Source organism: Streptomyces sp. BV286 (genome assembly GCF_019090165.1).
GTDB lineage: Bacteria > Actinomycetota > Actinomycetes > Streptomycetales > Streptomycetaceae > Streptomyces.
In genome coordinates this window covers 56101-113771 of record NZ_JAHRIB010000191.1, presented here as the reverse complement: position 1 = coordinate 113771, position 57671 = coordinate 56101, and the positions used below count along the sequence as shown (strand labels likewise).

Annotated in this window: 52 protein-coding genes and 1 pseudogene (2 of these 53 only partly in view); 38 read left to right on the top strand and 15 right to left on the bottom strand. The window is 71.8% G+C overall.

The genetic code is table 11. The features are described 5' to 3' along the window. From KUF83_RS36785 to KUF83_RS36755, 7 genes are all read left to right on the top strand, one after another. Nucleotides 1–844, top strand: the 3' portion of a protein-coding gene (locus KUF83_RS36785) for a ParA family protein (protein WP_217459401.1). Its footprint begins 293 nt before the window's first position; the window shows 844 of its 1137 coding nt (coding positions 294–1137); its start codon lies beyond the left edge, outside the window; it ends in the stop codon at nt 842–844. Then, nucleotides 829–1395 carry a hypothetical protein gene (locus KUF83_RS36780; RefSeq protein WP_217459400.1) on the top strand — a complete coding sequence of 189 codons (567 nt, stop codon included), beginning with the start codon at nt 829–831 and terminating at the stop codon, nt 1393–1395. The genes KUF83_RS36785 and KUF83_RS36780 overlap by 16 nt, the downstream gene beginning before the upstream one ends. Nucleotides 1396–1413: 18 nt before the next feature. Then, nucleotides 1414–2613, top strand: a complete 1200-nt coding sequence (locus tag KUF83_RS36775; protein ID WP_217459399.1) for a ScpA family protein — start codon at nt 1414–1416, stop codon at nt 2611–2613. Beyond that, the gene (gene scpB / locus KUF83_RS36770) at nt 2610–3266 is read left to right on the top strand and encodes an SMC-Scp complex subunit ScpB (protein WP_217459398.1); all 657 of its coding nucleotides are present in this window, start codon (nt 2610–2612) and stop codon (nt 3264–3266) included. Before KUF83_RS36775 ends, scpB begins: the two co-directional genes overlap by 4 nt. Beyond that, nucleotides 3266–4576 carry a pseudouridine synthase gene (locus tag KUF83_RS36765; RefSeq protein WP_217459397.1) on the top strand — a complete coding sequence of 437 codons (1311 nt, stop codon included), beginning with the start codon at nt 3266–3268 and terminating at the stop codon, nt 4574–4576. The genes scpB and KUF83_RS36765 overlap by 1 nt, the downstream gene beginning before the upstream one ends. Before the next feature lie 252 nt (nt 4577–4828). After that, a complete protein-coding gene (locus KUF83_RS36760; RefSeq protein WP_217459396.1) occupies nt 4829–5629 on the top strand; it encodes an NUDIX domain-containing protein in 801 nt (266 codons plus the stop codon). After that, nucleotides 5626–6645, top strand: a complete 1020-nt coding sequence (locus KUF83_RS36755; protein WP_217459395.1) for an ADP-ribosylglycohydrolase family protein — start codon at nt 5626–5628, stop codon at nt 6643–6645. Before KUF83_RS36760 ends, KUF83_RS36755 begins: the two co-directional genes overlap by 4 nt. Nucleotides 6646–6681: 36 nt before the next feature. Here the strand turns inward: KUF83_RS36755 and KUF83_RS36750 are convergent, their stop codons facing one another. The 3 genes from KUF83_RS36750 to KUF83_RS36740 form a co-directional block, all read right to left on the bottom strand. Further along, nucleotides 6682–7125, bottom strand: a complete 444-nt coding sequence (locus KUF83_RS36750) for a Rieske (2Fe-2S) protein (protein WP_217459394.1) — start codon at nt 7123–7125, stop codon at nt 6682–6684. Then, nucleotides 7122–7706 (bottom strand): DUF6529 family protein, encoded by a 585-nt coding sequence (locus tag KUF83_RS36745; protein WP_217459393.1) that lies wholly within the window; start codon nt 7704–7706, stop codon nt 7122–7124. Before KUF83_RS36745 ends, KUF83_RS36750 begins: the two co-directional genes overlap by 4 nt. 112 nt (nt 7707–7818) lie before the next feature. After that, nucleotides 7819–8487: a hypothetical protein gene (locus KUF83_RS36740; RefSeq protein ID WP_217459392.1), complete on the bottom strand. Its 669-nt coding sequence runs from the start codon at nt 8485–8487 to the stop codon at nt 7819–7821. A 286-nt stretch (nt 8488–8773) separates the two neighbouring features. Between KUF83_RS36740 and aroH the strand changes: the two genes are divergently transcribed. The 5 genes from aroH to der all read left to right on the top strand — a co-directional run bounded on the left by aroH (nt 8774) and on the right by der (nt 13330). Next, a complete protein-coding gene (gene aroH / locus KUF83_RS36735) occupies nt 8774–9136 on the top strand; it encodes a chorismate mutase (RefSeq protein ID WP_217459391.1) in 363 nt (120 codons plus the stop codon). Further along, nucleotides 9133–10218, top strand: a complete 1086-nt coding sequence (locus KUF83_RS36730) for a prephenate dehydrogenase (RefSeq protein WP_217459390.1) — start codon at nt 9133–9135, stop codon at nt 10216–10218. Before aroH ends, KUF83_RS36730 begins: the two co-directional genes overlap by 4 nt. Nucleotides 10219–10438: 220 nt before the next feature. After that, a complete protein-coding gene (gene cmk, locus KUF83_RS36725) occupies nt 10439–11134 on the top strand; it encodes a (d)CMP kinase (RefSeq protein ID WP_217459389.1) in 696 nt (231 codons plus the stop codon). Further along, nucleotides 11092–11787, top strand: a complete 696-nt coding sequence (locus KUF83_RS36720; RefSeq protein WP_217459388.1) for a 1-acyl-sn-glycerol-3-phosphate acyltransferase — start codon at nt 11092–11094, stop codon at nt 11785–11787. The genes cmk and KUF83_RS36720 overlap by 43 nt, the downstream gene beginning before the upstream one ends. 73 nt (nt 11788–11860) lie before the next feature. After that, complete coding sequence (der, locus tag KUF83_RS36715; RefSeq protein WP_217459387.1) at nt 11861–13330, top strand: ribosome biogenesis GTPase Der; 1470 nt, start codon at nt 11861–11863, stop codon at nt 13328–13330. Nucleotides 13331–13402: 72 nt separating this feature from the next. On the opposite strand, the gene KUF83_RS36710 is transcribed toward der, so the two are convergent. Further along, complete coding sequence (locus KUF83_RS36710; RefSeq protein ID WP_217459386.1) at nt 13403–13852, bottom strand: hypothetical protein; 450 nt, start codon at nt 13850–13852, stop codon at nt 13403–13405. A gap of 105 nt (nt 13853–13957) precedes the next feature. Beyond that, the gene (locus KUF83_RS36705; RefSeq protein ID WP_217459385.1) at nt 13958–14734 is read right to left on the bottom strand and encodes a hypothetical protein; all 777 of its coding nucleotides are present in this window, start codon (nt 14732–14734) and stop codon (nt 13958–13960) included. A gap of 439 nt (nt 14735–15173) precedes the next feature. On the opposite strand from KUF83_RS36705, the pseudogene KUF83_RS42715 reads away from it, so the two are divergent. Continuing rightward, nucleotides 15174–15653 (top strand): annotated as a pseudogene (locus KUF83_RS42715) (transglycosylase family protein); the annotation flags it as partial. A gap of 199 nt (nt 15654–15852) precedes the next feature. Here the strand turns inward: KUF83_RS42715 and KUF83_RS36695 are convergent. From KUF83_RS36695 to KUF83_RS36685, 3 genes are read right to left on the bottom strand one after another with little or no spacing between them, the layout of a single operon-like run. Beyond that, nucleotides 15853–16629, bottom strand: a complete 777-nt coding sequence (locus tag KUF83_RS36695) for an ABC transporter ATP-binding protein (RefSeq protein WP_217459384.1) — start codon at nt 16627–16629, stop codon at nt 15853–15855. Next, complete coding sequence (locus tag KUF83_RS36690; protein WP_254644890.1) at nt 16626–19742, bottom strand: ATP-binding cassette domain-containing protein; 3117 nt, start codon at nt 19740–19742, stop codon at nt 16626–16628. Before KUF83_RS36690 ends, KUF83_RS36695 begins: the two co-directional genes overlap by 4 nt. Further along, nucleotides 19742–20239 (bottom strand): hypothetical protein, encoded by a 498-nt coding sequence (locus tag KUF83_RS36685; protein ID WP_217459383.1) that lies wholly within the window; start codon nt 20237–20239, stop codon nt 19742–19744. The genes KUF83_RS36690 and KUF83_RS36685 overlap by 1 nt, the downstream gene beginning before the upstream one ends. A gap of 128 nt (nt 20240–20367) precedes the next feature. Here KUF83_RS36685 and KUF83_RS36680 point away from each other — a divergent pair, with 128 nt between their 5' ends. From KUF83_RS36680 to KUF83_RS36660, 5 genes are all read left to right on the top strand, one after another. Continuing rightward, entirely contained in the window at nt 20368–20907 is a 540-nt protein-coding gene (locus KUF83_RS36680; protein WP_217459382.1) for a hypothetical protein, read from the top strand. Further along, the gene (locus KUF83_RS36675; RefSeq protein WP_217459381.1) at nt 20882–22177 is read left to right on the top strand and encodes an ABC transporter substrate-binding protein; all 1296 of its coding nucleotides are present in this window, start codon (nt 20882–20884) and stop codon (nt 22175–22177) included. The genes KUF83_RS36680 and KUF83_RS36675 overlap by 26 nt, the downstream gene beginning before the upstream one ends. Nucleotides 22178–22320: 143 nt before the next feature. Next, on the top strand, nt 22321–23589 hold the full coding sequence (locus KUF83_RS36670) for a glycosyltransferase family 4 protein (RefSeq protein WP_217459380.1): 1269 nt from the start codon (nt 22321–22323) through the stop codon (nt 23587–23589). Then, nucleotides 23586–24425, top strand: coding sequence for a hypothetical protein (locus KUF83_RS36665; RefSeq protein WP_217459379.1), 840 nt, complete (start codon nt 23586–23588; stop codon nt 24423–24425). Before KUF83_RS36670 ends, KUF83_RS36665 begins: the two co-directional genes overlap by 4 nt. Nucleotides 24426–24581: 156 nt before the next feature. Beyond that, nucleotides 24582–25592: a YafY family protein gene (locus tag KUF83_RS36660; RefSeq protein WP_217459378.1), complete on the top strand. Its 1011-nt coding sequence runs from the start codon at nt 24582–24584 to the stop codon at nt 25590–25592. Here KUF83_RS36660 and ctaD read toward each other — a convergent pair. Continuing rightward, nucleotides 25501–27231 carry a cytochrome c oxidase subunit I gene (gene ctaD, locus KUF83_RS36655; RefSeq protein ID WP_217459377.1) on the bottom strand — a complete coding sequence of 577 codons (1731 nt, stop codon included), beginning with the start codon at nt 27229–27231 and terminating at the stop codon, nt 25501–25503. The genes KUF83_RS36660 and ctaD overlap by 92 nt on opposite strands. Nucleotides 27232–27644: 413 nt before the next feature. On the opposite strand from ctaD, the gene KUF83_RS36650 reads away from it, so the two are divergent. Beyond that, nucleotides 27645–27860 (top strand): I78 family peptidase inhibitor, encoded by a 216-nt coding sequence (locus KUF83_RS36650; RefSeq protein ID WP_217459376.1) that lies wholly within the window; start codon nt 27645–27647, stop codon nt 27858–27860. 168 nt (nt 27861–28028) lie between these two features. Here the strand turns inward: KUF83_RS36650 and KUF83_RS36645 are convergent, their stop codons facing one another. Together KUF83_RS36645 and KUF83_RS36640 are read right to left on the bottom strand one after the other, a co-directional pair. Further along, nucleotides 28029–29054 (bottom strand): phosphatase PAP2 family protein, encoded by a 1026-nt coding sequence (locus KUF83_RS36645; RefSeq protein ID WP_217459375.1) that lies wholly within the window; start codon nt 29052–29054, stop codon nt 28029–28031. A 237-nt stretch (nt 29055–29291) separates the two neighbouring features. Further along, the gene (locus KUF83_RS36640; protein ID WP_217459374.1) at nt 29292–30461 is read right to left on the bottom strand and encodes a glycosyltransferase family 39 protein; all 1170 of its coding nucleotides are present in this window, start codon (nt 30459–30461) and stop codon (nt 29292–29294) included. 257 nt (nt 30462–30718) lie between these two features. Here KUF83_RS36640 and KUF83_RS36635 point away from each other — a divergent pair, with 257 nt between their 5' ends. Both KUF83_RS36635 and KUF83_RS36630 read left to right on the top strand, forming a co-directional pair. Then, nucleotides 30719–32323 (top strand): MFS transporter, encoded by a 1605-nt coding sequence (locus KUF83_RS36635; RefSeq protein WP_217459373.1) that lies wholly within the window; start codon nt 30719–30721, stop codon nt 32321–32323. A gap of 130 nt (nt 32324–32453) precedes the next feature. After that, nucleotides 32454–33644: an acyl-CoA dehydrogenase family protein gene (locus tag KUF83_RS36630; protein WP_217459372.1), complete on the top strand. Its 1191-nt coding sequence runs from the start codon at nt 32454–32456 to the stop codon at nt 33642–33644. Nucleotides 33645–33693: 49 nt separating this feature from the next. On the opposite strand, the gene KUF83_RS36625 is transcribed toward KUF83_RS36630, so the two are convergent. After that, the gene (locus tag KUF83_RS36625) at nt 33694–34137 is read right to left on the bottom strand and encodes a cell division protein SepF (protein ID WP_217459371.1); all 444 of its coding nucleotides are present in this window, start codon (nt 34135–34137) and stop codon (nt 33694–33696) included. Nucleotides 34138–34426: 289 nt separating this feature from the next. Between KUF83_RS36625 and KUF83_RS36620 the strand changes: the two genes are divergently transcribed. The 11 genes from KUF83_RS36620 (at nt 34427) to KUF83_RS36575 (ending at nt 45375) form a co-directional block, all read left to right on the top strand. After that, nucleotides 34427–35584, top strand: a complete 1158-nt coding sequence (locus KUF83_RS36620; protein ID WP_217459370.1) for a DUF5685 family protein — start codon at nt 34427–34429, stop codon at nt 35582–35584. A 549-nt stretch (nt 35585–36133) separates the two neighbouring features. Beyond that, nucleotides 36134–36265: a hypothetical protein gene (locus tag KUF83_RS42710; RefSeq protein WP_302828594.1), complete on the top strand. Its 132-nt coding sequence runs from the start codon at nt 36134–36136 to the stop codon at nt 36263–36265. After that, a complete protein-coding gene (locus KUF83_RS36615; RefSeq protein ID WP_217459369.1) occupies nt 36262–38052 on the top strand; it encodes an FAD/NAD(P)-binding domain-containing protein in 1791 nt (596 codons plus the stop codon). The genes KUF83_RS42710 and KUF83_RS36615 overlap by 4 nt, the downstream gene beginning before the upstream one ends. Before the next feature lie 86 nt (nt 38053–38138). Then, a complete protein-coding gene (locus tag KUF83_RS36610; RefSeq protein WP_217459368.1) occupies nt 38139–39020 on the top strand; it encodes an amino acid ABC transporter permease in 882 nt (293 codons plus the stop codon). Continuing rightward, a complete protein-coding gene (locus KUF83_RS36605) occupies nt 39017–39817 on the top strand; it encodes an amino acid ABC transporter ATP-binding protein (RefSeq protein WP_302828593.1) in 801 nt (266 codons plus the stop codon). Before KUF83_RS36610 ends, KUF83_RS36605 begins: the two co-directional genes overlap by 4 nt. A 62-nt stretch (nt 39818–39879) precedes the next feature. Continuing rightward, nucleotides 39880–40851, top strand: a complete 972-nt coding sequence (locus tag KUF83_RS36600; RefSeq protein ID WP_217459367.1) for an ABC transporter substrate-binding protein — start codon at nt 39880–39882, stop codon at nt 40849–40851. 325 nt (nt 40852–41176) lie between these two features. Beyond that, the gene (locus KUF83_RS36595) at nt 41177–42280 is read left to right on the top strand and encodes an LLM class flavin-dependent oxidoreductase (protein WP_217459366.1); all 1104 of its coding nucleotides are present in this window, start codon (nt 41177–41179) and stop codon (nt 42278–42280) included. Between the two features lie 33 nt (nt 42281–42313). Next, nucleotides 42314–42622 (top strand): hypothetical protein, encoded by a 309-nt coding sequence (locus tag KUF83_RS36590; RefSeq protein ID WP_217459365.1) that lies wholly within the window; start codon nt 42314–42316, stop codon nt 42620–42622. Nucleotides 42623–42626: 4 nt separating this feature from the next. Then, a complete protein-coding gene (locus KUF83_RS36585; protein WP_217459364.1) occupies nt 42627–43409 on the top strand; it encodes a DUF1684 domain-containing protein in 783 nt (260 codons plus the stop codon). A 236-nt stretch (nt 43410–43645) separates the two neighbouring features. Further along, nucleotides 43646–44551 carry a S1 family peptidase gene (locus KUF83_RS36580; protein WP_217459363.1) on the top strand — a complete coding sequence of 302 codons (906 nt, stop codon included), beginning with the start codon at nt 43646–43648 and terminating at the stop codon, nt 44549–44551. Between the two features lie 125 nt (nt 44552–44676). Then, entirely contained in the window at nt 44677–45375 is a 699-nt protein-coding gene (locus KUF83_RS36575) for a hypothetical protein (protein ID WP_217459362.1), read from the top strand. A 135-nt stretch (nt 45376–45510) separates the two neighbouring features. Here KUF83_RS36575 and KUF83_RS36570 read toward each other — a convergent pair whose 3' ends face one another. Next, nucleotides 45511–46392 carry an alpha/beta fold hydrolase gene (locus KUF83_RS36570; protein WP_217459361.1) on the bottom strand — a complete coding sequence of 294 codons (882 nt, stop codon included), beginning with the start codon at nt 46390–46392 and terminating at the stop codon, nt 45511–45513. A gap of 89 nt (nt 46393–46481) precedes the next feature. On the opposite strand from KUF83_RS36570, the gene KUF83_RS36565 reads away from it, so the two are divergent. Together KUF83_RS36565 and KUF83_RS36560 are read left to right on the top strand one after the other, a co-directional pair. After that, a complete protein-coding gene (locus tag KUF83_RS36565; protein ID WP_217459360.1) occupies nt 46482–47486 on the top strand; it encodes a slipin family protein in 1005 nt (334 codons plus the stop codon). A 285-nt stretch (nt 47487–47771) separates the two neighbouring features. After that, entirely contained in the window at nt 47772–48854 is a 1083-nt protein-coding gene (locus KUF83_RS36560) for a S1 family peptidase (protein ID WP_254644888.1), read from the top strand. Nucleotides 48855–48970: 116 nt separating this feature from the next. Here the strand turns inward: KUF83_RS36560 and KUF83_RS36555 are convergent, their stop codons facing one another. After that, on the bottom strand, nt 48971–50023 hold the full coding sequence (locus KUF83_RS36555) for a DUF3533 domain-containing protein (RefSeq protein WP_217459358.1): 1053 nt from the start codon (nt 50021–50023) through the stop codon (nt 48971–48973). Between the two features lie 156 nt (nt 50024–50179). Here KUF83_RS36555 and KUF83_RS36550 point away from each other — a divergent pair, with 156 nt between their 5' ends. The 4 genes from KUF83_RS36550 to KUF83_RS36535 all read left to right on the top strand — a co-directional run bounded on the left by KUF83_RS36550 (nt 50180) and on the right by KUF83_RS36535 (nt 57306). Beyond that, nucleotides 50180–53689 carry a DNA polymerase III subunit alpha gene (locus KUF83_RS36550; RefSeq protein ID WP_217459421.1) on the top strand — a complete coding sequence of 1170 codons (3510 nt, stop codon included), beginning with the start codon at nt 50180–50182 and terminating at the stop codon, nt 53687–53689. Then, nucleotides 53686–53880: a hypothetical protein gene (locus KUF83_RS36545; protein ID WP_217459425.1), complete on the top strand. Its 195-nt coding sequence runs from the start codon at nt 53686–53688 to the stop codon at nt 53878–53880. The genes KUF83_RS36550 and KUF83_RS36545 overlap by 4 nt, the downstream gene beginning before the upstream one ends. Continuing rightward, nucleotides 53877–54836, top strand: a complete 960-nt coding sequence (locus tag KUF83_RS36540) for a hypothetical protein (protein ID WP_217459357.1) — start codon at nt 53877–53879, stop codon at nt 54834–54836. The genes KUF83_RS36545 and KUF83_RS36540 overlap by 4 nt, the downstream gene beginning before the upstream one ends. A 319-nt stretch (nt 54837–55155) precedes the next feature. Then, nucleotides 55156–57306, top strand: coding sequence for an MMPL family transporter (locus KUF83_RS36535; RefSeq protein WP_217459356.1), 2151 nt, complete (start codon nt 55156–55158; stop codon nt 57304–57306). A 207-nt stretch (nt 57307–57513) separates the two neighbouring features. Here the strand turns inward: KUF83_RS36535 and KUF83_RS36530 are convergent, their stop codons facing one another. Continuing rightward, on the bottom strand, nt 57514–57671 hold the end of the coding sequence (locus tag KUF83_RS36530) for a HAMP domain-containing sensor histidine kinase (RefSeq protein WP_217459355.1). Its footprint extends 1294 nt past the window's final position; the window shows 158 of its 1452 coding nt (coding positions 1295–1452); its start codon lies beyond the right edge, outside the window — the gene reads right to left on this strand; the stop codon is at nt 57514–57516.

The following is a 57671-nucleotide window of genomic DNA, read 5'->3' as shown; positions in this document are numbered from 1 at the left end:
TGAGCGCATCGGCCCGACCGGACGCCCGCTGCCGTACTTCCCGATCCCGGGCCCGCTGACCGATCACGGCCCCGCGAAGATCATCGCGATGTGCAACCAGAAGGGCGGCGTCGGAAAGACGACGTCGACCATCAACCTGGGTGCCGCTCTCGCGGAGTACGGACGCCGGGTCCTGCTCGTCGACTTCGACCCGCAGGGCGCCCTGTCCGTGGGCCTCGGCGTCAACCCGATGGAGCTCGACCTCACGGTCTACAACCTGCTCATGGAGCGGGGCATGGCGGCCGACGAGGTGCTCCTGAAGACAGCGGTCCCGAACATGGACCTGCTGCCCAGCAACATCGACCTGTCCGCCGCCGAGGTGCAACTGGTGAGCGAGGTCGCCCGCGAGTCCACTCTGCAGCGCGCCCTGAAGCCGCTGATGGCCGACTACGACTACATCGTGATCGACTGTCAGCCCTCCCTGGGCCTGCTCACCGTGAACGCGCTGACGGCCGCCCACAAGGTGATAGTGCCACTGGAGTGCGAGTTCTTCGCGCTGCGCGGAGTCGCGCTGCTCACCGAGACCATCGAGAAGGTCCAGGAGCGGCTCAACCCCGAGCTGGAGCTCGACGGCATCCTCGCCACGATGTACGACTCGCGCACCGTGCACAGCCGTGAGGTGCTCGCGCGCGTGGTCGAGGCGTTCGACGATCACGTCTACCACACGGTGATCGGCCGGACCGTCCGCTTCCCGGAGACCACGGTCGCCGGTGAGCCGATCACGACGTACGCCTCCAACTCCGTCGGCGCCGCCGCCTACCGTCAGCTCGCCAGGGAGGTGCTCGCCCGGTGTCACGCCGAGTGAGTCTGCCGGGGGCCGACGAACTGTTCCGCACGACCGGGGGGATGGCCCTCCAGTCGTCCACCCCGAGGCGTCCGGCCAACGGCGAGGCCCGGGTACCGGCTCCGGCGGGCGAGAGTGACGCCGGAGCCTCCGGGGAGGACGCGCCGCAGTCGGTGCCCGTGCAGGGCGGGGACGGCGAGGGCGACGAACACGTCGCGGCCGACGCCGACTCCGCCGACGGGGAGTCCCGCAGCCGGGGCGCCGCCACGGCCGACCCCTCCGTACGACGTCAGGGGGCGCAGGAAGGTTCTGCCGGGGCGCAGCCCCGCAAGCGCGGCCGGGGCTCCGGACGCCGGCCCAGCGGGCGCGAGCGGCACGACGAGAAGATCACGGTGTACGTGTCCGCCGAGGAGCTCATGGACCTCGAACACGCCCGGCTGGTGCTCCGCGGGGAGCACGGGCTCGCGGTCGACCGCGGGCGGATCGTGCGTGAGGCCGTCGCCGTGGTCCTCGCGGATCTCGAGTCCCGCGGAGACGCGAGCATCCTCGTACGACGGTTGCGCGGGCGGTAGCGGTAGCCTGCGACGGCTATGACCTCGAACGACGTCCCTGCCTCTGCCTCCGGCGGTACCGGTGGCCGACGGCGTGCGCTGGGGCGGGGACCTCGGGGCACGCCCCCCGCCGAGCCGCTGGCAGCGGAGAGACCGTCCGACCCTGAGAGACAGTCCGACCCTGAGAGGCCGTCCGCGTCCGGGGGCGGGTCCCCGGGTGCGGACCGTGAGGCACCGCACCAGCACCCGCCTCCGTCCCCCGGCCTCGGCCCCGCCCGGACGGAGGGAGCCCCGCCGGCCGGGGGAACGCCCGCCCACGACGTCACGGGCGACCCGGAACGCGAGTCCGAAGCCGTCAGCCCCGAAAAGCGGCCCGCCTACGCCGTACCTCCCGGGGAGCAGTCCGCCTCCGACGAGGCGGACGAACCCGGTGACGGTGTCTTCACCGTTCGGCTCGCCAACTTCGAGGGGCCCTTCGATCTGCTGCTCCAGCTGATCTCCAAGCACAAGATGGACGTCACCGAGGTGGCCCTCTCCAAGGTCACCGACGAGTTCATGGCGCACATCAGGGCGATGGGGCCGGACTGGGACCTCGACCAGACGACCGAGTTCCTGGTCGTCGCGGCGACCCTGCTCGATCTGAAGGCCGCCCGGCTGCTGCCGTCCGCCGAGGTCGAGGACGAGGCCGATCTGGCGTTGCTGGAGGCCCGGGACCTGCTCTTCGCGCGCCTGCTCCAGTACCGCGCGTACAAGCAGATCGCCGACATCTTCAACCGGCGCCTCGACGAGGAGGCGCGGCGTTACCCCCGGACCGTCGGGCTGGAGGCCCACCACGCCGAGCTGCTGCCGGAGGTCGTCATCAGCATCGGGGCGGAAGGATTCGCCCGGCTCGCCGTGAAGGCGATGCAGCCGAAGCCGAAGCCCCAGGTGTACGTCGACCACATCCACGCGCCGCTCGTGAGCGTGCAGGAGCAGGCGGCGATCGTGGTGGCGCGGCTGCGGGAGCTCGGGGAGGCCAGTTTCCGCTCGCTCGTCGACGACACCGACGACACCCTCACCGTCGTGGCGCGTTTCCTGGCCCTTCTGGAGCTCTATCGCGAGAAGGCGGTCTCCCTGGACCAGGAGGAGGCTCTGGGGGAGCTGGTGGTGCGCTGGACGGGCGGGGAGGGGGAGGCGCAGCCGACGGTGACGGACGAGTTCGACAGACCGCCCGAGCCGGTGAAGGAGGAGAAGGTGTGAGCGAGGACACCACCGAGGCCCCGGCAGGGGTGCGCGGCGTCGCGGATCTCGACCTCGGGCCCGCCCTGGAGGCCGTCCTGATGGTCGTGGACGAGCCCGCCACCGAGGAGCACCTCGCGAAGATCCTGGAGCGGCCCAGGCGGCAGGTCGCGGACGCGCTGCGGGCGTTGGCCGACGAGTACACCGTCCAGGGGCGTGGCTTCGAGCTGCGGCTAGTCGCCGGGGGCTGGCGGTTCTACAGCCGGCCGCAGTACGCGGCGGCCGTCGAGCGGTTCGTGCTGGACGGGCAGCACGCCCGGCTCACGCAGGCCGCTCTGGAGACCCTCGCCGTGGTCGCGTACCGGCAGCCGGTCAGCCGTTCCCGGGTCTCGGCGGTCCGCGGAGTGAACTGTGACGGGGTCATGCGCACCCTCCTTCAGCGCGGTCTGGTCGAGGAGGCGGGCGCGGAACCCGAAACAGGTGCGATCCTGTACAGGACGACGAACTACTTCCTGGAGCGAATGGGCCTGCGCGGCCTGGACGAGCTCCCGGAGCTCGCGCCCTTCCTTCCGGAGGCGGACGCGATCGAGGCAGAGACGCTGGAAGGGGTCCCGTCGTTCGATCCGGATGCGCCGGACGCAGATGCAGACGACACGACGACGACGGAACTTTGATGCGAAGCAGTGGCAGCGGCAGTGGCAGGAACAGCGGCGGGCGAGGCAACCCCCGCGGGACCGGTGGGGGCGGTAACTCCCGCGGCTCCGGCGGCGGAGGCGGCAACCCCCGTGGTTCCGGCGGTGGAGGCGGTAACTCCCGCGGGTCCGGTGGCGGGGGTTCTCGTGGCTCCGGCGGCGGCAACCCGCGTGGCTCCGGCGGTGGCAATCCCCGCGGCTCCGGTGGCGGAGGCGGCGGCCCCCGCACCTCCGGCAGCGGATACGACTCCCGGGGGACCGCCGGGAGGGGCCCCCAGCAGAACGGCGCGGGAGGGCCCGACGACAGGCCGAAGCGCCCCAGCAAGCCCCGCCCCGAGGAGCGTCGCTACGACGTAGGCCCCGGCGCCACCCACGAGGGTGCCAAGTCCGGGCGCGGCAGTTCCGCCCGCGGCGGTGCCAAGGGCGGCCCCAGGCAGGGCCAGCAGCGCGGCGGCCGTACGGAGAACGCGCGCTCCCGTGAGTACGAGACGCGGACCGAGGAGCGCAACAGGGACCGGTACGCGGGCCGGCCCGAGGTCAAGACGCCCAAGACCTTCCCGGGCGCCGAGCAGGAGGGCGAGCGGCTGCAGAAGGTGCTCGCGCGCGCGGGCTACGGCTCGCGGCGTGCCTGCGAGGAGCTGGTCGAGCAGTCCCGCGTCGAGGTCAACGGCGAGATCGTCGTGGAACAGGGCATGCGTGTCGACCCCGAGAACGACGAGATCAGGGTCGACGGGCTGACGGTGGCCACGCAGTCGTACCAGTTCTTCGTGCTCAACAAGCCCGCCGGTGTCGTGTCCACCATGGAGGACAACGAGGGCCGTCAGTGCCTCGGCGACTACGTGACGAACCGCGAGACGCGGCTCTTCCACGTGGGACGGCTCGACACCGAGACCGAGGGCATCATCCTGCTCACCAACCACGGTGAGCTGGCGCACCGCCTGACGCATCCCAAGTACGGCGTGAAGAAGGTCTACCTCGCGCACATCGTGGGCCCGATCCCGCGCGACCTGGGCAAGCAGCTCAAGGACGGCATCCAGCTGGAGGACGGGTACGCGAAGGCGGACCACTTCAGGGTCGTCGAGCAGACCGGCAAGAACTACATGGTCGAGGTGACGCTGCACGAGGGCCGCAAGCACATCGTGCGCCGCATGCTCGCCGAGGCCGGCTTCCCGGTCGACAAGCTCGTGCGTGTGTCCTTCGGTCCGATCGCCCTCGGCGACCAGAAGTCGGGCTGGCTGAGGCGGCTGTCGAACACCGAGGTCGGAATGCTGATGCAGGAGGTCGACCTCTAGGAGTCCCGGCGGCGAGACCTCTTCCGCCGTCCTCGTCCGTACGGCATCGGCCGGTTCCGGGATCTTCCCGGGGCCGGCCGATGCGTGTCCGGGGGTTGTGGGCACACGGTTCGCTATTTATAGTCGTACTGACTATTAAAGAGCGTCCCTGTCGGGCGCGGACGCTGGAGCAGGGCCCACGGGGGTGGTCCCGGTCCTCCGCCGTCGCCCGGCAGGGCACCCACAGCCGTCGAGGCGGCACGAGGAGGGGGTATGGAGGGCTACGACAAGCACGCCTTCGAGCCCTTCGCCGTCACCGTGGATCTCGCGGTGTTCACGGTCCGGACGGGCGTACTGGACGTGCTCCTGATCGAGCGCGGGCAGGAGCCGTACCTGGGCTGCTGGGCACTGCCGGGAGGGTTCGTGCTGCCCGAGGAGTCCGCCGGGACGGCCGCCCGGCGCGAACTGGCCGAGGAGACAGGCCTGTCGGACGTCTCCGGGCTGCACCTGGAGCAACTGCGCACCTACAGCGAGCCGGACCGCGATCCCCGGATGCGGGTGGTCTCCGTGGCGTACACCGCGCTGCTGCCGGACCCACCCGAGCCGCGCGGCGGCGGGGACGCGGCGAGCGCGCGATGGCTGCCGTACGACGGACTCGGCCCGCTCGCCTTCGACCACGACCGGATCCTCGCCGACGCGCACGAGCGGATCGGCGCCAAGCTGGAGTACACCTGCCTGGCCACGGCGTTCTGCCCGCCCCGGTTCACACTCGGGGAGCTTCAGCAGGTCTACGAGACGGTGTGGGGGACCGCGCTCGACCGCCCGAACTTCCGGCGCAAGGTCCTCGCCACGCCCGGGTTCGTCGAGCCGGTCCCGGGTGAGGCCCGGCTGACCGGAGGCCGGGGGAAGCCCGCCGCGCTGTACCGGGCGGGCGCCGCCACGGCGTTGCATCCGCCGCTGCTGCGACCGGCTCCGCCACCACCGTCCGCCGAGGCCGGCCCCTCTCCCGGCGCCCACCGGTCCCCGCCGCCGTCCCCCTCGCAGTCCGCCTCTTCGGAAGGACGATCCTCATGACCACGACCGTCAGAAAGCACGCCGCCACCGGGGCACTGGTCGGGCTCGCCCTCGGGGACGCGCTCGGCTTCCCGACCGAGTTCAACGACGTGCCGTCGATCCTCGCCAAGTGCGGCCCATGGCGGGAGATGGAGCTGCCGGACCCCGCCTTCGTCACGGACGACACGCAGATGACCCTGGCGCTGGCGCGGGGGCTGCGGACGGCCATGGACCGGGGGCTCCTCGGGCCCAAGCGGATGGAGCGGCCGGTGCGAGAGGAGTTCGTGGACTGGTACCAGTCCCCGGAGAACAACCGCGCGCCCGGCCGTACCTGCCTCGTCGCCTGCGAGAAACTGAAGAGCGCGGACCGGCTCTGGCAGGACGCCAGCCAGGTGGGCTCGAAGGGCTGCGGCGCCAACATGCGCGTGGCGCCCCTCGGTCTCGTCCCCGGGCTCAGCGACGAACAGCGCGCGGGCGCCGCCCAGTTGCAGGCCGCCCTCACCCACGGCCACCCGACGGCGCTGACCGCCTCCGACCTCACCGCGCACGCGGTACGGCTGCTCGCACAGGGCACCGAACCGACGGGCCTGGTCGGACTCCTGCGGTCGTACGCGTACGAGAACCGGACGCGCTATCACGACCGCTGGCTCGGTGACCTGTGGGCCCGCGCCCAGGACCCCACCCCGGCGCACTACATCGCCCGCGGCTGGGACGAGTGCCTGGAGGCTCTGGAGCGGCTTCAGCGGGCCCTGCGGTCGCCGTCGCCCGAGACGGACCCCTGTCTGGCCACGGGGGCCGGGTGGATCGCCGAGGAGGCCCTCGCCACCGGACTGCTGTGCTTCCTGCTCTTCGTCGACGAGCCGGTGACGGCCCTGCGCCGGGCCGCCTGCACCTCCGGGGACTCGGACTCGATCGCCTGTCTGGCCGGCGCCTTCGCGGGGGCGCACCTCGGCGCCGACGCATGGCCCACGGAGTGGGCCGACCGGATCGAGCACCAGGGGGACCTGATGTCCTTCGGCGCGCTCTGGGACGCCTGACCGGCCGGGCCGGCCGCGCGTGGCGGGCCGGGCGGGTCAGGCGACGCTGATCGAGTCGCCCGTGACCGTGATCTGCTTCGCGGGGAGCGGCTTCGGCGCCGGGCCGCCCGCCACCGAGCCGTCGGCGACGCGGAACCTGCTGCCGTGGCACGTGCAGTTGATCGTGCCGTCCGAGACGTTGGCGACGATGCAGCCCGAGTGCGTGCAGACCGCCGAGAAGGCCTTGAAGTCGCCCTGCTCGGGCTGGGTGACGACGACCTTCTCGTCCTTGAAGATCTTGCCGCCGCCGACCGGGACGTCACCCGTCCTGGTGAGTTCCTCGCCACCGGGTGCCCGGCTCCCGCTTCCGGAGGGGGCCGCCGAGGGCGCCTCCTCCGTGTCGCCCCCGCCGTTCTCGTCGCCGTACTTGCTGCAGCCCAGGAGCAGTGCGCCGGCCGCGCCCGTCACGAGCACCGTGCGCCGCGTCGAGGGTTTCGTCATGTCGTCACTCCGAAGGTGCGGAAGAACCAGAGGGCGGAGGTCAGCCAGATCACGGTGAGGGCGGAGAAGACGAGCCCGCCGACGACGGGCAGCACCCAGCCGGGCAGTCGCTCCGAGCGGAGCAGCAGCATCTTGGCACTGAACGCACCGAAGAAGAAGCAACCCAGGAGCGAGTGCCACAAGACGCGCGGTTCGTACGTCTGATAGCCCAACGCGTACAGACAGTGCACCGCTACAGGAACCGCCATCAAGAACGCGATCCGGCCCGACCAGCGGTGCACCGTGCCGGACCAGCTCGGGCCCGGCAGGCGCCCGTACAGCATGAGTGCCGAGACGAGCTGCACGACCGCGAATCCCATCGCGGCGGTGCCCAGCCACGACTTCACGGCGCTCGTGCTGCTGAAGCCCGCCAGGTTGAAGGCGGTGCCCTCCGGGTCGTGCACGTTTCCGTAGACGCCGAGGCCTACCGCGACCGCGCTCGCGACCAGGGCCGGTACGACGTAGCGGGCGGCCCCCGGGCCGCGGCGGGCGGGGTCGGGCGCGGAGAAGCCCTGGGTGGCGGCGTTCGGGTCCACGGTCATGGTCGGCTCCCTGCGGTCACGCGGTCATGGAGCGAAGGACGGAGCGGGGGATGGGGCGGGGGAGGGAGCGAGGGGCGGGCCGAGGGGCGGGCCGAGGGGCGGGCCGAGGGGGTCACGGGGTCACGGGCCGGGCGGTGAGCCGCTGTCCGTCGACCGTCACGGCGCCGCTCTCCGGGTCGATACGGGGTGCTGCCGCCGCCCTGCCGTCGCGCTTGAGGATGCCGACCTGGCGGCCGTCCGGCAGTACGATCCAGCCGCCGTCGACCTCGGCGCCGCGCACGGTGGCGGTGGCGCGGTACAGCCCGGAGGGCTTGACGGCCCTGTCCGCCGTGAAGCCGTACGTCCGCTGCCCCATGTCGACGGTGCCGCGGATCTTCTTGCCGGTCAGCTCGCCGGTGAGGACCTCGCCCTTCTGACCCTTCAGCCGCATGCTGCCGTCGGCCTCGACGGGGCCCTTCAGCCACGACTCCTGGTCCCGGCCGTCACAGAAGTACGCGACCGCCCTGCCGTCGCGCAGCGTCACCGCCACCGCAGAGGAGTCGTCGTCGGTGCGGCCCGCGTAGTCGCCGTTCGCCACGGCGGACCTCGACGGGCTGGGCGACGGTGACGGCTTCCCCGGAGTGGCCGTGGCGGTGGGCGTCGGGCTCGCCGACACGACGTCGGCGGGCGAGTCGCTCCCGGTCGACGTGCTGCGCGTCCCCGTCGTCGCGTTGAGCGACAGCATGAACAGGGCGAGCAGCAGTCCCGCGAGGAGCGTGAAAAGTGGTCCGGAACGCTTCATCGTGCCTCCCCCGAGGCGTGGCGCGGACAGCCCCACCATGCAAGCGGACCCGCGGGCCCTGCGTCCAGAGGCGCACAGGAGCGACTTCGCGGAGATTCAAGGACGATTCCACCGTAAAACACCCCCTCGCTCCATGTAGCGACAGGGGGCGGAACGGGTGATATTGGGGTGATCCGGGGAGAGCGTGGCGGGCGTCTCGGCAGGCGGGCGCCGCGCACCGGGCGACCGAGGGCTGACTAGGCTGGATGCACCAAAGCCGATACGTACATCAGCAAGGAGCATCACCGTGGCGGTACGAGCGGTCCGGGGCGCCGTCCAACTGGAGCGGGACGAGGCCGGGCACATGGACGAGCAGGTCAGCGAGCTGCTCACCGCCATCCTGGAGCGGAACGCGCTGACCACCGACGAGCTGATCAGCATCTGGTTCACGGCGACGCCCGACCTGCACAGCGACTTCCCGGCGGCCGCGGCACGCAAGCTCGGCATCGTCGACGTACCGCTGATCTGTGCGCAGGAGCTGGACATCGAGGGCGCGATGCCCCGGGTCGTGCGGGTCCTCGCGCACATCGAGTCCGATCTGCCCCGCTCCGAGGTCGCGCACGTCTACCTGGGTGCCGCGGGCGCGCTCCGCAAGGACATCGCCCAGTGAGAACGGCACTCGTCATCGGTACCGGCCTCATCGGGACGTCGGCCGCGCTGGCCCTGGCCGGGCGCGGCGTCACCGTGCACCTCGCCGACCACGACCCGGAGCAGGCCCGTACGGCGGCCGCGCTCGGCGCCGGGACGGACGAGGAACCCCGGGGGCCCGTCGACCTCGCGATCATCGCCGCGCCGCCCGCGCACGTCGCCGCGGCACTCGCCGACGCGATGCGGCGCGGGGTCGCCCGCGGCTACCTCGACGTGGCCAGCGTCAAGGGCGGGCCGCGCCGCGAGCTGGAGTCACTAGGCCTCGACCTGTCCGCGTACATCGGCTCGCACCCCATGTCCGGCCGTGAGAAGTCGGGCCCCCTGGCCGCCACCGGTGACCTCTTCGAGGGGCGCCCCTGGGTGCTGACGCCGACCCGGGACACGGACACCGAGGTGCTCAACCTCGCGCTGGAGCTGGTCTCGCACTGCCGGGCGGTCCCGGTGGTGATGGATGCCGACGCCCACGACCGTGCGGTGGCGCTCGTCTCGCACATGCCGCACCTGGTGTCCAGCATGGTCGCCGCCCGGCTGGAGAACGCCGAGGAGACGGCCGTACGCCTCTGCGGGCAGGGCATCCGGGACGTGACCCGGATCGCCGCGTCCGACCCGCGGATGTGGATCGACATCCTCTCCGCGAACCCGGGTCCGGTCGCCGACCTCCTCGCGGACGTCTCCGCCGACCTGGACGAGACCGTGCAGGCCCTGCGTGCCCTCCAGTCCTCCGACGAGGCCAAGCGCCGCGAGGGCACCACGGGCATCGAGGACGTCCTGCGCCGCGGCAACGCAGGCCAGGTCCGCGTCCCCGGCAAGCACGGCGCCGCGCCCACCACGTACGAGAGCGTCGTCGTCCTCATCGACGACCAGCCGGGCCAGCTGGCCCGCATCTTCGCCGACGCCGGCCGCGCGGGCGTCAACATCGAGGACGTGCGCATCGAGCACGCGACCGGGCAGCAGGCCGGCCTGGTGGAGCTGATGGTGAAGCCGTCGGCGGTGCCGGTGCTGACGGCGTCCCTGCGGGAGCGGGGCTGGGCGATCCGGCAGTAGGGGCGGCCACCTGAGCGGCTGCCCCGCCGCGGGTCCGGCGCCCGTGCCGGCGGTCCTGGTCCTGATGATCGTCGAGAGCGTGGCGCCGGGACGCCGGCAGGGACGTGGAGGGGCCGCCGCGGGGTCCGTAAAACGGGGTCCGGGAAGCCAGTAACCTTGTTCGGGGCGCGATCGTGCCCGCACCAGCCCAGCACCCCGTACCAGGAAGGTGTCCGCACCCGTGGAATCCACCGCCGCCCGGACCGCTCCGGCCGTGATCGTCGCCATCGACGGTCCCTCCGGCACGGGCAAGTCGAGCACCTCGAAGGCCGTCGCCGCACAGCTCGGCCTCAGCTACCTGGACACGGGCGCCCAGTACCGTGCGATCACCTGGTGGATGGTGACCAACGGCATCGACGTCGCCGACCCCTCCGAGATCGCGGCCGCGGCCGGAAAGCCCGAGATCGTGTCCGGTACGGACCCCCTGGCGCCGACCATCACGGTCGACGGCACGGACGTCGCGGGCCCGATCCGCACCCAGGACGTCACCTCCAAGGTGAGCGCGGTCAGCGCCGTCCCCGAGGTGCGCGCCCGGATCACCGAGCTGCAGCGCTCGATCGCCGCGGCGGCCGAGAAGGGCATCGTCGTCGAGGGCCGGGACATCGGTACGACCGTGCTGCCCGACGCCGACCTGAAGATCTTCCTCACCGCTTCCCCGGAGGCCCGCGCCGCCCGCCGCAGCGGTGAGCTCAAGGGCGCCGACGTCAACGCCACCCGCGAGGCCCTGATCAAGCGGGACGCGGCCGACTCCTCCCGCAAGACCTCGCCGCTGGCCAAGGCCGGCGACGCGGTCGAGGTGGACACCTCCGACCTCACGCTCCTCCAGGTCATCGAGTGCGTCGTCACCCTCGTCGAGGAGAAGCGGACCACGACGTGAGCGAAGCCCCCGCCGTCCCGACGGCGCGGCGTGCCGAGGTCGGCCGCCGGATCGGCGTCGGCCTGATGTTCGGGCTGTGGAAGCCGCGCGTCCTGGGCGCCTGGAAGGTCCCCGCGACCGGCCCGGTGATCCTCGCCGTCAACCACTCCCACAACATCGACGGTCCGATGGTCATGGGCGTGGCACCCCGGCCGACGCACTTCCTGATCAAGAAGGAGGCGTTCATCGGTCCGCTCGACCCCTTCCTGCTCGCCATCGGGCAGGTGAAGGTGGACCGTACGATCGCCGACCGCACCGCGATCACGCAGGCGCTGGGCGTCCTCGCGGACGGCGGCGTCCTCGGGATCTTCCCCGAGGGCACCCGCGGCCAGGGCGACTTCGCCTCGCTGCGCGCGGGGCTCTCCTACTTCGCGGTCCGCGGCGGGGCCCCGATCGTGCCGGTCGCCGTGCTGGGAAGCACGGAGCGGCGCGGACGGTTGACGAAGGAGCTGCCCCCGCTGCGGAGCCGGGTCGACGTCGTCTTCGGCGACCCCTTCGAGGCGGGCGACGGCAGCGGACGGCGTACGCGCAAGGCCCTCGACGAGGCGACCGTGCGCATCCAGAAGCAGCTCACCGCGCACCTGGAAAACGCCAGGCGCCTCACGGGGCGTTAAGAGACACTTGAGTAGTGGATCACCCCGAACGGGGCGTTCCACCGATCACCACGATGAACGAGGTACGGACTTCATGAACGACCAGATCCAGCCCGACGGCTCGGAGCACGAGCACGGGGCACTTGGCGATGCCGAGTACGCGGAGTTCATGGAGCTCGCCGCGGAAGAGGGCTTCGACGCCGAGGACATCGAGGGCGCGATCGGTGAGGCCGGTCACGGCCCGCTTCCGGTCCTCGCCGTCGTCGGCCGCCCGAATGTCGGCAAGTCGACCCTGGTGAACCGCATCATCGGCCGCCGCGAGGCCGTCGTCGAGGACAAGCCGGGCGTCACCCGCGACCGCGTCACCTACGAGGCCGAGTGGGCGGGCCGCCGCTTCAAGCTCGTCGACACCGGCGGCTGGGAGCAGGACGTCCTCGGCATCGACGCCTCCGTGGCCGCGCAGGCCGAGTTCGCGATCGACGCGGCCGACGCGGTCGTCTTCGTCGTCGACGCCAAGGTCGGCGCCACCGACACCGACGAGGCGGTCGTCCGCCTGCTGCGCAAGGCCGGCAAGCCCGTCGTCCTGTGTGCGAACAAGGTCGACGGCCTCAGCGGTGAGGCCGACGCCTCGTACCTGTGGTCGCTGGGTCTCGGCGAGCCGCACCCCGTCTCCGCGCTGCACGGCCGCGGCACCGGCGACATGCTCGACGCCGTCCTGGAGGCGCTTCCCGAGGCCCCCGCGCAGACCTTCGGCACGGCGATCGGCGGCCCCCGCCGCATCGCGCTCATCGGCCGCCCGAACGTCGGCAAGTCCTCGCTCCTGAACAAGGTGGCGAACGAGGACCGCGTGGTCGTCAACGAGATCGCGGGCACCACCCGTGACCCGGTCGACGAGCTCATCGAGCTCGGCGGCGTCACCTGGAAGTTCGTCGACACGGCCGGTATCCGCAAGCGGGTCCACCTCCAGCAGGGCGCCGACTACTACGCCTCGCTGCGCACGGCCGCCGCCGTGGAGAAGGCGGAGGTCGCGGTCATCCTGCTGGACGCCAGCGAGAACATCAGCGTCCAGGACCAGCGCATCGTGACGATGGCCGTCGAGGCGGGCCGCGCGATCGTTCTGGCCTTCAACAAGTGGGACACCCTCGACGAGGAGCGCCGCTACTACCTGGAGCGGGAGATCGAGACCGAGCTCCTCCAGGTGGCGTGGGCCCCGCGGGTCAACGTCTCGGCGCGTACGGGCCGCCACATGGAGAAGCTGGTCCCGGCGATCGAGGCCGCGCTGGCGGGCTGGGAGGCGCGCGTTCCGACGGGCCGCCTGAACGCCTTCCTGGGTGAGCTGGTCGCCGCCCACCCGCACCCGATCCGCGGCGGCAAGCAGCCCCGCATCCTCTTCGGCACGCAGGCGGGCACCAAGCCGCCGCGGTTCGTGCTCTTCTCCTCGGGCTTCATCGAGCACGGCTACCGCCGCTTCGTGGAGCGCCGGCTGCGTGAGGAGTTCGGCTTCGAGGGGACGCCGATCCACATCTCGGTGCGGGTGCGCGAGAAGCGCGGCAAGAAGAAGTAGCCGTACGGCGGAAGCCGGACGCACATGAGGAGAGGGCCCCCGCACCGTGCGGGGGCCCTCTCCTCATGTGCGTCAGCGTTCCCGGCGAGGCCCTGGCGGCAGCGCCGCCGGGATCAGGCCCGTGGCGTGCTGCCGTGCCACCGGCTGCCAGACGGTCGTGACCGTCGGGCTCTGGTGCGTGGACACCTGCCCGGTCTGGTGCTGCCCGGCGACGTGCCGCATGCCGTACGCGGTCGGCGTGTACGCACCCGAGTTGTACGAGCCGGAGCCGAGCAGTCCCGGGCCGTGGAGGCCCGGTCCGTGCAGGCCGGGCCCGCCCGGGCTGATCCCGAAGGCCTTGAAGCCGAGATCCTCCTCGCCGCTGCGATCGCCCGGCAGGGACCGGAAGGTCCTGAGGTACTCCGCGTACAGCGCGTCGTAGATCGGGGTGGCCGAACAGCTGCCCGAGAAGTCCTGGGCCGGCCGCAGGGCCGGAACCGGGGACGAGTAGGGCAGGCGGCGGGGGGCGTCGTAGGTGTGCACGTACGTGCCAACGACCCCGCCGCCCTTCGGATGCGGCCGACGGCCCGCTTTCGCAGGTCACCGGGAGCGTGTCCGGTGTCCGCGGGGGACCGGGGCCGCCCGTGCTCAGGTGCCGGCCAGGGGCATCGCGCTCGCCACCAGTCGGCCGCTCGCCGCCGCCTTGTCGAGCGCGTCACGCAGCAGGTCCTCGCGGGGCTGACGGCCGATCGAGCCGACCGGGGCCGCGAACAGCAGTACCTGCTGGTGCTTGTTGGCGGCCGCCCGCCAGCTGTCCGTTACCTGGAGCGGCTGGTGGGCCTGCCACCAGGCGACGGGTGAGCCGCCGCCGGCGCCGGGCTGCAGAACCGCGTGCAGCTGGCCCATGGCGAGCAGCACGGACCAGCCGTGCAGCACGGGCGGCACCTCGGTGAGCTGGCTGACCGGCATGAACCCCTGCTCGATGAGGAGCGGCAGGAAGTCGTCGCCGGCACCGCCCGCCGTGCCCGGCCGGGCGATGCGCCCGGTCGGCTCGACGACGAGCGCGGGGTGCAACTCGCCGCCGAGCAGGACGAGTCCGCTGGTGACGCCGAGGACCGCCTGCTCGGGCAGGGCCTCGGTGGGGCGCTCGTCCCCGGTGATGGAACGGGCGGCGCCCTGCAGCTGCTCCTCGGTCACCTGGACGACCTGCGAGGGCAGGCAGCCGGCGTGGGCGAAGGCGAGGACGGCGGTCTCCTCGCCGATGAACAGGACAGTGCTGGTGCGCTCCTGTTCGGAGTCGCCCTGGGTGCGGCAGGACGTGCAGTCGTAACTGCCCGGGGCGTTGTCTCCGGCGAGCAGCCGGTCGGCTTCTTCGTCGCCGATCTCGGCGCGTACGTCGTCGCTGACGTCGAGCATGCGCGGCACGGGTGGCTCCTCGGGATGCGGTGCGTGTTGTGGCCGGGGGCTCCCGGTCCGTGAACCGGATGGGTTCCCGGCTCATGAAGAAGACAACGGAGGATCCGTGGCCGGAGTCACGCCCGGGAGCGAACGGAATCGAACCATCCTGCGTACGGGACGGACCCGGCGGCGGAATCCGCAATATCCTGCCAACTACGTTGGTACGCAAGGGAGTTGACCCGCGAATGCGGGATCCGGATCATCCCGGTCAATCGTCGACAAATCAGGAAATCCGCTAACGAAGTGGGTGGCTCGATTTGGTTGATACCGACGGTAATAGCGGCTACGGGGGACTTTCGGGGCTTCCTCGTCTCCTGACGGGCACGGTCCTCCGACCGGGTGGGGCCCCGGCCGGTGTCCGCGCGGCTCGTCCGGGCGGCGCTCAGGCCCTGCCTAGCGTGGCCCGATGTCGATCAAGCGCTTGCGGTACGCGGCTGCCGTCGCCGTGGTCCTGGCCGTGCTCGCCCCGGTGGAGGCGTCCGCGGCACCCCCGCCTCCCGCGCCCGGTCGCGCGGCCGCCCAGGTGCCGTACGACTGCGCCGGGGACCGGTGGCCATGGGGCTGCCTCGCCGAGTGCGAGAGCAGCGGCCGCTGGGGCGCGAACACCGGAAACGGCTTCTACGGAGGGCTGCAGTTCTGGCAGCCGACCTGGAGGGCGTTCGGCGGACTGGCGTACGCGCGGCGCGCGGACCTGGCCACGCGGGACGAGCAGATCAGGGTCGCGGAGGAGGTGGTGCGGGTCCAGGGCTGGGAGGCGTGGCCCGTCTGCGCCAAGAGGTACGGGCTCACAGGGCGGGCGCATGTGGTGAAGCCGGGGGAGACGCTGGCCTCGATCGCCCGCCGGTACCGCGTCAAGGGAGGGTGGAAGGCCCTCTACAAGCTCAACAGACGGATGGTCGGCGCGAATCCGGACCGGCTGAACCCCGGCACGACGCTGCGGCTGCCGAAGGGGGCGGGTCCGGGCCGGCCGATCACGCCGGCGGACGGGGGCACGGCCGCACCGGGCCAGAGCGCCCCGGCCACACCGGGCCAGAGCACCCCGGCCGGACCGGCCCCCACGACCCCGTCGGCCCCACCGGCCCCTTCTACCCCGCCGATCCTGTCGGACCCGCCGATCCCGCCGGACCCGTCGGTCCCCTCGGTGCCGACAGATCCTTCGGCTCCGGCGGTCTCGTCGGCTCTGCCGGTTCTGATGGGTCCGCCGCTGCCGAGGCCGCCGTCTCGGCAGCCTCGCCGCTGAACGCGACGGTCCCGCGCCGGAGTTCGTACACGATCGTCGTCCCGGAGCGCAGGCCCGGCGGCAGCCGCTGTTCGGCGACGACCACACAGGCGTCGAGGCCGCTCAGCAACGCGTACGTGCGGGCCGCCACCGCCGGGGACATGCCCTGCGCGGGCTCGTCGACGAGGACCACGCGCGCGCGTGCGAGGAGGGCGCGGGAGAGGGCCAGCATGCGCTGCTCGCCGCCGGAGAGGGTTCCCGCTCTTCTGGTCAGGAGGGGGCCCAACTGCGGGTAGGCGTCGAGGGCCGATGTGAAGGGCCTGCCGGGGGCGGCGAGTTCCAGGTTCTCGCGGACGGTGAGCGAGCCGAAGACCGCGCGGCGGTCCGGGACGAGGCACAGACCCCGGCGGGCCCGATCGTGCGCGGGTGTCCCCGTGACGTCGGCGCCGTCCCAGACCACGGCCCCGCGGGACAGCTGCACGGTGCCGGCCAGGGCGCGCAGCACGGTCGTACGGCCCGAGCCGTTGCGGCCCAGCAGGACGGTGACGCCCGGCGCGGGCGCGTGGAGGGAGACGCCGTGCAGGGCCTCCAGCGGGCCGTAGCGCACGCGCGCGTGGCGCAGCGAGATACCGGGCGCGCTCATCCGCCGGCCACCGGGCCGAGTCCTTCCTGACCCTGGTCCGCATTCCCGTAATCGGTGCGCCCCTGGTCCGTGCGGGGTCCGCGGTGCCCGTCGAACGCGTCGAGGCGTTCGAGGACGTGGCCGGGCGGGCCGGAGGCGACGACGCGGCCCGCGGTCATGACGTGCACGGTGTCGGCGAGGCCGGCCACCAGGTCGAGATCGTGCTCGACGACGAGCAGGGCCGTGCCGTCGGCGGCGAGTGCCCGCAGCACGCGGGCCAGTGCCGTCACCTCGCCCGTGTCGAGCCCGGCCGCGGGTTCGTCCAGCAGCAGTACCCGCGGGCTTCCGGCGAGGGCCCGGGCCAGTTCGACGCGCCGCAGGGTCCCGGTGGGCAGGTCCGCCGCGGGCAGCGCCCGTACGGGACCGTGGAGCCCGAGCAGACGCAGTGCCCGCTCGGCCGCGTCGGCGTCGATGACGCGCCCCTGCTCGGCGCCCACGCGTACGTTCTCCGCCACGGTCAGCGTCGGGAAGACGGCCAGTTGCTGGAACGTGCGGGCGATGCCGAGCCGTGTCCGGGCGTGGGCGGGCAGCCGGGTGATGTCCCGTTCCCCCAGGGCGACCCTCCCCGACGCCGGTCGCACGGTTCCGGCGAGACAGTGGAACAGGGTGCTCTTCCCGGCTCCGTTGGGCCCGACGACCGCGGTGATCCGGCCCGGCGGCAGATCGAGATCGACGCCGTCCAGGGCGGTGCAGCCGTCGTAGGCGACGCGCAGGGCGCGGGCACGGAGGGCGGGGCGAGATGCCGCGCCGGCCACGGAGCGAGGGGCTCGTCCGGCGGTGGCGTCCCGTCGCACCGATCCGGTCGGCCGGGCGCCCGCGTGCGCGGAGAGCTCCGTACCGGGGCCACCGGCGCCCGCACCGGGCCGGGCACCGGCGCCACCCGCTCCGGTACCGCTGTCGCCACGGTCGTCCGTCCGCGGGCCCGCGCGGAGGCCGTCGCCTTCACCGCCGTCGGCGGGGCCGGGTGTCGTGGGCGTGCTGGCCTCCCCGTCCTCGTGTGCGCCGGGCGGCGGGAGGGGTGGGCCGAAGGCCGTGCCCAGGGTCGTGTCGGTGCGTCCCTCCGGGCCCGGCGTCCACGGGGAACCGGCCCCGTCGTCGGCGGACGGCGGCACCGCGCGTCTCACCAGCGGACGCCCGCCGGTGAGACGGCTCATCGTGTCCGGCCCGGTGGACGTGAGCGCCACCGGGACCGTCGCCCGTGGCCTGCCGGAGCCCTGGGCCGGCGCCCGCAGCTTCCGCCTCACCCCGGCTCCCAGCGGGGTCGGCGTCACCTCCCGGCGCAGCCGCAGGCGCTCGGCCGCCTGCCGCAGTGCCTCGTACGGGCCGCCGGGAAAGCGGCCCACGAGGACCGCCAGGAGGCCGATGGAGGCCGCCGCCACCCCGCCCCGGGTACCGGCGTCCAGACCGACGAGGAGAGCCGCCGCGAGCAGCGCGCCGAGGACGCTGTCGGCGCCGAGCACCACGATCGCGGCGAACCACAACAGACCGCGCACCGGGTCGTACGCAGCCGGGTCGAAGGCCCGCACGCCCATGCCGAGCATGCCGCCGCCCAGCGCGGCCAGCGCGGCGCCCGCCACGAAGGCCGTCAGCTTGAGCGCCGGGACGCGGACGCCCGCCGCCGACGCACCCGCCTCGTGGTCCCGCATCGCGGCCAGGGCCCGGCCCGTACGTCCCCGGCGCAGCGCGTGGGCGGCCAGCAACGCGCCCGCGAGCAGGACCAGTTCGAGCACGTAGTACGCGCGGTCGCCCTCGAAGCCCGCCGGGCGGCCCAGGGACAGGCCCGACGTCGCGTACGGCTGGGCGAAGACGAAGCGGCTGACTCCGACGCCCACCGCGAAGGTCGCCAGTGCGAGAGCCAGGCCGTGGCGGCCGATGGCGGGCCAGCCGGTCAGCAGGCCCAGGGGCGCCACCAGCAGGACGGCGACCGCGAGCGCGGCCAGTTCCGGGAGCCGCGGCAGGCCCGGGAAACGGCCCGCCGCCAGCAGCGCCGTGAAGAGAGCGCCCAGACCCGCGTACGCCGCCTGGCCCAGCGAGATCTGGCCGCCGCGGCCCGTCACGACGACCAGGGAGAGGAGGACCACTCCCAGGGCCGGGACCTGCACGGACGTGTGCAGGTCGGAACCCGCGAAGCCCAGGGGGAGCAGGAACAGGACCACGGCCACGATCCACGCCCCGGGCGGGGTCGGTACGCGGGCCGTCGCCGTGCGGGGCAGGGCGTCCCGGGTGCCGATGCCCGGCAGCACCAGGGCCGCGACCAGCAGGGCGACGACGAAGAGGTTCGCGCCCACCGCCTGGAGGAGCGGTTCGCGCCAGCCCGTCGGGTGCAGCCGGGTCAGCTGGCTCTGGGCGACCCCGATGCCCAGGGCCACGACCACGGCCACCGGCAGACTGCGCATCCGGGCGGCCACCGCGACCGCCACCACCTCCATCACCAGCAACGGCATGCCGTACGGGTCCAGACGCACGTAAGGAGCCAGCAGCACCCCGGTCAGACCCGCGGTGAACGAGCCGAACGCCCAGCCCGCCGCGGCCACCCGGTCGGCGTCGATCCCGCCCAGGACGGCGAGCGAGCGGTCGTCGACCACGGCCCGCAGCTCCCGGCCGAAACGCGTCCAGCGGATCACCGCGCCCACCGCGGCGGCCAGCACGAGCGTCACCGTCAACTGGCCCCAGGGATCGGCGGAGACGAGGACCGGCGCGTCCGGGCGGGCGCCGGGGCCCCAGACCAGCGCCGCCCCGCCGACGAGCAGGACGAACACGCCGATGGACGCGACGAGCGTCTGTGCGGGGTTGCCTCCGAGGACGGACAGGGGACGGAAGACGAACCGTTCCAGCGCGAGGCCGATGCCCGGGGCGACCACGAGCAGCGTGAGCGCGGCGGCGAGCGGGAGCGGCCAGCCCCACCCGACCGTGAGCTGCCACAGCAGGTAGGCGCACACCATGGCGACGGCGCCGTGCGCGAAGTTGAGCACACCGGTCGCCCGGTGGGTCACGACCAGGCCGATCCCGGTGAGCGCGGCCGCGCTGCCGACGGAGAGCCCGGCGAGCGTGAGGTCGTACGTCAGCGAGGCCATCAGCCGTCCGCCTCGGACGACCGGTCGTCCGAGGCGGTGGGTTCGCAGATCGGGCAGGGGGCCAGTCCCCCGCCCGCGAGGACCATGGAGTCGACCGGCAGGGCCTCCGGCTTTCCGGCGACGAGCGGGCAGTCCGCGCGGTGCCACAGCGTGCCGCCCGGCACCATCAGCAGGTCTCCGCTGACGGCCACGGGCGCGGCGGCCGCCTGCCCGGAGCCGTCAGCGCCGGCCGGCCCGGCCGCCACCAGGAGCCCGTACAACTCCTCGACGCGGGCCGCCGCGAGGGCGTTCCTGCCGTGGGTGAGGAGGACCGCACCGGCGACGATCAGGGCCGCTCCCGGGACCGTGCAGGACGCCAGAAAGGGAAGCTGCCGTTCCGCGTAGCGCTCGCCGGAGATCCCGTACCAGCCGAGGACGCACAACACCGCTCCCGCGGCGAGCGCGGCCCACCCGGCCCACAGGACGGGGTGCACGGTCCGCAGTCGAGCTGTCCGCATGGGGGCTCCCATGTCATGTGTCTGACTGTCTTCCAAGTCCGCCGATGGACTTGCACTATGCCTTCTGCAAGCTGACCCTGAAAGCTCCGGGCGCACTTGGCCCGGACCGACACCCGGTGGTGAGCCAGATGGTTCTCGGGAGTGACCTCAGGCGGGGGACAGGCCGGGGGCTGGCGGTGGCGGTACTCGTCGTCGCCGGTGCCCTCACGGCCTGCGGCGACGACAGCGGCGGTGACGAGACGACCCCGCCCTCGCCCTCCGTGAAGCTGCCCAGGACGACCGAACCGACTCCGAGCGCGACCGCCCCGGACGACCCGGCGGAGGCCGAGAGGCAGATCAAGGAGAACTGGAAGAAGTTCTTCGACCCCGACGTCCCCACGAAGGACAAACAGGCCGTCCTGGAGAACGGCGACAAGATGGACCAGGTCCTCAAGAGCTTCAGCGGCGACGAGCGTGGCGGGCAGGTGGAGGCGACGGTCACCGAGGTCGAGTTCACCTCGCCGGCCGAGGCGAACGTGACGTACACGCTGACCCTGAAGGGCGCCACGGTCATGCCGGACGCCGCCGGGACCGCGGTCGAGCAGGACGACACGTGGAAGGTGTCCGTCAAGACGCTCTGCGGACTGGTGGGGCTGAGCGGCAATGAGTCGCCGGGCCCGGGTTGCTGAATCCGCTGCCGTGGGCCTGCTGCTCCTTCTGGGCACGGCCTGCGGCAGCCGCCTCCCGGAGAGCGACTTCGGGGACCGGTCCGACCGGACGCCCGCCCGCACCACCGCGGAGCCGATCCGCGTGGGCGTCATCACGAGCGCCACCAGCCCGGTCGGCGGCAACGCCTTCACCGGACCGCGCGACGGCGCGAAGGCCTACTTCGACGCCCTGAACGCGCGCGGCGGCATCGACGGACGCCGGGTCGAGGTCCGTACGTGCGACGACGGCGGCAGCGGTGTCGGCAACAACGAGTGCGTGCACCGGCTCGTCGACGAGGACAAAGTGGTGGCCCTCGTCGCCACGACCGCCCTCGACTACGCGGGAGCCGCCCGCGTGTCCCGCGCGCGCGTGCCCGACATCGGGGGCCAGCCCATCGGCGCGGCCTACGACACCTATCCGCACCTCTACGGGATCTACGGCAGCCTCGCCCCGCGCGACGGGCGGCCCGGCTGGGACGGCAAGCTGTACGGCGGTACGGAGATCTACCGCTACTTCAAGCGGGAGCAGGATGCCCGCACGGCGGCCGTCGTCTCGTACAACCAGTCCGCGTCGGCCGCCTACGCCCGGCTCGTCACCCGGGGCCTGAAGGCCGAGGGCTACAAGGTCGTCACCGAACAGGTCGACTTCGCGCTGCCCAACTTCCGCGCCGTGGCGGCCGACCTGAAGGAGCAGGGCGTCGACCTGGTCTTCGACGCCATCGACACCTACGGCAACGCCCAGTTGTGCAAGGCCATGGACGACGTCGGCGCCGAGGTCACCGCCAAGGTCACCAACGTGCAGAACTGGACGTCCACCGTCCGCGAGGACTACAAGGACGCGCCCCGCTGCCGCAACGCCCTGTGGGCGACGGGCGCGAGCCGCAACTACGACGACGCGGAACCGGGTCACGACGCCGTACGGGCGTTCCGGGACGGCACCCGGGCGCTGAAGACCCGCTCCCAGTGGCAGGTGGAGGGCTGGGCCGCCGCGATGTGGTTCACCGACGCGGCCAGGTCCTGCGTGCGGACGGGCGTCACGCGCGCGTGCGTCGACCGTTTCATGGACGGGGGAAAGCCGTACACCGCCGACGGGCTGCTGCTGCCGGTGCGGTTCGAGCGTCTGTCCGAGCCGCCGAGGACACGCACGACGTGCCTCTCCGTGGCGCGCTGGGAGGACGACCGGGGCTGGGTGAGTCAGGGGGACATGAACAGCGAGTGCCACGACGTGCCGCAGTTGTCCTACGAGCCCTGATGCGATCGGGCGCCGAAGGGTTCCCGTTCCCGGTTACCGATGGCGCAACTGTTCGGGAACAGACTGATAAGTGCGCCCAACCATCCCTACCGCTCCCCGGTCTAACCCTCAGGTAGCCGGATTAGACGGAGATACGGGGACGCATGCAGATCTCTTTCCTGATACACAACGCCTACGGAATCGGGGGGACGATCCGGACGACGTACAACCTTGCGAACACCCTCGCCGAGCAGCACGACGTCGAGATCGTCTCGGTGCTCCGGCACCGCAACGAACCGGTGTTCGCACGGGACCCGCGCGTGCGCGTGCGTCACCTCGTCGACCTGCGCAAGAACGGCCCGGGGTACGAGGGCGACGATCCTGAGTACCGGGCACCGGCCCGCGTCTTCCCGAGAGGAGAGATCCGCTACGACCAGTACAGCGTCCTGACCGACCGCCGTATCGCGGAGCACCTCTCGACGACCGAAGCCGATGTCGTGGTCGGCACCCGCCCCGGACTGAACGTGCATCTGGCCCGCGAGACCAGGCGCGGCCCGGTCCGTGTCGGCCAGGAACACCTCACCCTCGACAGCCACTCCGTCGGGCTGCGCACGGAACTGCGCGGCGCGTACCCCCGGCTGGACGCGGTCACCACGACCACGGAGGCGGACGCCGACGCCTACCGCACGAAGATGCGGCTGCCCGGCGTGCATGTCGCGGCCGTGCCCAACTCGGTGCCCGCGCCCGGTATAGAGCCCGCCGACGGCTCCGCCAAATGGGTCGTCGCGGCCGGCCGGCTCGCCCCGGTGAAGCGGTACGACCTGCTGATCAGGGCCTTCGACCTGGTACGGGCCCAGCGGCCCGACTGGCGCCTGCGGATCTACGGCAGCGGAAAGCAGAAGGACAAGCTGCGCCACCTCATCGACGAACTCGGCCTCTACAACCACGTCTTACTGATGGGACCGGCCAACCCCATCGAACCGGAGTGGGCCAAGGGCTCCATCGCCGCCGTCACCTCCAGCCTCGAATCCTTCGGCATGACCATCGTCGAGGCCATGCGCTGCGGCCTGCCCGTCGTCTCCACCGACTGCCCGCACGGGCCGGGGGAGATCATCGACAACGGCGTGGACGGACGCCTCGTGGAGGTCGGCAACGTCGAGGCCATCGCCGGGGGCCTGCTCGAACTGATCAACGACGACGAGCTGCGCCAGAAGATGGCGGGGGCGGCGCTCAGGGACTCCGAGCGCTTCGACCCGGCACGGATCGCCGAGCGCTACGAGTCGATCTTCTCCGGTCTCGTCTCGCGCGGGGGCACCTCGAAGATCGGCCGGATGCGCGGCTCGCTGCACCGCACACGAGGAGCGCTGCTCGGTGGCGCGTATGCCGTTCGGGATGCCGGACGGACCGTACTCGGGAAGGAGCGTTCCGCATGATGACGCTGGCTCCGCAGGCCGCGCACCAGCCCACCGACGAGGAAGCCGCCATGCCGCCGCGCGCCGACTGCATCGCCGACTCCGCGGGCGGGCTCACCTTCGACGTGACGGAGCGGGGCGGCGCCGGTGACACGCACCTCGTCCTGCTGCACCGCGACGGCCGGCAGGAGGTCCGGCTGCCGCTCGTCCCCGCCGCGGACGGCCGGCTGCGCGCCGCGCTGCCCAGCAGTGTGGAACTGCCCGAGGGCCGCTGGGACGCCTACGCGCAGAGCGCCGGCGGTGAGCCGGAGCGGCTGTCGCCCGGCCTCAACGACCTGCGCTCACTGGTCGACCGGGCGCCGAGCGGGGCCCGCGGCCATGTCGCCGTCCGCATCCCCTACGCGACCAAGCACGGCAACCTCTCCGTCCGCAGCTGGCTGCGCGCCCCGCACGCGGAGGCGGGCGAACTGCACATAGGCGAGCGGGAACTGGGCGTCCGGGGCCAGGTGTACGGGGTCACGCTCACCGCGGACGCGTACGCCGAACTGACCGGCCGCGAGGAGACGGGACCCGCGCGGAGGGTCGAGGTCCACCGGGACCAGGCGCGGTTCCGCTTCACCGTGGCCTACTCCGAACTGCCGGAGGGGGTCTGGAACCTGTGGCTCCGCCCGGCGGGGGAGAGCGGCCCGCGGATACGGATCGCCCGGCTGCTCGACGACATCGCCGACAAGAAGCCCATCTTCACGTACCCGAAGGTCACGCTGGAGACGGCGTACGGGCCGGTGGCCGCCGGCCCGTACTACACGAGCGACAACGACCTCTCCGTGGCCGTCACGACGGTGGCCGCGCGGCAGTGAGCGGAGGAACCCGCCGCGGCGGCCCGTGAGGGCCTCCCTGGCGTCGCCGGCCGGTCCGGCGGTGCCAGGGAGGCCCTCACGGGCCGCGGAGCGCGCTGCTGCCACGTCGGCTCTTGCGGACAGTGGTTGTCCGCAAGGCCTGGCAGACTCACATCCATGTTGGAGACCTCGGCACGACTCCTGCGGCTGCTCTCACTGCTCCAGGCACACCGCGAATGGTCGGGCCCCGACCTGGCCGACCGCCTCGGCGTCACCCCGCGCACGATCCGCCGTGACGTGGACCGGCTGCGCGAGCTCGGCTATCCGGTGAACGCCAGCCCCGGCACGGGCGGCGGTTACCAGCTGGGCGTGGGGGCCGAACTGCCCCCGCTGCTCCTCGACGACGACGAGGCGGTCGCCGTGGCCGTCGGCCTGCGCACCGCCGCGGGACAGGGCATCGAGGGCATCGGCGAGACCTCCGTACGCGCCCTCACCAAGCTCGAACAGGTGCTGCCGCACCGGCTGCGCCGCAGGGTCGGCGCCCTGAACGCCTTCACCGTGCCCATGCTGCGCGGCCCGCGGCCCTCCGCCGTCGACCCGGCCGTCCTCACCGAACTCGCGGCCGCCTGCCGCGACTCGGAACGGCTGCGCTTCGAGTACCGCAGCCACGAGGGCGCCCCGACCCGCCGCACGGTGGAGCCGCACCGGCTGGTGTGCACCGAGCGCCGCTGGTACCTGGTCGCCTGGGACGTCGACCGCGACGACTGGCGGACGTTCCGCGTGGACCGGATCACGCCCAGGCCGCCGCACGGGCCGCGCTTCACACCCCGCGAGGCACCGGCCGAGGACCTCGCCGCGTACGTCTCCAAAGGGGTCTCCACGCGCGCGTACACCTCCCACGCCGTCGTCCGGCTGCATGTGCCGCTGGAGGAGGCGATCGGGCAGGTCTCGCCCTCCGCCGGGACGCTGGAGCCCGAGGGGCCGGACAGCTGCGTCCTGCGCACCGGCGCCGCGAACCTCGACGTGATGGTCATCCACGTGATGCTGATGGGCCTGCCGTTCGAGGTGCTGGAGCCCGTCGAACTCATCGAGGCGATCAGTACTGCTCGGGACCGGTTGACGGACGCTCTTGACCGAAGCGGATCTGCGGGCTCTCCTCCTGGCCGGAGCGGGTCTGGGGCGGCGTGATCGCCGCGAATTGGGGATGGTGCAGGTCGAACGCCGGGGACTCGGAGCGGATCCGGGGCAGCGTGACGAAGTTGTGCCGCGGCGGCGGACAGGAGGTCGCCCACTCCAGCGAGCGGCCGAAGCCCCAGGGGTCGTCGCAGTCCACCGGCTCGCCGTATCTGGCCGTCTTCCAGACGTTGTAGAGGAAGGGCAGCGTCGACATGCCGAGCAGGAACGCGCCGATCGTCGAGACGGTGTTGAGCGCCGTGAACCCGTCGGCCGCCAGATAGTCCGCGTAGCGGCGCGGCATGCCCTCCGCGCCCAGCCAGTGCTGCACCAGGAACGTGGTGTGGAAGCCGACGAAGAGCGTCCAGAAGTGCAGCTTGCCGAGCCGTTCGTCGAGCATCTTGCCGGTGAACTTGGGCCACCAGAAGGAGAAGCCGCCGAAGGTCGCGAAGACGACGGTGCCGAACACCACGTAGTGGAAGTGCGCCACCACGAAGTACGTGTCCGTGACGTGGAAGTCCAGCGGCGGCGAGGCGAGGATGACCCCCGTCAGACCGCCGAACAGGAACGACACCAAAAAGCCCGTCGCCCAGAGCATAGGTGTCTCGAAGGACAGCGACCCCTTGAGCATGGTGCCGGTCCAGTTGAAGAACTTCACGCCCGTCGGCACCGCGATCAGGAACGACACGAACGAGAAGAACGGCAGCAGCACCGCTCCCGTCGCGAACATGTGATGGGCCCACACGACCACCGACAGGCCGGTGATGGCCATCGTGGCGCCGATCAGCGTCAGATAGCCGAAGATCGGCTTCCTGCTGAACACCGGGATGATCTCCGTGATGATGCCGAAGAACGGCAACGCGATGATGTAGACCTCGGGATGCCCGAAGAACCAGAAGAGGTGCTGCCACAGCAGCGCCCCGCCGCTGGCCGACGCGAAGACCTGGGAGCCGAACCGCCGGTCCGCCTCCAGCACCAGGAGCGCCGCGGCGAGCACCGGGAACGCCAGCAGGACCAGGATCGACGTGAACAGCGTGTTCCACGTGAAGATCGGCATCCGGAACATCGTCATGCCGGGCGCGCGCATCCCGATGATGGTCGTCAGGAAGTTCACCGCGCCGAGGATCGTGCCGAAGCCCGCCAGCGCGAGCCCCATGATCCACATGTCGGCGCCGATCCCGGGCGACCGTTCCAGGCTGTTGAGCGGCGCGTACGCGAACCAGCCGAAGTTCGCGGGTCCCTGGGGCACGAGCAGGGAACCCAGCACGATCAGCCCGCCGAAGAGGAACAGCCAGTACGACAGCATGTTCAGCCGTGGGAAGGCCACGTCGGGCGCGCCGATCTGCAGCGGCATGATCTCGTTGGCGAACCCGGCGAAGGTCGGTGTCGCGAAGAGCAGCAGCATGATCGTGCCGTGCATCGTGAACATCTGGTTGAACTGGTTGTTGTCGATGAGCTGTGTGCCGGGCCGGGCCAGCTCCGCCCGCATCAGCAGCGCCATCAGACCGCCGAACAGGAAGAACGCGAACGAGGTGATCAGATAGAGGTGGCCGATCTTCTTGTGGTCGGTCGTGGTCAGCCAGTCCACGATCAGTCGCCCCGGCCGCTTCACCGGTACGGGCCTCGCCGCTGCCTGCGCCGTGTCCGTCCCCATCGCTGCCCCCTCGCTCGTCGCGTTCCGGGCCTCCTGAAGCTCACGCCATGATGCTCGCGCGGCGGCGCGCTCCGACAGGGGGCGTACGCGGAGTCCTGTGCTTGAACCATGTATTTCCTGTGGCGGGCCGACTTCCCGAACACGCCGCGGAACCGGAAAGGAAAGGCATGGACGCGGGCTCGGGACCGCGCTTTCCCCCGGGCTATTCGGACGGCGGTCAAGATAGTCCCCGGCGCTCCAGAATTACGTTCGAAGGCGGGCGGAACACGCACGGAACCGCCCGTACGTGTGACGGAGTGGGGTCGAAACGGGTGTCGTTGTCCTGTGACAGAAGCGTGACCGGAGAGGTACCGGTGACTGATGGTGGCGGACCCGGGGTTCCCCGTCCGCGACGCGCCGCCTAACGTGGCGGCATGGCACCCATTCCCACTCCGCCCGCAGAGCCCTCGGACACCCCGGACGCGTATGTCGGACTGGAGGCGAGCGGCGCCGAGCGCCGGGCCCGTGAACAGGGCTGGTCCACCGTGCGGTCGTTGCCGCCGGGTGCGATCATCACGATGGAGTACCGCGTGGGGCGGCTGAACTTCGAGGTCACCGACGGCCGCGTGACACGCTGCTGGAAGGGCTGAGCGGCTCCTCGCGGGCCCTGCCCGGCCCCGTACCCGTCTCCCGTACGCGCAGTGGCGCTCGGCGCGCCGCACGGCGAAGGCCCCGGCTCATCAATGAGCCGGGGCCTTCGCCGTGCGGGGAGTGGTGCGTGCGTACCGGCCCCGCCGCTGTGGGTGCCTGCCGCGCGGTCAGCCGCCCGTCAGGGGGCGGGCCGAGGCGGTGCCACGTGTCACTCGGTCCGACTGGGGCGGCCGGCGGCTGCCGACCGGCGTCACCGGTGTGCGCTCCGAACGGGCCAGGTGCGGGCCCGGGGCCAGGTAACCCGGCTGCCGGACCGGCCGGGAGGCGGCGACCGGCTCGCGCACCACGGGCTCCTGCTCGCCGGCGGGCTTGCCGAGCGGGGTGAGCGCCGCCGGGGCCCCCACCGGAGAAGCCGGCGCCGGAGCGATACCGCGGCGACGGGCGCGCCAGGCGTCGCGCAGGTCGAAGATGCCGGTCTCGGCGCGGGCGATCAGCGGCTCGAACCAGGGCAGCGCGAGCAGGATCAGCAGCCCGGCGGCCCAGCCGAGCACCACGTCGCTCAGCCAGTGCGTACCGAGGTACACGGTCGTCAGGCCGACGCCGAGGGAGACCACGGCGGACAGGGCCGACAGCCAGCGGCGGGCGCGCGGCGTCGAGGCCAGATAGGCGAGGATGCCCCAGGTCACGACGGCGTTGGCGGTGTGGCCCGAAGGGAATATGTCGCCGCCCAGCCACATCTCGTTCGAGCCGACGCTGGTCGCGTAGTGCGGACCGAGGCGGCCCATGCTCAGCTTGGCGGCGCCCACCGTGAGGTTCAGCAGCAGCAGGGAGGCGCCCAGCGTGAGCAGCGGGCGCAGCGTGTGCTGCCGCCAGGAGCGCCAGCCCAGCCAGGCCGCGATCATCACGGCGGTGGGGCCGCGCTGGCCCAGCACCACGTAGTAGTCGAGGAACGCGTGGATCTCCGGCCACTGCTGGTACGGCCGGAAGAACATGACCTGCCAGTCGAGCCGGACCAGCCACGAGGTGATCACCACGGCCCACACGATGGCCGCGTAGAAGGCGAGCGTGGACGCGAAGAGGACCACTCGGTGCCGGCTCATCCTGGGCACGTCGATGTGGGCCGGTCGTTCCGGCTCACGGTCCAGCCGGGCGAAGACCCGGTCCAGACGAGTCAGCTTTCGTTCGGTACGCACTCAATCGACGTTACAGCGAGTGAGGTGTGTTCCAGGCCGAAGCACCCTCTTTGTGATGACGATGTGATGTGGGATTGCTCTCAGGAGGGGGTTTATCGCCGTGGATTATGTAATCCCCTGTCCACTCTTCCTTCAATTCGATTGATCATTCCGGTGCGGAGTTATATGGCGCTTTTGAATTCGTTCACCGAATGCTCGCGTGCCCTTCTCCGGGCGCTCACCGGCCACCGTGGGTGATCACGGCGGACCGGTGCCGTTCAGCCAGAAGGCGCCGTACGCCGCGGACGTCACCGCCACGCCTCCCAGCACCCACGCCGACCTGGACGTCCGCAGCCGGGCAAGGGCCGACGCGAGGGGCAGGAGCAGGGGGAAGGCGGGCAGCAGAAGGCGTGGTTTCGAGCCGAAATAGCTCGACGCGCACAGGGCGAGGGCGGTGACGGCCCCCGCGTACACCAGGAGCGGGAGCGGCTGCCGCTGCCGTACGCAGACCACGTACAGCCAGATCAGCAGGCCCACCCCGATGATCAGGCCGAGCCCGGCCGGAGCCGACGGCAGCGAGGTGAACTTGTCCGCGACGAAGCGGGCGAACGCGTAACCACCGTCGAAGCCGTTGCGCCAGCCCGCCTGGACGTCGAGATAGCCCAGCGGACCCCTGCCGGTGTGACGGCCGACCCACAGGACGTAGCCGGCCGCCCCGAGGGGCGCGATCACCATCGCCAGGGCGCGTCGCCACCTCGGGGCGCCGTCCGGCGCCCCGACGCCCCGCTCCCGTACGAACGAGGCGACCGCCGTCACCCACACGGCCGCGACGACCGCCGCGCCCACCGGGCGGGTCAGACCGGCCAGCGAGGCGAGCAGACCGGCGGTCAGCCAGCGTCCGGTCAGGACCGCGTACAGCGACCAGGCCGCAAGCGCCGTGAACAGTGACTCGCTGTACGCCATCGACTGCACGATCCCGACGGGCAGGACGGCCCACAGCAGCACGGTGACCGTCGCGGCCCGGCGCCCGTACACGTGGTCCGCGACCGCGAAGATCCCCCAGGCCGCCGCGAGCGAGGCGACCGCGCTGACCAGCAGGCCCGCGTCCGCGAACGACAGGGGGGACACCGCCGACACCGCCCGCTCCAGCCAGGGCAGCAGCGGGAAGAACGCCAGGTTCGAGTGCACGTCGCCGTTGGGCAGGCGCACCTCGTAGCCGTAACCGAGGTCGGCGATCCGCGTGTACCAGAGGGAGTCCCAGCGGGCCGAGAGCAGCTGGTGCGCGCTCTTGTCCCGGGCGGCGCTCCACACCGCGAGCGTCACCAGCCCGAGCGCCCGCACCGCCGCGTACCCGAGGAGGGCGGGCGCGGCGCGGCGCCAGGAGGGCGCCGGACGGGGCGGCACGACAGGCGTAGCAAGATCGGTCACGGGTCCGATTATCGAGGGCGCCCGGTCGCGGACGCCCCGGCGGGGCGGCCCGGCCTCGTGACGGCGTGGCGCACGCCACACGGCTGCGAGGCGAACGTGAGAGGTCCGCCACCCGGCCTCGGCGGGAACTCGCGTACCCTGGCGACTCACTCGCCTTTGTTGCGTGGGCCGGGACACCGCTCCTCCCGAGCCGCAGCCGCAGGGAGTCCCCACCCAGCGGATCGCCGAACGCGAGGGAACATCTGGGAGGTACGTACATGTCCGGGACGACCACGGCCGCTGAGCGTTGCCGTCGGGAGGCCGGGGCCGGTGCAAACCGCTGGGTCGTCCTTGTGGTGCTGTGCGTCAGCCTGCTCCTGGTCGCCGTCGACGCCACCGTGCTCCACGTCGCCGTACCCGCCGTCACCGAGGACCTCACACCCGGTGCGATAGAGCTGCTGTGGATCGTCGACATCTACCCGCTCGTCTGCGCCTCGCTGCTGATCCTCTTCGGCACGCTGGGCGACCGCGTCGGCCGCAGACGGGTCCTCCTCCTCGGATACGCGCTGTTCGGCGTCGCGTCCGCCGTCGCGGCCCTCGCCGACAGCGCGCAGGTGCTGATCGCGGCGCGCGCCCTGCTCGGCGTCGGCGGCGCGATGATCATGCCCGCGACGCTGTCGATCCTGCGGCAGGTCTTCCCCGACCGGCGGGAGCGGGCACTCGCCATCGGCGTCTGGAGCGCCGTCGCCGCGGTCGGCGCGGCCATCGGGCCGCTGCTCGGCGGATTCCTCCTGGAGCACTTCTGGTGGGGTTCGGTCTTCCTCATCAACATCCCGCTGATGCTGGTCAGTCTGCCCGTCGGGCGGCTGCTGCTGCCCGAGTCGACGGGTGAGCGCGACGGGCCGTGGGACGTCGTCGGCGCCCTGATGGCCGCGGCCGGTCTCTTCGGCGTGGTCCTCGGTGTGAAGCGGCTCGGCGGAGGCGAGGCGCCGCTGAGTGTCTTCACGGCCGTGCCGCTGGTCGTGGGCGCCGGACTCCTCGTCGCCTTCGTGCGGCGCCAGCGGCGGCGCCGGCACCCGCTGGTCGATCTGACGATGTTCGCGCGGCCCGCCTTCAGCACCTCCGTCGGCTGCATCGTGCTGGCCATGCTCGCGCTGGTCGGGCTCGAACTGATCGCCGCCCAGTATCTGCAGCTCGTCCTGAAGCTCTCCCCGCTGGAGACCGGACTGCGGCTGCTGCCGCTCACCATCGCCGCCATGGCCGCGGGGCTGGTCGGGGCGAAGATGCTGCAGCGCTTCGGGCCGCGGACCATGGTCTGCTCCGGCTTCTGTCTCACCGCCGCGGCGGTCGTCACCCTGACGGCGATGGGAACGCACGACAACGCCCCGCTGCTCCTGGCCGGATTCGTGATGCTCGGGTTCGGACTGGAGGTGACGCTCTTCGGCGCGTACGAGTCGATGCTGAGCGAGGCGCCGCAGGAACAGGCCGGCGGAGCGGCGGCGATCGGCGAGACGTCGTACCAGCTCGGGGCCGGCATCGGGATCGCGCTCCTCGGCAGCGTGATGAACGCGGCGTACGCGCCCGCGCTCTCGTCCGTCCCGGGGGTGCCCGCCGGGGAGTCCGCCGCGGCGGGGCATTCGCTGGGGGAGGCCTACGAGGTCGCCGCGCGGATCGGCGGGGCCCCGGGAGAGGCCTTGCGGCACGCCGCCCAGCACGCGTTCGTGCACGGACTGCACGTGACCTTGCTGGTGAGCGCGGGGCTGTTGCTGCTGGGAGCGGTGATGGCTCTGCGGCTGCCCCGGGCCATGGAGTGCGGGGCCGACGTCGACCTGCCGGCGCCCCGGGAGGCCGAGAAGTCGCTGCGGGTGGAGTCCGTCGGCTGACGCGTCCGCGGTGGCACCCTGGTTCGCGCGGACGCCGTCGGCAGGGCGACCCTGGACGTGCGTCACACCGCGTCGTAACGTCGGGCCAGCCCGTGGTTAACAGTGCTAGTTTTCCGTGCCGGAGGCACCCATGTCCGCATCCTCGAAACTGCCGCCCTTCGATCCCGCCGACCCCCTCGGCATCGACGACCTGCTGAGCGCGGAGGACCTCGCGGTCAGGGACACCGTGCGGGCCTGGGCGGCGGACCGGGTGCTTCCCCATGTCGCCGACTGGTACGAGCAGGGTGAGCTGCCGGGAATCCGGGAGCTGGCGCGGGAGTTGGGGGACATCGGCGCTCTCGGGATGTCACTCGAGGGCTACGGGTGCGCCGGGGCCTCCGCCGTGCAGTACGGCCTCGCCTGCCTGGAGCTGGAGGCCGCCGACTCCGGCATCCGCTCCCTCGTCTCCGTGCAGGGATCGCTCGCGATGTACGCGATCCACCGCTTCGGCAGCGAGGAGCAGAAGCAGACGTGGCTGCCGCGGATGGCCGCGGGCGAGGTCATCGGTTGCTTCGGACTCACCGAGCCCGACCACGGGTCCGACCCCGGGGCGATGCGTACGTACGCCAAGCGGGACGGCGGGGACTGGGTCCTCACCGGACGCAAGATGTGGATCACCAACGGGTCCGTGGCGGGCGTCGCCGTCGTGTGGGCGCAGACCGACGACGGCATCCGCGGATTCGTCGTGCCGACGGACAGCGCCGGTTTCTCCGCGCCGGAGATCAGGCACAAGTGGTCACTGCGCGCATCCGTCACCAGTGAGCTGGTGCTCGACGAGGTGCGGCTGACCGCCGACGCGGTGCTCCCCGGGGTCACCGGACTGAAGGGGCCGCTCAGCTGTCTGTCGCACGCTCGTTACGGAATCGTGTGGGGCGCGATGGGCGCCGCGCGGGCGAGCTTCGAGTCGGCGGTCGAGTACGCGAAGACCCGTGAGCAGTTCGGGCGGCCCATCGGCGGGTTCCAGCTCACCCAGGCCAAGCTCGCCGACATGGCGGTCGAGCTGCACAAGGGGATTCTGCTCGCCCACCATCTGGGCAGGCGCATGGACGCGGGACGGCTGCGCCCCGAACAGGTCAGTTTCGGCAAGCTCAACAACGTACGGGAAGCGATCGACATCTGCCGTACGGCACGGACGATCCTCGGGGCCAACGGGATCTCGCTCGAGTACCCCGTGATGCGGCACGCGACGAACCTCGAGTCGGTGCTGACCTACGAAGGCACCGTCGAGATGCACCAGTTGGTACTGGGCAAGGCGCTCACCGGTCTCGACGCGTTCCGGTAGGCGTTGTCCTACCGCGGCGCCCAGAGGCGGTCCCGGTGAGCGGCCCTGCTCAGCTCTGGTTGAAGAAACCGTCCGTGCGGCGGGCGGCGGGCTCCCCGCTGACGATCTCGGTGTCGGCGGGGGTCAGCAGGAAAACCCGGTTCGACACGCGCTCGATGGAGCCGCGCAGGCCGAAGATCAGGCCGGCCGCGAAGTCGACGACGCGCTTGGCGTCGGCCGCCTCCATGGCCGTGAGGTTCATGATGACGGGAACCCCGTCGCGGAAGAGCTCGCCGATGCCACGGGCGTCCCGGAAACTGTCCGGGGTGACCGTGCCGATCCGGCGGCCCTTCTCCTCGGCCGCTTCCGAAGCCACCTTGACCCGTGGGTCCGTGACCCAGACCTCCCGGCTCCCGGTCTCGGAACCTTCGGCGTAGTCGTCGTCGTAGTAACGCTCGTCATCGTTGTCGTCGACGAGGCCAAGCCAGGCACTTGCCTTGCGCACCGATCCCATGGACGCCTCCTCTCACAGCGGTCTTTCTTCTTTCCGCATCCCCATGGTCGTCCATGATGCGGATGTCGCGCCAAGGGGATAGACGCCGCGCGGGGGTTTCGTGACGGTACTGGTGCACAGCGAATTCGTCGAGAGGCCGCGTACCCCAAGGGTCGTGCGGTACACCGCTGCTGACTGAGAGTGAAATATGATTCTTCACGGCGTACGGGTGACGGCTGGAGCGTACGGGTGAACGAGACGCTCGGTACGATGCCGCAGCTCAACGTCGTACACACCACGGGGGATCGTCGTGTTCGGAATCGTCAGACCCTGCCGTCATCGGCTGGGAGAGAACCTGAAAAGCCAATGGATGGCGCATTTGTGCGGGCTTTGTCTCGCGCTGCGCGGGGATCACGGGCAGTTCGCGCGGGTCGTCACGAACTACGACGGCTTGCTGATATCGGTTCTGACAGAGGCTCAGGCCGATCGCGACACCGGCCGGCGACGGACGGCGGGGCCGTGTCCTTTGCGCGGAATGAAGAGCGCGTCGGTCGCTCAGGGTGAGGGGGCGCGGCTCGCCGCCGCCGTTTCACTGGTGCTCGCCTCGGCGAAGATGCGCGATCACATGGCGGACGGCGACGGGCTGTTGGCACGCCGGCCGGTGGCGCTCGCCGCACGCCGGGTCGCCGCGAGCTGGGGCCGGGCGGGCGCCCGGACCGGCTCCGACGTCGGATTCGACACCGCCGTACTGGTCGATGCGGTGGACCGGCAGGTGGGCGTCGAGGCGCTCGCCGGGCCCGGCACCTCGCTGCTGACCGTCACCGAACCGACCGAGACCGCGACCGCCGCGGCCTTCGCGCACACCGCGATCCTCGCCGGGCGGCCCGGCAACGCGCAGCCACTGGCCGAGGCGGGCCGGCTCTTCGGACGGCTCGCCCACCTGCTGGACGCCGTGGAGGACAGGGAGGCCGACGCCGCGGCGGGGGCCTGGAACCCGCTGACCGCCACGGGCGCGTCCCTGGCGGAGGCCCGTCGCCTCGCCGACGACGCGCTGCACGGGATACGGCTCGCCCTGCGTGACGTCGAGTTCACGGACGCGAAGCTGGCGCACGTACTGCTCGCGCACGAGCTGCGGAACTCCGTGGACCGGGCGTTCGGCACCGCCTCATGCTCGCACGGCAACCCGTACGCGCCGTCCGGGCCCGGTGGTCCGCCCGCGCCGCCCGAGCCGCCGCGCCGTGACCGGCGCGGGCTCCTCGCGGGGTGCCTCGTGTGGGCGGGCCTGGCCTGTACGTGCCAGATGTGCTGCGGCGAATACCACGACCCGTGGTCGGGGGAGCTGAAGCCGGGCATCTGTCAGCGCTGTGACGACTGCAGCGACTGCTGTGAGTGCTGCGACTGTTGCGGCAAGTGCGGGGACTGCTGCGGGAACTGTTGTGACGGATGCGGGTGTGATTGCAGCTGTTGACGGCGTCCGCGGCGCCCGCCGCCCCTGCCGGAGCCGTTGCCCGCGGGTCCGGCAGGGGCTGGTGGCGCAGTTCCCCGCGTCCATGAAAGGCGGCGATGGGTCGAACGCGGGGCGCGCGCGAAAGAGGACATGCGAAGGAAGAGATGCGAAGCGTGCAGGCGCGAGGGGAGGGGGCGCGTGTGAAGGCGTGGAGACAGACAGGAGAGAACGCGGAGGGGCGCCCGCCCTCGAAGGGCCGGGCGCGCAGGGGGTCAGCTCAACAGGACGAGGACCACACTCGACCGAAGTCGATGTGGGAGCGGGTGACCAGCCACTGCTGCGAATGCATGTGCGTAAGTGGAACAGGCATCCGGTTGGACGTCAACTGACCTGAGACGTACTGCTCACAGTGTGGACAGCCTTGACAGGCCCGGGAAACGCCCCCGTACTCTCAACGGACGGTCCTGCTGAGGGGCTCGGCCGTGCACGCCGTACGACGCCCCGGGCGTCCGGTGTGACCTGTGTGAAGGCATCACCCGTGTTCGACTCGACGCATCACGGAGCCTTCGCATGCCCTCGCACACCCTGATCGAGGTGGCCGCGCCGAAAGACGCGGTGCCTCCGCGCATCGTCCCGCGGCCCCGGCACGGCCGACACCACCCCGAGCGGCGCTCCGTGCGCGGTTCGGAGCACACCCGATGAGCGGCTCCGAGCCCCTGTCACTGGTGATCGTGGGAGCCGGACCGCGAGGGACCGGACTCCTGGAGCGGATCGCCGCCAACGCAACCGAGCTGTACGCCGGTTCGGGCCTCGACGTGCACCTCGTCGACCCGTACCTGCCGGGCGGCGGACGCATCTGGCGCGAGGAGCAGCCGCCGCTGCTGTGGATGAACTCGCAGGCCCAGGACGTCACCATGTTCACCGACGAGACCGTGGACATGGCCGGACCCGTACGGGAGGGCCCCACCCTGCACGAGTGGGCCCGGCTCGACGGACGCGTCTTCGCGGACCGGCGACGGCAGGGCGCCTACCTGCGCTGGGTGTACGAGCAGACCGTCGCCGCGCTCCCGCCGGGCATCCGTGTCCACCACCACCCCCGCCGCGCGGTCAGGGTCGCAGGCCCACGCGAGGGGCGTCAGCAGGTGTGGCTGGCGGGCCGGCCGCGTCCGCTCCTCGCCGACCTCGTCTTCCTCACCCTCGGCCATCTGGAAGCCGAACCCGACGAGGAACAGCGCCGGTTGGCGGCCTACGCCCGCGACCACGGCCTCGTCCACCTGCCACCGGACTTCACCGCCGACAGCGATCTGTCCGCCCTCGCCCCCGGCGAACCGGTGCTCGTACGCGGTTTCGGGCTCGCCTTCGTCGACCTGATGGTCCTCCTCACGGAAGGACGCGGCGGACGCTACGAGACCGACGCCGAAGGGCAGTTGACGTACCGGGCTTCCGGACGCGAGCCCGTGCTGCACGTCGGGTCCCGCCGCGGAGTCCCGTACCACTCGAAGATCGGCTACGACTGGACCGGTGAACGGCCGCCGCTGCCACGGTTCTTCGGACCCGAGGTGGTGGACGGACTGCTGGCGCGCCCGGCGGGCTTCGACTTCCTGCGGGACGTGCTGCCGCTCGTCGAGAAGGAGCTGGGCTTCGCCCACTACCACCGGCTGTTCGCGGCTCACCCCGACCGTACGGCCATGACCTGGACGGACTTCGAGGGGAGATACGAGAAGTACCCCGCCGCCGACAGCGCCGGCATCCGGGCCCTGGTCGCCTCCGCCGTGCCCGATCCCGCCGACCGGCTGGACCTGGCGGCGCTCGACCGGCCACTGGCCGAGGCGCGGCACACCTCGTACGACGCCCTCCAGGGCAGCCTGCGAGCGTACGTCGAGGCGGATCTGACCAGACGTCACGACCCGGTGCACAGCCCGGACCTGGCCGTCTTCCTCGGACTCCTCTCCGTCTACGGGCAGTTGGTGCGGCTCGGTGACATCGGGCCCTGGTGGCACGGCTTCTTCAGCCACCTCGCGTCGGGGCCGCCCGGACCGCGGCTGCGGCAGATGCTCGCCCTGTCACGGGCCGGAGTGCTGCGGTTCCTGGGCGCGGGCATGACCGTGTCCGCCTCGGACGGGGTCTTCCGGGCCGGGAGTGCCAGCGTGCCGGGGGAGTACGTCGAGGCCCGCGCGCTCGTCGAGGCACGGCTGCCGCACCCCACCGTCGAGCGGACACGGGACGCCCTGCTGCGCGAGCTGTACGCCGAGGGGGCCGCCGCGACGCCCGAGGGGCTGCTGGCCGTGGACCCCGCCGACGCGCGCGTCCTCGACCGGTCCGGCACCCCGCACCCGCGGCGCTTCGCGCTCGGCCCGCACAGCGACGCCCGCGGCTTCGGCGCGTTCACCCGGCCGCGCACCGGAGGGCTCGCCTTCCGGCAGAACGACGCCACCGCGCGGGCCGCACTCGCCTTCCTGCGCGACCTCTCCTGTCGCGCCGCCGCGTAGCCCCACGCCGCACCCCGGGCCACGCACAGCGTGCCGGCCCTTTCTCTTCCCCCTTCCTTCTCTCCTTCTCCCGCCCGGAGGCCCTCATGTCGTTGACCAGTGATCCACCCCTCGCCAGAGCGTCCGCCCCGCCCGAGGAGCACGGCGCGCTCAAGGTGGTGCCCGTCCGGCACCCCTGGCGCTGGGCCGCCGTGGTCGTGACCGCGGTGCTGCTCGCCCAGTTCGCCCACGGGCTCGCCACCAACCCCGGCTGGGAGTGGGAGGTGTTCGCCGAGTTCTTCACCGCCGAAGTGGTCCTCAAGGCGGTCTGGGTCACCCTGCAACTCACCCTCTACGGAACGGCGTTGGGCTTCGCGCTCGGCATCGTCCTCGCCTTCATGCGACTGTCCGACAGCCCGTTCCTCCGGGCCGTCTCCTTCGCGTACATCTGGGCCTTCCGGTCCATCCCGCTGATCGTGCAGCTGCTCTTCTGGTTCAACCTCGCCTACCTCTACAAGGAGCTGCAGTTCGGCATCCCCTTCGGGCCCGGCTTCTTCTCCTTCGACACGATGGGGCTGGTCGGCGCGATGAGCGCGGCCGTCCTCGGACTCGCCCTCCACCAGGCCGCGTACGCCGCCGAGATCGTCCGCGGTGGCGTACTGGCCGTCGACAGCGGGCAGTTGGAGGCGGCCGCCGCGCTCGGCATTCCCCGGCTGCGGCAGATCCGGCGGATCGTGCTGCCACAGGCGATGCGCTCCATCCTGCCGAACGCCGCCAACGAGGTGATCTCCCTCTTCAAGGGCACCTCGATCGTCTCCGTCATGGCGATCGGCGAACTCTTCTACCAGGTCCAGGTCATCTACGGACGCAACGGACGGGTCGTACCGCTGCTCATGGTCGCGACGGCCTGGTACATCCTCCTGACCACCGCGCTCTCCGTCCTCCAGCACTACGTGGAACGGCACTTCGCGAAGGGAAGCACCCGATGAGCGCGCCCGGCACCTCCGCAACGGCGGACGGGACCGCCGCCCCCATGGTCGACGTCAGGTCCGTCCACAAGAGCTTCGGTCCGCTGGAGGTCCTCAAGGGCGTCGACCTCGCGGTACGGGCCGGTGAGGTCGCCGTCGTCCTCGGCCCCTCCGGCTCCGGCAAATCCACACTGCTGCGCACCATCAACCACCTGGAGAAGGCCGACCGGGGCTGGATCAGCGTGGACGGAGCGCTGGTCGGCTACCGGCGATCCGGCGACAAGCTGTACGAGCTGCGCGAGCGCGAGATCCTCAAGCAGCGCACCCGCATCGGGTTCGTCTTCCAGAACTTCAACCTGTTCCCGCACCTCACGGTGCTGGAGAACATCGTCGAGGCCCCGGTCTCCGCGCTGAAGCGGTCCCGCAAGGACGTCACCGGCGCGGCGCGCGGACTGCTCGAACGGGTCGGGCTGTCCGACAAGGCCGACGCCTATCCGAAGCAACTGTCCGGCGGGCAGCAGCAGCGCGTGGCCATCGCCCGGGCGCTCGCCCTCGAGCCCAGGCTGCTCCTCTTCGACGAGCCGACCTCCGCGCTCGACCCGGAGCTGGTCGGCGAAGTCCTCGACGTCATCAAGGACCTGGCCCATCAGGGCACCACCATGATCGTCGTCACCCACGAGATCGGCTTCGCCCGCGAGGTCGCCGACACCGTCGTCTTCATGGACGACGGCCGCATCGTCGAGCAGGGCACCCCCGGCGACGTACTCGACGCGCCGAGACACGAGCGCACCCGCGCCTTTCTCTCCAAGGTCCTCTGAGCCGCCGAACCCCTCGCTCCACCCCGTTTCCCGTTTCCCGTTCCCAGTGAAGGAGTCCTTCCGTGATATCCCGACGCACCCTCGCCGTCTCCGTCGCCGCACTCGTCGCCGCCCCCCTGCTCAGCGCCTGCGGCGGTGACAGCGACGCGGCGACCGGGACGGGCGCCTCCGGGACCGGGAAGGTCGGCGGCGTCAACATCGGCCCGGACCAGAACCGGATCCGCGGCAAGAAGGTCGACAAGATCGCCGCGCTCGTCCCGGCGGCCGTCCGCGAGCGCGGCACGCTGAAGCTCGGCCAGAGCGCCGACGCCTCACCGCCCCTCGGGTTCTACGCGACCGACGACAGGACGAGAATCGGTTCCGAGATCGATCTGGCGACGCTCGTCGCCGACACCCTCGGCCTGAAGCTCGACAACGACGAGGTCTCCTGGGAGAACCTCTTCGTCGGCCTGGACAGCGGCAAGTTCGACGCCGTCTTCTCGAACGTCACCGTCACGGAGGAGCGCAAGGAGAAGTACGACTTCGCGACCTACCGGCTCGACAACATCGCGTTCGAGGCGAAGAAGGGCAGCGGCTGGAAGGTCGACGGCCCCGAGGACGTCGCGGGCCGGACGATCGCCGTGGCCTCCGGCACCAACCAGGAGAAGATCCTCGTCGACTGGAGCAAGCAGAACGAGAAGGCGGGCCGCAAGGCCGTCACCATCAAGTACTTCCAGAAGGACACGGACTACTACCTGGCCCTCCAGTCGGGCCGTATCGACGCCTACCTGGGCCCCAGCCCGTCCGCCGCCTACCACGTGGCCAGTGCGAAGCAGTCGGAGATCATCGGCACGCTCTCGGGTGCCGGGGACGACCTCCAGGGCAAGATCGCCGCGACCACGAAGAAGGGCAGCGGGCTCGTCGACGCGTACGCGGCCGCCGTCAACCACGTGATCGAGGACGGCAGTTACGAGCGTGTGCTCAAGCGGTGGGGCCTGTCGAGCGAGGCCGTGGAGAAGTCGGAGATCAACCCGCCGGGCCTGCCCAGGATCTGACACCGGTCCGCGGCGCCCGCCCCGGGCGCCGCCGGCCCCGGGCAGCCAGGTCCCGCCTGCCGGTCCCGCAGGTCCCGCCGGATCCGGCCGGTCGTCTCCCGCGGGTCCCGTCCGGCCGGTGGCATCGTCCCCGGGCCCGCCTGGCCGGTGCCAGCGTCCCGGGCCCGGCCAGCCGGCGCCATCGTTCCCGGTCCCGCCCGGTTCCTGCACCCGTCCCCATCCCCGTACCCGAAGTACCCGCAGTACGCGAACCCGTCCTCGCCCTCGTGCTGCCGCGGCGCTCGTCGCGGTGGTGGCCGGGAGCCTCCAGAAAGGTTCTCCTCCCATGGCAGCACCGCACGGCCGGGGGCTTCTGCACCTGGCCGCAGCCGTCGATCAAGAGGCGGTCCACGATGTCTCGGACCACGGCGAGCTGGTGCGGCTCGCGGAACGCGGCGGGTTCGACTTCGTCACGCTGGGCGACACCTTCGCGCGGCCGGAGCCCGACGCGCTCGCCGTGCTGGCGCGGATCGCGTCCACCACGACACGAATCGGGCTGGTGCCCACCGTCACCGTCACGCACACCGAGCCGTTCCACCTCCGGGCCGCCGTGGCCACCCTCGACCGCGTGAGCCGCGGCCGGGCCGGCTGTCGGATCGACCTGTCGGACACCGAGGGCGGAGCCCGGAACGTCGGCCGTCGGCACGCGGCGTCAGCCGACGCGTCGGAGCACGAGCCGGAGCACGAGGCGTGGGACGAGGCGGGGCAGGTCGCCGACCTGGCCGACCGGCTGTGGGACAACCGGGCGGTCGATGCCGGGACACACGACGACGCGAGCGGCCGGCCCCTCGGCCGCGACGAGGCGCGGCCCGCCGGCTTTGAAGGCGACTCCTTCCCCGTGCGCGGCCTGCCGACCGTGGCGCGTCCCTCGCAGGGGCACCCGGTGACGGTCGTCGATGCCACCGACCGGCGTGCCCGGGCGGCCGCGGCACGATGCGCGGACGTGGCCCTCGTCCAGGGCACGAACCCGGCACAAGTCGGCGAGGTGCGCGCGGAGTTGCACGCCTCCGCGCTCGCACACGGGCGGGACCCGGACGAGTTGCGTGTCCTCGCCGCCCTCACCGTCGACCTCGGTGACGGCGAACGCGCGGCCGAGCCGGGCCACGGAGGGGGCGGCCCCCGGCAGACCGGACAGGGCCCGCTCTACCGCGGCGGCCCGGTCGACCTCGCCGAACTGATCGCCTCCTGGCACGAGACCGGTGCGGCCGACGGCTTCCACCTCACGCCCGCCGAGCCCCGCCGCGACCTGGAACGCCTGGTCAACGGCACGGTCGCGTTGCTCCAGCACCGCGGACTCTTCCGCACCTTCTACCCCGGCAGCACACTCCGCGAGCACCTGGGACTCACCCGGCCCGCCAAGCGGTACGCCGTGACCAGGGAAGCGCCATGACCCCTGTACGCGCCATGCCTCTTCGTCCTCGTCGTGGCCGAGAGGTGGCGGTCCCGGTCATGCGAGAAGGGCCCGTCGAGCCTGCGGACCGGGACCGAGGCGTCGGTCCGGGCGTCCTTCTTCGGCGCCCGCGAGGCGGTCGGCGCCCGGATCGAGAGGTTCGTACGGGCGGGCGCAGCCGGCCGTTTCGCTCTTGTGCCGTGTCCGACGCCCGGCGGCCCCGGCGAGTTCGTGGACCGGGTCGTGCCGCTGTTCCAGGAGCGCAGCGCGCTCCGGACGGAATACACCGGCACCGCGCCGCGCTCACACCCCGGGTCACCGGACCCCGCGTGGAAGGGTTGATTGCATGACAGCGGACGCGTTCGAGGACTGGAAGCAGTGGCACGAGCACCGCATCGCGACGGTGTCCGCGCCCTACGGTCCGCTCGCGCTCAGCGGCACGCACTGGCTCGAAGATCATCCGGAGGGGCGACTTCCGGACATGCCCGGCCGGTGGGCCGCGGACGGTGACGCGGTCGTTCTGACGGCCGAGGAGTCCGACGACATCCGCGTGGACGGCACGCCCTTCACCGGCGAGGTCCGGCTCGATGCCGACCCCGGTCCTGACGCCGCCCGGGTCGCGCACGGCGAGCGCCGGTTCGTCGTCCTCGCCCGCGAAAACGCCCTGGGCGTACGCGACTTCGACCCCGCCTCACCCGCACGCCGGGCGTTCCGTGGCATCGAGGCCACCGCGTACGAGGCGCGCTGGTCGGCGCCGGGGCGTTTCACCCCCTACCGGGAGAACCGGACCGTGCGCGTGGGGAACGCCGACGGGCGCGAGCGGGCACTCGGGCTCGGCGGCGAACTCGCCTTCACGCTGGGCGGCAGGGATCTCACGCTGCAGGTGACGGTCCAGGGCGACGGCTCGCTGTGGGCCGTCTTCGCCGACGCCACGAGCGGGCACGGCAGTTACCGCTTCCGGTTCCTGCGACCGGCGGCGCCGGACGCGCAGGGGCGCACGACGGTGGACTTCAATCGGGCCCTGCTTCCGCCGTGCGCATTCGCGGACCACTTCATCTGCCCATTCCCGCCGCCGGGGAATAGCCTGAGCGCGGAGATCGCAGCCGGGGAGCGCGATCTCCTCCGCTAATCCGCACGGAATCCACACATCGGCGCCGACGAGATCAACTCCCGTAGAAAATACGTAAGTTGAACATCGCACGGCCGAAAGGCGCCCTTGCGTCCTTCGAGCGTGCGGTCGAATATTCCCCCAGCGCCTTGTCAGGGGCACGGCGTATCCGGAATCCGGACACAATGCCCCTGGCGTGCGCCTCACGGGCCCCGACCCCACGCGGGCCCCCGACTTCCCTTTGGAGGGAACGAACAGTGAGGACCAAGCGCACCACCCCCCGCAGCGGCATAGCGAGACGGACCCGGCTGATCGCCGTCACCTCCGGACTCGTGGCCGCGGCCGCATTCACCATCCCTTCCGCGAACGCGAGCGACGCTTCCACGTTCAGTACGTCCCAGCTGAAGAGCGCCAACTCCTCGGTGCTCAAGGCCGATGTTCCGGGCACCGCCTGGGCGACCGACGCCAAGACCGGCAAGGTCGTGGTCACGGTCGACAGCACCGTCTCCAAGGCGGAGATCGCGAAGATCAAGCGGGCCGCGGGCACCAACGCCGGTGCCCTGCAGATCAAGCACACCCCGGGCAAGATCAACAAGCTGATCAAGGGCGGCGACGCCATCTACGCGACCAGCTGGCGCTGCTCCCTCGGCTTCAACGTCAAGAACAGCGCGGGAGCCGACTACTTCGTGACCGCCGGGCACTGCACCGACGGCGCGGGCTCCTGGTACTCCAACTCCGGGCGCACCACGGTCCTCGGACCGACCGCGGGCTCCAGCTTCCCGACGAACGACTACGGTCTCGTCCGGTACAGCAACACCGGCGTCACCAAGTCCGGCACCGCGGGCACCGTGGACATCACCCGCGCCGCCACTCCGGCCGTGGGCACCAACGTCATCCGCACCGGTTCCACCACCGGCACCCGCACAGGGCGCGTCACCGCCCTGAACGCGACCGTCAACTACGGTGGCGGCGACGTCGTCTACGGCATGATCCAGACCACGGTCTGCGCCGAGCCCGGCGACTCCGGCGGTCCGCTCTACGGCAGCAACGGCGTGGCCTACGGTCTGACCTCCGGCGGCAGCGGCAACTGCTCCTCCGGCGGCACCACGTTCTTCCAGCCGGTCACCGAGGCCCTGAGCGCCTACGGCGTCAACGTATTCTGATCGGTACGCGACCAAGCGACATCCGCGTGATCTGATCTGCAGCCGGCAGCAGACGAGCCCCCGCACACCGTTCGCGGTGCGGGGGCTCGTCCTTGGAACGAACCGAAGGACCGGGGGAACGACGAGTGGTTCTTGACCGGCAGCGCCGCGTACGCCGCAGCCCGCTGCTGTTCACGACACCGTTGGTGCTGCTCGTACTGCTGGCGCTGGTGCTCCTGTGGGAGATCGTGCGGGGCAACGTGACCGGGGAGCTGAGCAGGCAGTGGCCGTGGCGGCTGCGGCTGATGGACACGGACCCGCTGGGCAGTCTGCTGGCGGTCGCCCTCGCCGCGGTGCTCGGCCGGGCCCAGTTCGCGCGCACGGTACGGCCCGCGCTGGGCTGGAGCGCGTCCTGGGGGCCGGGCCCCTTCACCCCGGACGAGCCCGCCTGGAACGTGGGCATCCTGAACGGCGGGCAGCAGCACGCGGTGGTCGAGCGGGTCGACTACCAGCTCGTGCCGCGCGGCGGGACTCCCGGGCCCTGGACCGACCACGCGGGACTGCTGGCGGACCTCGCAGGGCGGCGTCTCGTGCACGGCACCCACTACCGGCAGATGCTCCTCGGCGCGGGCTTCCCGCTCGCGGGCGCCGCCGGGCACGACGTCGTCCCCGAGGGCATGTACACCCAGCGGTTCGTCGACGAGATCGACGTGCTGCTGATGCGGCTGCGGGTGACGGACGCCGTGGGGGACAGCCATGAGCGGGTGATGGACCTGCTGCGGGGAGCCCGGCTGGAGCGGCCGGGCGCGGGTGGCGGCCTCATCGTGCGGCGCCCCGGAGAGTGATCCGGGCAGTGCCCCGAAGCTCGGTGGGAAGCGGCGTCCGAAGCGGCGTCCGGAAGATCGTCCGAAGAGGGGGGCGGCGACCGGGGAGCGGCGGGCGGATGTCCGCCTGACGTGGGTCCGCCCCGGCCCTTTCGATCACCCGTCGGTCCGTGGTGTCGCGCACAGCCAGTCCAGTACGTCCGGGAGGGCCTCCAGCGCCGCGAAATGGCCGCCGTCCGGGTCCAGGACCGGGCGGGCGCGGGGGATCTGCCGGGCCAGCCACTCGAAGTGGCCCACCGGGGAGAAGGTGTCCAGGGCGCCGTGCCACAGCAGCACCGGCCGGGTGATGCGCGCCGGATCGAAGCCCCAGTGACTCAGCAGCGCGAGGTTGTCGTCGATCCAGCCGTAGGCCGAAGTGCGCAGCGACTCACGGTAGTTGCGCAGCAACATGTCGCTCACGGCCGGGGTGGCGATGATCCGCCGGTCGGAGTCGGTGAGGCCGTCACGGATCGACGCGAGGAGCTGGGCCGGGTCCGCCCGGACCGCCGCGGCCCGTGAGGCGAGCCGGTCCGCGAAGTCCACGGGGTCGGTCAGTGCCCGGGTGTACTCGTCGACGTTGGACGCCGCCATCCCCTCGAACCAGTTCAGCCCCTCGGTGGTGGGCGGTGCCAGACTCGCCATCGCGGCGACCCGTCGTACCCGGGTCGGCAGCAGCGCCGCGCAGGCCAGCGCGTGCGGAGCGCCGCCCGACCGGCCCAGCACCGCGAACCGGCCGAGCCCGAGCGCGTCGGCCAGCGCGGCCACGTCCCGCGCCGCCTGCGCCACCCGGCGTCCGGGGCCGCGGTCGGAGTCCCCGTAACCGGCGCGGTCGTACGCGATGAACCGCACCCCGGGACGCGCCGCGATCACCTCCTGCGGCACCACGCCGTGCCGGCAGCCCGGTGTGCCGTGCAGCAGCACCACCGGCGTACCGCCGGGATCTCCCCATTCCTCGAACGCCAGCCGCCGTCCGTCCCGCATCCGTATCCCGCTCGGCACCTCTGTCCTCCATCTCCCTTTCGCCTCCACGCCGGAGTTACCGTCGAAGTACACACCTTTTGCGCCCGATACGGACCCTGGGGGTCGTCATGGTCGAGGAGCTGGTGGCGGCGGGAGCGGCGCTCGCGTCCGTCGGAGCGGTGTACGCGATGGCCGCAGCCCGAGTCGTCAAACAGTACGAGCGGGGTGTGGTGCTCCGGCTCGGGAAGCTGCGGTCCGGGGTGCGCGGTCCGGGATTCACCATGATCGTGCCCTTCGTGGACCGGCTCCAGAAAGTCAACATGCAGATCGTGACGATGCCGGTGCCCGGACAGGACGGCATCACACGGGACAACGTCACGGTGCGCGTGGACGCTGTCATCTACTTCAAAGTGGTGTCCGCCGCCGACGCGGTCATCCAGGTCGAGGACTACCGGTTCGCGGTCTCGCAGATGGCGCAGACGTCCCTGCGTTCGATCATCGGCAAGAGCGAGCTGGACGACCTGCTCTCCAACCGCGAGAAGCTCAACCAGGGCCTGGAGCTGATGATCGACAGCCCGGCCGTGGAGTGGGGTGTCTCCATCGACCGTGTCGAGATCAAGGACGTGTCGCTGCCGGAGACGATGAAGCGGTCCATGGCACGCCAGGCGGAGGCCGACCGTGAGCGGCGGGCCCGGGTCATCAACGCGGACGCCGAACTGCAGGCCTCCAAGAAACTGGCGGAGGCCGCCGGGGTGATGTCGGAGCAGCCGGCCGCGCTCCAACTGCGGCTGCTGCAGACGGTGGTGGCGGTCGCGGCCGAGAAGAACTCCACGCTCGTCCTGCCCTTCCCGGTCGAACTGCTGCGGTTCCTGGAGCGGGCCCAGCAGCCCGTACAGCAGCCCGCGCAGCAGGCACCTCGCGCGGAGGACCCCTCGCTGCGGGCGGGGCGGACTGCGGCCGGTCCGGGGCAGCCGTCGGCCGGATCGCAGCCGCCGCCGGTCCAGCCGCAGGAGCTGTCGGCCCAGGCGCAACAACTGCTCGCCCAGTGGCAGCAATCGATGCAGGAGCAACTCCCTCCCGTCGAGGCACCGTTGGATCCGGACTTCGGAGGGTCGAAATCCGGACAGGACTAGACCTCACAGAATGCCGCTAGTTACTCGCTCGTAGTGTTTGCACTGGGAACCGACGAGGTGGGACAGCGGCTTGTCAACGCGCGTCAACCATGCGGGGGCGCGCGTCCGTCACGGTGCGCGCGTCCTGAAGTCGACCTTGTGTGCCCCCGTGCCGCCTCGGAATAGTGGTCGTCGTCCGTTGGCATGGACGCGGCTTTTTTCGTGAGTCGTGTCCCTGTCCGCACACCTTTCGGTCACGGCGGTCCCCACAACCACCGTGCCCGACCCCCCACAGGAGGACACAAGTTGAAGCACCGACGCATACCCAAGCGGCGGGTCGCCGTGGCAGGTGCGGGCATCGCCGCACTGGTCGCCGCGGGAGTCACCTTGCAGAGTGCGAACGCGAGTGAGAACGCGCCCGCTCCCGAGCTCAAGATCCTCTCGGTCACGGCGGCCGGAAAGCTCGCCTCGACGCTCGGCAAGGACCTCGGCGCGGACGCGGCGGGAACGTATTACGACGCGAAGGCCAAGAGCCTTGTCGTGAACGTGCTCGACAAGACCGCGGCCGAAACGGTCGAGGCGGCGGGCGCCAAGGCCAGAATCGTCGAGAACTCCCTCGCCGAACTCAAGGGCGCCCGTACGACGCTGAAGCAGGACGCGACCATCCCCGGTACCTCGTGGGCGGTCGACCCGGCGACCAACAAGGTCGTCGTGACCGCGGACCGTACGGTCAAGGGCGCCAAGATGGCGCAGCTGACCGAGGTCGTCGACGGGCTCGGCGCCAAGGCAGAACTCAGGACCACGAAGGGGGAGTTCAGGACCTTCGTCGCCGGTGGTGACGCCATCACCGGTGGCAGCGGCCGCTGCTCGCTCGGCTTCAACGTGGTCAAGGGCGGCGAGCCGTTCTTCCTCACCGCCGGGCACTGCACCGAGGGGATCACCAACTGGTCCGACTCCTCCGGCACCGAGATCGGTGAGAACGCGGACTCCAGCTTCCCCGGCGACGACTACGGCCTGGTGAAGTACACCGCGGACGTGGACCACCCGAGCGAGGTGAACCTCTACAACGGTTCCGCGCAGGCGATCTCGGGCGCGGCCGAGGCCACCGTGGGTATGAAGGTCACCCGCAGCGGGTCCACGACCCAGGTCCACGACGGGTCGGTCACCGGCCTGGACGCCACCGTGAACTACGGCAACGGCGACATCGTGAACGGGCTCATCCAGACCGACGTCTGCGCGGAGCCCGGTGACAGCGGTGGTTCGCTGTTCTCCGGGAGCAGCGCGATCGGACTCACGTCCGGTGGCAGCGGCGACTGCACCTCCGGCGGGGAGACCTTCTTCCAGCCGGTGACCGAGGCGCTGTCCGCCACGGGTACCGAGATCGGCTGACCGTTTCGCCCCGTACGCGCGAGCCCCGCTTCCACCGGTCCGGTGGGGGCGGGGCTCGCGCGTACGGGGGTGGGTCCGGGCGGGCGGGGCGCCTGTCTCGCCGTCGCCGCGTGCCTTCAGGGGCGTTCCTGCGGGGACGCGTTCGCCGGATCGGCCCCGCGCAGAGAGCCCGCGACGAGTGTGATCGCGCTTCCCAGCACCGCCCATGCCGAGAGCACCAGCATCGAGGCGGTCAGGTCGTTGCCCTTGAAGTAGGCGATCGAGCGGGCGGCCCAGGTGCCCGCGCCCGGCGGCAGGGCGGGGCCGATGGCCTTCCAGAACGGCGGCAGCATCGGCGGCGGGAGGGCACCGCCCGCGCTCGGATTGCCCAGGATCACCACCAGCAGGACGGCCACTCCGATGCCGATGATCCCGAAGACGCACTGGAGCGCGAGCGTGGCGGCTCCCACGGCGAAGGTGATGAGTGCGCCGAGCCCCCACAGGGCCGCCACGCTGCCCGGCAGCGCTCCGAGGACCGGCCCGACGATGACCGCTCCGCCGAGTCCGCCGACGATCGCGACCAGGGCCATGGCGGCGAGCCGGATCACCGCGCGCCGGGGACCGGCCGGCCGGGCGCCCGCGCTGACCGCCAGTGCCGACGCGCACAGATAGCCGCCCACGCACCAGCCGACGACCAGGTAGAAGGGCGTGAGCCCGTTGGCGTCCTGCGCGTCGGCCGGGACCACGTCGACGGTCCGTACCGTGCGGCCCTCGCTCTTCTCCAGCTCGGTGGTGAGCGCGATCAGCGCACTGGCCAGGACCTTGCCGCCGCCGGAGGCGACCAGCAGGGTGTCGGTGGTGCCGGACGGGTCGATCAGCAGGGCGCCGTCGATGTCGCGGTTCGCGATCTGCTCGCGTGCCGTCGCCTCGTCGGCGAGCGTGCGGGGGTCCAGGGGTTTGCCGGGCAGCCGTTCGAGCCGGGCCACCGCCTGCTCGGCGGCGGTGCCCGGCGCGACCACCGCGAACGCCACGTCCTTCGGCTTCGGATGGTGCAGTGCTCCCACGTAGGAGGCGATGAAGAGCAGCTGCAGGGCGAGCACGCCGATGACGAGCAGCGTGGCCCGCGGGGTGACCGCGTCCTTCACCTCGTCGAGGAAGGACCGGTGCGGGGCCTGTGCTGTCCGTGTCATGCCCCCACGGTCCGAGCTGGGCGGTGTTTGCGCAGGTGGGACGGGGCCGAACGGATGTCGCACAGGCGTTCGAAAATTGGTCTATGGTGGAGGTGGGGAACTTGGGAACTGATGTTCGAGGGCTGGCGTGGGAGCCCCGGGATGGTGGAGGTGCGCGTGCTGGGCTTCACGCATCTGCACACCGCTTCCGGGTTCTCGCTGCGGTACGGCGCCTCGCATCCGGAGCGTCTCGCCGAGCAGGCCTCCGAGCGGGGCATGGACGCGCTGGCGCTCACCGACCGGGACACCCTCGCGGGTGCGGTCCGCTTCGCCAAGGCCTGCGCCGCGCAGGGTGTCCGTCCGCTGTTCGGGGTCGACCTGGCGGTCGGGGAGCCCGTACGGGGGGAGCGGCGCCGGACTCCCGTACGGGGCGGCGCCTTCATCGATGAGTCGACACCTCGGGTGACCTTCCTTGCCCGGGACGGCGCGAGGGCCTGGGCCGACCTGTGCAGAATCGTTACTGCGGCGCATGGGGGAGAGGGACAGCCGCTGCTGCCCTGGGCCGGCAACCACGCCGAGGGCCTGACCGTGCTGCTCGGCCCCGCCTCCGACGTGGGCCGGGCGCTCGCCGCCGGACGCCCCGACCGGGCCGCGAAACTGCTCGCGCCCTGGCGGGAGGTGTACGGCGGCGCCCTGCGCCTCGAAGCGGTCTGGCACGGACGCGGGGGCACCGGGCCGGGATCCCTGCGGCTGGCCGCCCGTACCGTCGGCTTCGCCGCCGAACAAGGAGTGCGGCCGGTGCTCGGCAACGCCGTCCGGTACGCCGACGCGGGCATGGGCCCGGTCGCCGACGTGCTGGACGCCGCCCGTCGGCTGGTCCCCGTGGACCCCCGCAAGGAACTGGACAGCGGCGAGGCCTGGCTCAAGGACGCGGGTGCCATGCTGGCCGCCGCCGAACGCGTCGTCGAGGCCGCGGGCTACCGCCGCGACACCGCGTACCGTCTGCTCGAACAGACCCAGGCCACCGCCGCCGAGTGCCTGGTCGACCCGGAGGACGACCTGGGGATCGGCGCCGTGCACTTCCCCGAACCGCGTCTCGTCGGGGCCGGCCGCCGCACCGCGCAGCGCGTCCTCGCCTCACGGGCGGCGGCGGGGATGGTGCTGCGCGGCTACGACCGTTCTCCCGGAGCGCGTGACCACTGGGAGCGGATGCACCACGAGCTGGACATCATCGCCCACCACGGTTTCGCCTCCTACTTCCTGACGGTCGCTCAAGTCGTCGACGACGTGAGGGAGATGGGCATCCGGGTCGCCGCGCGGGGCTCCGGCGCGGGCTCGCTCGTCAACCACCTCCTCGGCATCGCGCACGCCGATCCCGTCGAGCACGGGCTGCTGATGGAACGCTTCCTGTCCAAGCGCCGCCAGGTCCTGCCCGACATCGACATCGACGTGGAGTCCGCGCGCCGCATCGAGGTCTACCGCGCGATCATCGGCCGGTTCGGCACCGAGCGGGTCGCGACCGTGGCGATGCCCGAGACGTACCGCGTACGGCATGCCGTACGCGACGTCGGCGCCGCGCTCTCCATGAACCCGGCCGACATCGACCGGATCGCCAAGTCCTTCCCGCACATCCGGGCCCGCGACGCCCGCGCCGCGCTGGAGGAACTGCCCGAACTCCGCTCCCTGGCAGGCGAGTTCCCGAAGGAAGGCGCGAAGTACGGACGGTTCTGGGAGCTGGTGGAGGCGCTGGACGCCCTGCCGCGCGGAGTCGCCATGCACCCGTGCGGAGTTCTCCTCTCCGACGCCTCGCTCCTTGCCCGTACGCCGGTCGTGCCGACCAGTGGCGAAGGGCTTCCCATGTCCCAGTTCGACAAGGAGGACGTCGAGGATCTCGGGCTGCTCAAGCTCGATGTGCTGGGGGTGCGGATGCAGTCCGCGATGGCCCACGCGGTGGCCGAGGTGGAGCGCGCCACGGGGGACCGGGTCGACCTGGACGCCGTGGAGGAGGGCGACCCGGCGACGTACCGGCTCATCCGGTCCACCGAGACGCTGGGCTGCTTCCAGATCGAGTCACCGGGGCAGCGGGACCTGGTCGGCAGGCTCCAGCCCGAGACCTTCCACGACCTCGTCGTCGACATCTCCCTCTTCCGCCCCGGCCCGGTCGCGGCCGACATGGTGCGGCCGTTCATCGAGGCGCGGCACGGCCGGGCGCCGGTCCGTCACCCGCATCCGGATCTGGAGAAACCGCTGAAGAGCACGTACGGGGTCGTGGTCTTCCACGAGCAGATCATCGACATCGTCGCCATCATGACCGGCTGCGGCCGCGGTGAGGCGGACCGGGTGCGGCGCGGGCTGTCCGACCCCGAGTCGCAGGGGCGGATCCGCTTCTGGTTCGCGCAGCACGCGGCCGCGCGGGGGTACGACGCGGAGACGGTCGCCCGCACCTGGGAGATCGTCGAGGCCTTCGGGTCGTACGGCTTCTGCAAGGCGCACGCGGTCGCCTTCGCCGTGCCGACCTACCAGTCGGCCTGGCTGAAGGCGCATCACCCGGCGGCCTTCTACGCGGGGCTGCTCACCCACGATCCCGGGATGTACCCGAAGCGGCTGCTGCTCGCGGACGCGCGGCGGCGGGGGGTGCCGATCCTGCCGTTGGACGTGAACAGGTCGGCGGTCGCACACCGTATCGAACTGGTGTCTGAATCAGAAGGTTTCGGGGACCGTGAAAAGACCTCCGGGGAGCCCGGGGAGCCCGGGGAGCCCGGGAAGACCTGGGGTGTCCGGCTCGCGCTCTCCGATGTGCACGGCATCAGCGAGGCCGAGGCGGCACGGATCGCGGAAGGGCAGCCGTACGCCTCGCTGCTCGACTTCTGGGAACGGGCCCGGCCGAGCCGTCCACTGGCCGGACGGCTCGCACAGGTGGGCGCGTTGGACGTCTTCGGCGCCAACCGCCGTGACCTGCAACTGCACCTGACGGAGCTGCACCGGGGCGCACGCGCCGGCCGCGGGGCCCAACTACCGCTGGGCGGCGGGCAGGAGACCGCGTCCGCCGGACTGCCGGACCTGTCGTCGGCGGAGCGGCTCAGCGCCGAACTGGGTGTGCTCTCCATGGACGCCTCACGCAATCTGATGGACGACCACCGGACGTTCCTGGACGAGCTGGGCGTCGTCACGGCACGCCGGCTGCGGGCCGCCCGGCACGGCGAGACGGTGCTGGTCGCGGGTGCCAGGGCGGCCACCCAGACGCCGCCCGTCCGCTCCGGCAAGCGGGTCATCTTCACCACCCTGGACGACGGCACGGGCCTGGTCGACCTCGCCTTCTTCGACGACTCCCACGAGGCGTGCGCGCACACCGTCTTCCACTCCTGGCTCCTGCTCGTGCGCGGGGTGGTGCAGCGGCGCGGCCCGCGCAGCCTCAGCGTGGTCGGGGCGGCCGCCTGGAACCTCGCCGACCTGGTGGAACTGCGCCGCGAGGAAGGGCTGGACGGCGTGGCGCTGAGACTGGCCGGGCCGCAGGGGGAACCCGGGGACGGGGACGGCTCCCGGGGCGCCGGAGATCCGACGGGCGGCCGTCGAATCCAGATGTCCACGGGATACGAAATGCATCCGTGGGCGGATCTGCGCCCGGCGGGCGAAGGGCCCGCGATCGGAAAGAAGTTGTGGCACCAGAGTCCGGGGAGTGCGGGATGACCATCCTCCGCGTACGTTCCCAGCTGCCTCCGGCGCGCGAGGCCGCGCTGCCTCGACTCCTCGGCACGCTGGAGGAGATCACGCCCGTCGTCGAGGCGCTGCCGCCCGACGGGGCGTTGGCGGATCCGCGGGGCGCCGAACGGTACTTCAGGCAAGGGCTCGTAGAGGCTGTGTTCGGGAGGGTGTGGTGAGGGAGGCGGTCTTCCTCCACGTGAGGCTTCGTCAGGGTGAAGGGCTCGCGGAGCTCATGGAGACGATCGAGCGGTTCACCCCGCTCGCCCAGTCGTTGGCGCCGTCGGCGGCTGTTGCCCAGGTGGGCGGCGCCCTGCGGCTGTTCGGCGTCGGCCCGGTCGGTCTGGCGCAGCGGCTGCGGCTTCAGGCGGCTGCTCTGTACGGCCTGGGCACGGTCGTGGGGATCGGTCCGTCCTGGAGCGTCGCGGCCATGGCGTCCTCGCGTACGGGATCGGGCGGCGTCCTTCACGTGCCGGCGTCCGACACCGCGGATTTCCTCGGGCCGCTTCCCATCGGCGAGTTGTACGGGATCCGGCGGGCGCAGGCCACGGCGCTCCGTTCCCTGGGGGTCCTGACGATCGGGCAGTTGGCCGTGCTGCCCGGTGCCACGGTGCTGCGGATCCTGGGACGGCCGGGCCGCGCGCTGCAGGAGCGCGCGCGGGGAGTGGACCATCGGACGGTCGTGCCGGGCCGTGCGGCGGAGACGGTCAGCGTCCGGGCCGACTTCGCCGTGGATGTCCTGGACGGCTTCAAGGTCCGCTCTGCGGCTCTGCGGCTGGCCGCGGAGCTCGGGGCCCGGCTGCGGGCGGGTGAGCGGGCGGCGCGTTCGGTCACGGTGGTGGTGCGGATGGCTGACCGGACGGAGGTGTCGAAGGCCCGTACGCTGGCTGCTCCTTCGGCGCACACGGACGATCTTCGCCGTGCCGTGTACGGCGTCCTGGACGGCTTCGGCCTGCAACGCGCCCGGATACGGCGCCTCACGCTGGTCGCGGAGGCCGTGGACGGAGGGCTCGCCCACACGCAGTTGACACTGGACGGCGCCCGCGAGGCGTGGCTGCGGGTTGAGCCGGTCATCGACCGGCTCAACGACCGTTACGGACCCGGGACGGTGGGCCCTGCTGCAGCTCTCGCATGAGGCGACTCCCTCCGCTGTCCGGTGTTTCGCGCGGTGCACGGTGGTCCGGCGGAGGTACCGCCGATGCCGCCCAGCTCGCTGAGGCCGCCGAGGCCGGGAACAGCCGAGCTGCCGCTGCCGCCCTGCCCACCGGATTCGGGCGACTCGTCCACGTTGCACGCGTCGTCGCTGGTGCTCGCGCCACCGCCGACACCGACGCGACCGCCACCACATGGTTCGGCCAACCGGTCTGAGCACCGTATTAACAGTCGTCTCAGGTTCGCTCGCTAGGAATTCGGCATCCAGACAAGCGATGCAACCCGTATGTAGGAGGCTAGTGATGGCAGTCAACGCAGCGCCGTCCGGGGAAGCGCCGGCCGGTCGGTTGGCAGGCCGGTGGGTGCCATGGTTGGTGATTGGTCTGTGGCTGGTGCTGGCGGCGGCCATGGTGCCGCTGAGCGGAAAGTTGAGCTCGGTCACCACCGACAGCGCCGTGGACACCCTGCCGGCCAGTGCCGAGTCCACCAAGGTGGCGGTGCTGGACGACAGTCTCCCCGGCGGTGACGACAACGCGTTCGTCTTCGTGTACCACCGCGCCGGCGGCATGACCGACGCCGACCGGACGACGGTCGAGCGCCACTACGACACCCTTGCCAAGCGGTACCCGCCGAAGGCGACGGCGGCGGTCGGCGAGGACGACGAGGGCTCACCGACGAGCCCTTCCACCAACGGCAGGGCGATGATGTTCACGCTCGAGGTGAGCACGGCCCACGGCGCACCGGAGGACCTCGTCGGCCCGTTGCGTGACGCCGCGAAGGACCGCCCCTCCGGCCTGGAACTCGACGTGACCGGCCCGGGCGCGATCGACGGCGACATGGATGCCGTCTTCGACGGCATCGACGTACAGGTCCTCCTCACCACCATCGTCGTCGTCACGCTCCTGCTCATCCTCACCTACCGCAGCCCGGTGTTGTGGATCATCCCCCTGGTGGCCGTCGGCGCGGCCGCACTGACCTCGATGGGGACCGTCTACCTGCTCGTCAAGGGCTTCGGCATCGTGGTCAACGACCAGAACTCGGCGCTGCTGACGATCCTGGTGTTCGGTGTCGGCACGGACTACGCGCTGTTGCTCATCGCTCGATATCGGGAGGCACTGCACCACCATGAGAACGTCCGGGTCGCGATGGTCCACGCGCTGCGCGGCGCGGCGCCGGCCATCGTCGCGTCCGCGGCCACCGTGGTCGCCGGCCTGCTCTGCCTGCTCGTCGCGGACCTGAACAGCACCAGCGGGCTGGGCCCGATCGGCGCGGCCGGCATCCTGTGTGCGCTGGTGGCCATGCTCACGCTGTTCCCGGCGGTCCTCGTGGTGCTCGGCAGGCGGATCTTCTGGCCGGCCATCCCGCGGTTCAGCACGGCCGTGGAGGAGAAGCCGGGGCTGTGGGGACGGCTCGGCACCGCCATCAGCCGCCGCCGGTGGGTGGCGACGCTCGGCTCGCTCGGAGTCCTCGGCGTGCTCGCCCTCGGGCTGGCGGGCAACACCGGCGCCCTGCGGGAGCAGGACCAGTTCCTGTCCGCGCCGGAGTCCGTCACCGGCTTCACCGTTCTCCGCCAGCACTTCCCGGAGCTCGGCGGCCAGCCGATGACGGTCTTCACGCGGCCGGCGCACCAGGAGCGGGTGCTCGACATCGTCAAGGACACGCGCGGTGTGGCCCTGGCCGTCCCGGAGCAGACCAGCCGTGGCTGGGCCAACATCTCCGTGTTCCCGAAGGACGCGCCGGACACCGCCGCGGAGTACGACACGATTCTGCGGGTGCGCACCGCCGTGCACGCGGTGAGCGGGGCGGAGGCGATCGTCGGCGGGCCGAGTGCGGAGAACCTGGACACCGAGGTGACCACCAAGCGCGACGAGAAGCTGGTGATCCCGCTGGTGCTCATCGTGGTGCTGATCGTCCTCGGGCTGCTGCTGCGCGCGATCCTGGCCCCGCTGGTCCTGATGGCCACCGTGATCGTCTCGTTCGCCGCGGCCTACGGCGGCAGCGTGTTCGTCTTCGACACGATCCTCGGGTTCAAGGGCATCGACTATTCGGTGCCGCTGCTGGCATTCCTGTTCCTGGTGGCGCTCGGCGTCGACTACAACATCTTCCTGGCCAGCCGGGCCCGGGAGGAGACCGTGCGTCTCGGCACCAGAGAGGGCATGCTCAAGGCCCTCTCGGCCACCGGTGGCGTCATCACCTCGGCAGGCCTGGTCCTGGCGGCCACCTTCGCGGTCCTCGCCACACTTCCGCTGGTGATGCTGATCGAGGTCGGGTTCCTGGTCGCCTTCGGCGTGCTGCTCGACGCCCTGCTGGTGCGGTCGGTCCTGGTGCCCGCCCTCACCTTGCTGATCGACCGGCGGATGTGGTGGCCGAGCCGGCTGTCCCATCCAGCGGTGGAGCTGCCGGACGGTCAACAGCCGTTCGCCAACGACGAGGAGCCCGCCCTGCAACGGTGAGCGCGGCGGCACGGAAGAGATCCGGGACGGGGCCCCAGGCCCGTCCCGGTTTTTTCACGGGCCCGACGGCCGTCGTCTTTTGGTCCTGCGCGGTGCGGCCGAAGCTGGGGTCGGCGCACCGCGGTGTCCTCCCCCGCGGTGAGTCGCGCGGGGCCATGCCCGAGGGCCGCCGTCCTTTGCTCCTGTGCCGCGCCGCCGGGGCCGGGGTCAGCGCACCGCGGTGTCCTCCCCGGCGGTGAGCCGCGCGATCGAGGCGGGCGGGGCCGCGGCCGGAAGGTCGACCCGAAGCAGCGCGCCACCGCGTGCGGAGCGGGCGACGGTGGCCCGGCCGCTGTGGGCGTCGACGACCCGCTGCACGATCGACA

Coding starts and splice junctions, on each gene's coding strand:
- KUF83_RS36775 (WP_217459399.1), top strand. CDS start 1,414: ATGACCTCGAACGACGTCCCTGCCTCTGCCTCCGGCGGTACCGGTGGC.
- KUF83_RS36765 (WP_217459397.1), top strand. CDS start 3,266: ATGCGAAGCAGTGGCAGCGGCAGTGGCAGGAACAGCGGCGGGCGAGGC.
- KUF83_RS36760 (WP_217459396.1), top strand. CDS start 4,829: ATGGAGGGCTACGACAAGCACGCCTTCGAGCCCTTCGCCGTCACCGTG.
- KUF83_RS36755 (WP_217459395.1), top strand. CDS start 5,626: ATGACCACGACCGTCAGAAAGCACGCCGCCACCGGGGCACTGGTCGGG.
- KUF83_RS36750 (WP_217459394.1), bottom strand. CDS start 7,125: ATGACGAAACCCTCGACGCGGCGCACGGTGCTCGTGACGGGCGCGGCC.
- KUF83_RS36745 (WP_217459393.1), bottom strand. CDS start 7,706: ATGACCGTGGACCCGAACGCCGCCACCCAGGGCTTCTCCGCGCCCGAC.
- KUF83_RS36740 (WP_217459392.1), bottom strand. CDS start 8,487: ATGAAGCGTTCCGGACCACTTTTCACGCTCCTCGCGGGACTGCTGCTC.
- der (WP_217459387.1), top strand. CDS start 11,861: ATGAACGACCAGATCCAGCCCGACGGCTCGGAGCACGAGCACGGGGCA.
- KUF83_RS36695 (WP_217459384.1), bottom strand. CDS start 16,629: ATGAGCGCGCCCGGTATCTCGCTGCGCCACGCGCGCGTGCGCTACGGC.
- KUF83_RS36690 (WP_254644890.1), bottom strand. CDS start 19,742: ATGGCCTCGCTGACGTACGACCTCACGCTCGCCGGGCTCTCCGTCGGC.
- KUF83_RS36685 (WP_217459383.1), bottom strand. CDS start 20,239: ATGCGGACAGCTCGACTGCGGACCGTGCACCCCGTCCTGTGGGCCGGG.
- KUF83_RS36680 (WP_217459382.1), top strand. CDS start 20,368: ATGGTTCTCGGGAGTGACCTCAGGCGGGGGACAGGCCGGGGGCTGGCG.
- KUF83_RS36675 (WP_217459381.1), top strand. CDS start 20,882: ATGAGTCGCCGGGCCCGGGTTGCTGAATCCGCTGCCGTGGGCCTGCTG.
- KUF83_RS36670 (WP_217459380.1), top strand. CDS start 22,321: ATGCAGATCTCTTTCCTGATACACAACGCCTACGGAATCGGGGGGACG.
- KUF83_RS36665 (WP_217459379.1), top strand. CDS start 23,586: ATGATGACGCTGGCTCCGCAGGCCGCGCACCAGCCCACCGACGAGGAA.
- KUF83_RS36660 (WP_217459378.1), top strand. CDS start 24,582: ATGTTGGAGACCTCGGCACGACTCCTGCGGCTGCTCTCACTGCTCCAG.
- ctaD (WP_217459377.1), bottom strand. CDS start 27,231: ATGGGGACGGACACGGCGCAGGCAGCGGCGAGGCCCGTACCGGTGAAG.
- KUF83_RS36650 (WP_217459376.1), top strand. CDS start 27,645: ATGGCACCCATTCCCACTCCGCCCGCAGAGCCCTCGGACACCCCGGAC.
- KUF83_RS36635 (WP_217459373.1), top strand. CDS start 30,719: ATGTCCGGGACGACCACGGCCGCTGAGCGTTGCCGTCGGGAGGCCGGG.
- KUF83_RS36630 (WP_217459372.1), top strand. CDS start 32,454: ATGTCCGCATCCTCGAAACTGCCGCCCTTCGATCCCGCCGACCCCCTC.
- KUF83_RS36625 (WP_217459371.1), bottom strand. CDS start 34,137: ATGGGATCGGTGCGCAAGGCAAGTGCCTGGCTTGGCCTCGTCGACGAC.
- KUF83_RS42710 (WP_302828594.1), top strand. CDS start 36,134: ATGCCCTCGCACACCCTGATCGAGGTGGCCGCGCCGAAAGACGCGGTG.
- KUF83_RS36615 (WP_217459369.1), top strand. CDS start 36,262: ATGAGCGGCTCCGAGCCCCTGTCACTGGTGATCGTGGGAGCCGGACCG.
- KUF83_RS36610 (WP_217459368.1), top strand. CDS start 38,139: ATGTCGTTGACCAGTGATCCACCCCTCGCCAGAGCGTCCGCCCCGCCC.
- KUF83_RS36605 (WP_302828593.1), top strand. CDS start 39,017: ATGAGCGCGCCCGGCACCTCCGCAACGGCGGACGGGACCGCCGCCCCC.
- KUF83_RS36595 (WP_217459366.1), top strand. CDS start 41,177: ATGGCAGCACCGCACGGCCGGGGGCTTCTGCACCTGGCCGCAGCCGTC.
- KUF83_RS36585 (WP_217459364.1), top strand. CDS start 42,627: ATGACAGCGGACGCGTTCGAGGACTGGAAGCAGTGGCACGAGCACCGC.
- KUF83_RS36565 (WP_217459360.1), top strand. CDS start 46,482: ATGGTCGAGGAGCTGGTGGCGGCGGGAGCGGCGCTCGCGTCCGTCGGA.
- KUF83_RS36555 (WP_217459358.1), bottom strand. CDS start 50,023: ATGACACGGACAGCACAGGCCCCGCACCGGTCCTTCCTCGACGAGGTG.
- KUF83_RS36545 (WP_217459425.1), top strand. CDS start 53,686: ATGACCATCCTCCGCGTACGTTCCCAGCTGCCTCCGGCGCGCGAGGCC.
- KUF83_RS36535 (WP_217459356.1), top strand. CDS start 55,156: ATGGCAGTCAACGCAGCGCCGTCCGGGGAAGCGCCGGCCGGTCGGTTG.